This is a genomic window from Halomonas sp. JB37 (assembly GCF_002332255.1).
Lineage (GTDB): Bacteria > Pseudomonadota > Gammaproteobacteria > Pseudomonadales > Halomonadaceae > Vreelandella > Vreelandella casei.
Map to the genome: position 1 here is coordinate 1,262,324 of NZ_NRGW01000001.1, position 56,208 is coordinate 1,318,531.

Consider the following 56,208-nt stretch of genomic DNA (forward strand, 5'->3'; position numbering starts at 1 on the left):
GGCTTAGCCGTGAATATTGGTGATTTAGCGCTGCCGGGCTGGCTGCTAGAGGCCATGCATATGCTGGGCGGGGTATGTATTCCGCTCATGCTGTTTGCATTAGGGGTCCGGCTGCTGGAAATCGACTTTAGCGATTGGCGCACGGGCATGCTGGGGGCGGTGCTGTGTCCGCTTTCCGGATTAGTGATTGCCTTGCCGTTAATGTGGCTGCTGCCACTGAATGCGCTGCAAACGGCCGTGCTGCTAGTGTTTGCAACGTTGCCACCTGCAGTATTGAATTACTTGGTTGCAGAGCAATACCAGCTGGCACCGCAAAAGGTAGCTTCGCTGGTGCTGATTGGTAATTTAGGGAGTTTGGTCGTAATGCCGCTAACGTTAGCCGCGGCATTTACCTGGATATACGCACCCGTATCATAAGGCCTATCTCATAAGCCCCGTGTCATAAAGCATCGCTGCAAGCACGATAACCAATAACAGCGATGCCTGACGCTTAGATGCTTAAAGTGACAGGCTAATTAGCGATCATCTTTTACTTCATAACTACCGTCTAATGCGTCCTGGTGGCCTGGGCGCTGTGATGGCGCATGTGGGTTAGCATAGCCGCCACCGATGTCTTGCGCTTGTTCTGCGCGCATTTGCTCCATACGCTTTTTCATCTTATGGCGCATAAACGGCATCATCGCCCAGCCAATCAATAAGAAAAACAGACCAAGCACCACGCCGACGATCATTAGCGCGCCAAACGCCAACCATGTAAAGAGCAGCTTTAAACTGCCGGCTAAACCGGTGGGCTGAGTTTGCGTTGCGCGAGCACGCCATTGGTTAGCCGCTTGCCATGCAGCATTACGTTGGTCGCGATTCATCTGTGGCATTAGAGCCTCCATCATTGACTTGCACAATTGAGTGCACAGTACGCTTTGGAGGCCAGCTTAGCGAATAAGTTCACCTCGGTATGTTGGGCGTATACACAGAGACGTTGCGTTTTACTGAGAGCGCAACTTTGCCAAAAGTTAGCCATTGCTATGTTTGTTTCCATGTGTGAATATAAATTGCTTGAGCTTATCTTGTTGCGAGTTGTTGACTAGCCTCAACGTTCTGGTTTCAGCATCGAGAGCTTTATCGATGTGTTGTGAACATAAGATTTGGACATTCTTGGGGGAAGAGAGCGATGAAGCGAGTAGTAGCTTTACTGGGGATGATGTCCTTTGCACCCTTAATTTCAGCCAATGAGTCACCGCTAAACGTGGTGACAACTATTGGCATGATTGCCGATGTTGCCCAAGAAGTGGGTGGCCAATGCGTTGAAGTAGAAGCGATGATGGGCCCTGGCGTTGATCCCCATCTGTATCAAGCGAATGCCAGCGATGTCGCCATGCTGAGACAAGCAGAGCAAATTCTCTATGCAGGCTATTCCTTGGAAGGCCAGTTAGGCGCTGTGCTGGAAAACTTTTCGCACAGTAAACCGACGCTAGCGGTAGGGCCCTCAGGTATTGATCCCGCTGAGCTTATGACGTCTCAAGATGTGTACGGCATTGACCCCCACTTGTGGATGGACGTTTCGCTTTGGGCGCAAACAATACCTGCAATCAGCGACGCTTTTACGACGGCAAGGCCTGAGTGCCAAGCATCTATCGAAGCCAATGCCACGAAATACGAAGAGCAGTTGAACGCGCTGCACGCGTGGGTGGCTGAAAGTATTGAAAGCATTCCAGAGCGTCGGCGCATTTTGGTAACCGCCCACGATGCCTTTGGCTATTATGGGCGCGCTTACGGTATTGAGGTGGAAGGCATTCAGGGGATTAGCACTGAAACCGAAACCGGTATCGCAGATATTCGGAGCATGACCGATGTGGTGGTGGAGCGTGAAGTCCCCGCTATCTTTGTAGAAAGCACGATTAATCCGCGTACCATTCAAGCGGTCATTGATGCAGCTCGCCAGCGCGGGCATGAGGTTGCTATCGGCGGCGAGCTGTATTCCGATGCAATGGGCGATGCCAATACCGCAGACGGTACTTATATCGGCATGATCTACGCCAACACTCGGCATATTGTAGAGGCGCTGGGAGGCACCTTAGCGCCCATGCCAGACGCGCTTTCTGAATGGGCAGAGCGTTGGGAGATAGCCGAGTGAAGGCACGCAACAGTTTAGCTGCGGAGAGCGTTTATGGTGCGTGATGAGCGTGTCGCGTTAAGTGTTAATGATTTGACTGTTAGCTATCACAGCCAGCCCGTGCTGTGGGATATCAATATCGATATTCCATCAGGTGTTATGGCCGGTATTGTCGGTCCTAACGGTGCGGGCAAAAGCACACTGATTAAAAGCCTGCTGGGATTGGTGCCTTCGCTTTCCGGGGAGGCCTTTATAGATGGAAAGTCGTATAAGTCGCAGCGCAAGCGCGTGGGCTATGTGCCCCAGCGTTCAAGCGTTGACTGGGATTTTCCGACCACCGCACTCGATGTAGTGACGATGGGCCTATATGGTCGGCTGGGGTGGTTTAAACGGCCCGGACGCAAGGAACGCGAAGAGTCGCTTGAGGCGCTCGATATGGTGGGGATGCGCGCGTTAGCGGATCGTCAAATCAGTCAGCTATCCGGTGGCCAGCAGCAGCGGGTTTTTCTCGCTCGCGCCCTGGTTCAGAAGGCTGATGTTTATTTTCTTGATGAGCCAATGGCCGGCGTTGATGCGACCACCGAGCGTGCCATTATCGATATCTTGCGGCGTTTACGTGATGAAGGTAAGACCTTGATTGTGGTTCATCACGACCTGCAGACAGTGCGCCGTTATTTTGACTGGCTGCTGCTGTTAAATGTTAGCGTTGTGGCGATGGGTAATGTTGATGACGTCTTTACCGCCGATAACTTACGCAAAGCCTATGGCGGGCAGATTGCCCTGCTAGATGACAGCAATTCACTGATGTTTGCTGCCTCAAAAAGGGATAATTGACAGTGCAGTGGCTAAGCATTTTGCACGACTATACGTTTCAAAACGTGGTGATTGGGGCTGCGTTGTTAGGCCTGATTAGCGGGCCGCTGGGAAGTTTTGCAGTGCTGCGACGCCAAAGCCTGCTAGGCGATGCTATTTCTCACGCGGCGCTGCCGGGGGTTTGCCTGGGTTTTATTATCGCGGGCAGCCGCGAGATGGGCAGCATTATTGTAGGCGCAATGGTGACGGGCGCGTTAGCCGCGCTATTGATGCTCGTTTTAACGCGTATGAGCAGGCTTAAAACGGATGCCAGTATCGGTATCTGTTTGAGCATTTTTTTTGCGATCGGCCTGGTGCTGCTTACCTATATTCAAGGCAGCAATAACGCATCGCAAGGCGGGTTAGAGTCCTTTCTTTTTGGCCAGGCTGCCGCGACGCTGCGCTCAGATTTATGGCTGATGGGGGGCATTACGTTGTTTTCATTGACGCTGCTTGGCGCTCTATGGAAACAAGCCAAGCTGGTGACGTTTGACCCTGAGTTTGCGCATACCGTAGGGCTGCCAGTGTCGTTGATAGAAGTGCTACTGACCACCATGGTGACGTTGGCCGTGGTGGTTGGGCTACAAATGGTAGGCGTGGTGCTAATGGCCGCCATGATTGTGGCGCCAGCCGTTGCTGCTCGTCAGTGGAGTCGTCATTTGGGAGCCATGGTGTTTATTGCCGCCGGTGTCGGCGTGGTAAGCGGTGTTTCTGGGGCATCGATTAGCGCGCTGTCTCGCGGGCTAGCAACAGGGCCGCTAATTATCCTATCGGCGTCTATTATTGTGCTAATTTCGCTGGCGATAGCGCCACAGCGTGGATTGTTATGGGGGCTGCTTCAGCATCTTCGCCAAGTGTCTCAGCTGCGTCGGCGCCAAATTCTTTATACCCTCTATAAAACCCAGTCAACGCGTGATCAAGAGGTTCACAACTTGCCGTTTAGGCTGAATTTTTCCGCCGCGATAGCGCTTTGGCAGTTACGTCGAAAGGGGTTTTTGGTTAGTCAAAAAACGCCCTGCCTGCCAATGTCGGCGGGGAATCGGTGGCTGTTAACGTCATTGGGCGTTCGCGAAGCACAAAGCGTGATGGCTGAATTGAATGGGAAGACCACCTGATGCTGGACGTGTTTTTCAGTAGCATTGAGCTACAGATAATGGCCGTTGGCGCACTGGTGGGCATTGCATCATCCGCCGTTGGAACGTTTTTAGTGCTCCGCGGGAATAGCATGCTAACCGATGCGATCAGTCACTCCATTGTCTTTGGGATCGTCATTGTGTGGCTGCTGACGCATCAGCAAAGTGGCTGGTTTCAACTGGTGGGAGCTGCGCTGACAGGCCTACTCACGGTGTTTTTAACGGAACTTTTGGCCAATACTAAGCGCGTTAAACAAGATGCGGCCATTGGCCTTGTCTTTCCTGCGCTATTTTCGATCGGCGTGCTGCTGTTAAATCTGTATGCCAACGATGTTCATATCGATACCCACACGGTTTTGCTCGGTGAGATTGGCTTCATATGGCTGGATACCACCACGATAGCTGGCTACAACGTGCCGCAAGCCTTGGTGTCGATGGGTATAGTGACGGCTATTAATTACCTGTTTATTATATTGTTTTATAAAGAGCTAAAGCTGGCAACGTTTGACCCTGCATTGGCTAAAACACTGGGCTTTGCCCCGAGTATTCTTTTTTACGTTCTACTGATGCTGACCAGTACCACTGCCGTCGCGGCTTTTGATGCGGTAGGTGCCGTGCTCTTTATTGCCTTTGCCATCGTTCCACCTTCTGCCGCATATCTTCTAACCGACCGTCTGTGGCTAATGTTTCTAATCGGAGCCTTTATCTCGATTGCCTCGAGCGTTACCGGCTACTATCTCGCGGTGCGCTGGAACGTTTCGATTGGAGGCATGATGGCGGTAATGACCGGTGCTTTCTTTGTGTTGGCGTTTATTGGCGGCCCACGCTACGGCATTGTGAGTCAAAAAATTCGCCGCATGCACGCACGTCGCGCGAATGCTCTTTGATACAGGGCGTATCGCGTTACTAAGAAAATAGTGGAGCACGCCTCTTATAGAATGATTTCAGCTTGCCTTGCCTTGAAATGCGCCTGCCATCCTAAAATGTTAGCATTTAACTGTACAAGCACTCTTTATGTGCACAATGCTTATCTAACAGGAAGGTTATATGGCCAATCATGGAGGCAAGTCGGTTTTCATCGCATCAGTGGTGATTATCTTGGGCTTGGTAATTGTGGGAGCGTCGTTTCCTGAAGGTTTTGCAAGCCTCGCAGAAAGGGCGTTATCCACAGTTACCGAGATTTTTGGTTGGTTTTATTTGTTTTCTGTCTTCGGTTTTGTGATTTTTTTGTTCGGCTTGGCGCTGAGTAAATATGGCAAGGTCCGCTTAGGGCCTCAGGACAGTCGACCCAGCTATAGCTTTTTCTCATGGATTAGCATGCTGCTGGCCGCGGGGTTTGGCGTAGGTTTGGTTTTTTATGGTATGGCCGAGCCAATGTCTCACTACATTGAGCCACCTTATGGTGATGTCACTGCGGAGACTGAAGCAGCGGCACGTTACGCCATCCAGTACAGCTACTTTAACTGGGGGATCCACCAGTGGGCGGCGTTCTCGATCGTGGGGCTAATCATCGCCTACTTTCAGTTTCGTAAAGGCCAGGCTGGGCTTGTTTCTTCAGTACTTTCGTCGGTCACCGCCAAAAATCCTAAGATACGCCCCTATGCCTCATGGCTAGACGTATTTGCGGTAGTTGCCACGGTAATGGGCGTTGCTACCTCACTGGGGCTAGGCGTGCTGCAGATGAACGGTGGCTTAAACGCCGTATTTGGCTTGCCTGAAAACGGCTTATGGCAGTTTGTTATTCTCTTCGTTATGTTCTGCGCCTATATGGCATCCACTTGGTCGGGTTTGGATAAGGGCATTAAGCGTCTATCTAACCTCAATATGATCTTGTGCATCGGGTTGATGCTGTATGTGCTCATTACTGGCCCTACGCTTGCGATATTGGAAACGATTACCGTCGGTATCGGCGATTATCTGCAGAATTTTATTGGCATGAGCCTGCGTATTTCTCCCTATAGCGATAATGAGTGGGCGAGCTCTTGGACAATTTTCTATTGGGCATGGGTTATCGCCTGGTCGCCCTTTGTGGGAACCTTTGTCGCCCGTGTATCCCGTGGTCGTACTATCAAAGAGTATGTGTTTGGGGTGTTGCTAGTACCGCCGCTGCTTGCCTGTTTATGGATTGGCGTATTTGGCGGTGCGGCGCTGCATATGGAACTTAATGGTACTAATATCGGCCTAGCCGCCGCGACGCAGAATAATATCACCGCCGCACTGTTTGAAATGTTTGATTTAATGCCATTTTCCGGCGTGCTGTCCGTTGTGGCAATGATGCTGATCTTTATTTTCTTGGTGACATCCGCTGATTCGGCCTCGTATATTGTGGCGCAAATGACGGATAATGGTTCCATTAATCCGCCGTTGTACAAGCGCGTGGTTTGGGGTGTATTGATTGCCGCTATCTGTTTCACCTTGATTGCGTCGGGAGGGTTAGCCGGGCTTCAGTCTGCTGCTGTGCTGTCAGCGCTGCCGTTTACCTTTATTTTGTATATGATGATCTTTGTATTGGTGAAAGAGCTGCGAGCAGATCGTAAAGCCATGTTGATGCAACTATACCGTCGCCATGGAGATACGCCAGTGGGTGCCGATGCCTTTGAAGCGGAGCTATTAGGTGAAGAGGAGCGGCTGCGTCGCGCGCCCAATGTGGTCAATCGGCGCATTAAATAGTCAGCATCAATAGAGATAAGAAAGCTTTCTATTGCGGGAGCTAGCGTTTAAAGCGCTAGCTATTCTAGGAGCAAACCCACATGCGGCAAAGATGCTAATGGCTCGGCAAGGACGCCACGGGGCGACTAGAAGGCAGCCTAAAGGGGCTGCCTTCTCTAAAGGAATAGCCTTTGATCGCTGGCTTGATCGGGTAGTGACCATTGCGGTCGTTACGGCGATGGCCATTGGTTTTGCCGCGGTTATTGCGCACTGGTTGCTCTAACGTTAGCGATAGAGCTTGTTCTCTTTGCCCATGCTTTTCGTGACGCCCAGCGATGCTGGGCGTTTGCGTAGCGCTGAAGAATGTTAATCAAACACCTGCTAGGCTTACGATTCCCCCTGCGAGAGAGACCCAATGCTGTCAGCTAACACTGCTAAGGTGACCGGTGCCTATGCGTCGCGCCGAGAAATATTCGGCTGGGCGATGTTTGATTTTGCTAACCAGGCCTACACGCTGCTGATTATTACGGTGGTATTTGGCGAGCTTTTTACCACCGTGATTGTCGGGGATCGTGGCGACAACTTCAGGCTGGCTAATTTTTTATGGAGTCTTGGCCTGGCGATCAGCTATTTGATGGTAGTGGTGACGGCACCACTGTGCGGCGCGATTATGGACTATCGGGCGGAGAAAAAGCGTTTTCTGCTGGTGAGCTACCTAGCCACCGTGGTGACCACGGCGATGCTTTACTTCGTTGAGCCAGGCTACGTCATTATGGGGCTGCTATTAATTGTGCTGTCTAACTACGCCTATTCTATGGGCGAATCATTTATTGCCGCCTTTTTGCCCGAATTAGGGCCACCTGAAGCGCTGGGCAAAATTTCCGGATTTGGCTGGTCGTTAGGGTACATTGGCGGGCTATTTGCCGCGGGATTTACGTTGGTGGTACTGGGTGAGGCCAGCGCAGAGAACTTTGAGCGCATCCGCTGGGTGGGTCCCTTTGCTGCAGGGTTTTTTCTGATTACCGCAATTCCTACCTTCCTCTGGCTGAAAGAGCGCGGCACGCCTCAGCCACGTGGCGTGTCTTATCGCCACATTGCCCTGAACCGCGTGACGGTGACGTTTCACGAGTTACGCCATTTTAAAGACCTGACGACCTTTTTGATTTCACTGCTTTTCTCAATGGCCGGTGTGTACATCATCATTGCGTTCGCTTTCATCTATGGCGCTCAAGTGATTGGTTGGGAAGAAAGCGTGCGCAACATCATGTTCATTATTGTTCAGATCACCGCCGCCGCAGGGGCATTAGGGTTTGGCTGGCTGCAGGATCGGCTAGGCGCCAAGCGCACCTATCAAATCACGCTGGCGCTGTGGGTGCTGGCGATTATTGCTATTTGGGCAACGCCTGAGGTAACGCAATGGGTGAACGGGCATTTTGAGGTGCAGTGGCAGGCTCAATACGTCTTCCTGGTCGTCGGTTGCTTAGCGGGAGCGAGTCTAGGCTCTAGCCAATCGGCAAGTCGGGCGCTGGTAGGCTTATTTTCACCGCTGGAAAAGTCAGCGGAATTCTTTGGATTTTGGGGGCTGGCGAATAAATTAGCGGGCGTGCTGGGCATCGTAATGCTGGGCGTGCTGCAAGCGCTGATTGGCCTACAGGCATCTATTTTATTATGCGTTGCCTTGTTCGTTATCGCGATGTTGATTTGTGCCAGAGTCAACGAGCGCCGTGGCCGTGAAGCTGCGCTGGCTTGGGGAAAATAGCGGTAATGCCCATAACGACCAAGCCTATAAAGGAGCCCTTATTTCAGTGAGGAGGCATATGGTCTCGCAGTCGGCACAGCGCGGCGGCATTGGAATGATGCTGCTCTTTTGGATACTGTTAATGGCGGTTGGCACCTGGTGGATACACGGTGGTCTGGATGCAATGATGCGTCCTAATGCCAACATTGTGCACACGCTGCCTGCGGGTGAGCCTGTCACGTTAAAGCGAAATCGCGCAGGGCATTTCGAGTCCCCTGGGCGCATTAACGGCTCGCCCGTCACTTTTTTACTTGATACTGGTGCCACTTACGTAGCAGTGCCCGCCGACTTAGCGGCAGAGCTAGGTTTGGAGCCAGGGCGTAGCGCTTGGTTTAATACCGCCAATGGCAGAGTTGAAGGAGCGTTAACGGAGTTGGGCGAGGTGTCGCTGGGAGGGCTCACCGTACAAAATGTTCAAGGCTCGATTAGCTCGGGTATGGAGCGCGATACTGTATTGTTGGGCATGAGTTTTTTGAACCTTTTCTCGATTGAAATGCATGCAGGTGAGATGAGGCTGAGTCTTCCAGAGTAGTAATTTCCGCTTTATTAGGTAACGTTAATATGCGCTATAGTGTTACTATTTTTCCCGATGGTTGGCTTAATCTCGTGACTAAGTAAAAAGGCAGGCCTGTGATGGCCTGCCTTTTTAGTATTATGAGTATTCGTTACTCAATGGCGTCGCTTGCATCGCCCGGTGGTGATTTGTAATGCCCGGGAGTTTTTAATTTTTCCCCGTTGGGCAGATCGCGTACCTGGGCAGGCACATACACACGCTTAATGACACTTTTCGTATTATTACTTTTCATGGCAGGATCCTCCTGTCAGATTGTCGACAGTTAGCGCTTCTACATTAGCCCTCGTGGGTAGGGGAATCAAGTGCCCGGCCGCACGCATTCGCCAATAAGCGTAATGATTATGACATTAGAGGGCATTTTCATGGTTTTGAGTTATCCTTAGAGCCAACAATATATTATCTGTGCTGATGCTGGGTTAACCGGTGAAAACAGACAGCCTAAGTAGAGTGAGTAAAGAGGATGATTGATCACCTGGAACAGCAGTTCCAGGCGCTTGAGTCCCAAGCGCCTGTCGTGCCTGATTACCCCGATCAAGATCATGTTCTGATCATTGAAGATGATAAGCGCCTTGCCGAGCTAACCCGCGAATATCTGCAAGCGAACGGCTTCCAGGTCTCGTTGGAAGCCGACGGTGCTAAAGCGGTTGATCGTATTTTAACCTTGCAGCCAGACCTAGTTATTTTAGATTTAATGCTGCCTGGCGAAGATGGTTTAGCGATTTGTCGCCGCGTCAGGCCCAACTTTTATGGCCCTATCATGATGTTGACGGCACGCACCGATGACCTAGATCAAGTCTTGGGGCTTGAGATGGGAGCCGACGATTACGTACCCAAGCCCGTTCAGCCCAGGGTGCTGCTTGCCCGCATGCGGGCATTGCTACGCCGCGCTGAAGGCCCTGCGCCCAATGGCGAAATACGGCTACGTTTCGAAAATCTGGAAATAGACAATGCGACGCGTGAAGCGTGGCTCTCCGGTGAACGTATTGATTTAACCAGCGCTGAGTTTGATCTACTTTGGCTGCTAGGCCGCAACGCAGGTCGTGTCCTTACCCGCGAAGAGATATTCAGCGATTTGCGGGGAATTAAGTACGACGGCCAAGATCGGTCGATTGATGTGCGTGTATCACGAATCCGGCCCAAAATTGGCGATGATCCTCACCATCCACATCGCATCAAAACGGTACGCAGTAAAGGCTATCTCTTCGTTAAAGACAGTTAATTTTAGAGGCGGTGTCATGCGGCGGGTGTTCAGCAGCGGGTCGTTTTTGCGCTTCTATGTGCTGCTGGGCCTCGCGCTACTGGTGATGTTGGCGATGGTATTGGCCGGGTGCTCGTTTATCGAACAGGTGCGCCGCGAGGACTATCGCGAGCAGCTCGCCGCGCTGCCGATGTCACTGATGACGCGCCGGCTAGCCGACACGCCTGTAGAGCAACGCGGTGGCCTGCTGGATCGCTTTTCAGAGCGGCTGGATTTACAGCTTACGCTATTGCCCATCGCCGATGCTGATCTTGGCTACTTTGAACGCTCCCGCTTAGAACAGGGCAAAATACTGGTTGCAGAGGATCCTTGGCGGTTGCAGCAGCGTTTGCCGGAAAGTAACCAGCTGTTACAGGCTTGGCTGGCGGACGACTGGAGCGAGCACCAGTGGCACGGCAGCATTTCATTGCTAGGCGACTGGCTTGCGGTAACCCCCTTGAATGAGCGTGAAAGTCTTATAGAAGAGCTGCGTTCGGGGAGCTGGCCGCTGCAGCTACTGGCCACCGTGCCGGACCGGCTAACTGCTGAGCAGCAAACGCTGTTGGTTAGCGGTGGTATCGTGACGCAATTAGTGTCCGACAAGCTATCGATTACGCTGCTTTATCAACTGCCCGGTGAATCGGCGTGGCTACAGGCGGGCCCCATTTCCCGTGGCGATACCTTACCGCTGAATTTACACCTTCCCCTATTAGTTGGGCTGATGATCGTACTCAGCCTTATCATCTATTTAATTATGCGTAGCATTGAAGAGCGCATGGCAAGGCTTGAGCTGGCCGCTACACGGATTGCTAGCGGGCGATTAGAAACCCGAGTAAAAGTTGAAAGCGGTGATTTTCTAGGCCGGTTGGGAATGGCCTTTAATGGCATGGCTAATCAGGTGCAGAGCCTGCTGCGGGGGCAGCAAGAAATGATTCGCGCGGTTTCTCATGAGCTGCGCACCCCGGTGGCGCGCATTCGTTTTGCCGTCCAAATGGTCGAAGATATGACTGACCAGCCCGCTATCCGGCGCCAACTACAGGGTATTGATGCTGATATTACGGAGCTTGATGAGCTGGTCGATGAAATTCTGACCTATGCAAGATTAGGCGGCGAAACGATTAACGGCGCCGAGCTTGAAACCGGGCTGGTCGAGTGCCGGGCCATGGCAGAGCGCGTGATTGATACACTCTCGCCATTGCACGAAGGCTTAACATTCACACTACTGCAAGGTGGCGAAGTCGAGCTTCTGGCGGAGCCTCGCTATTTACAGCGTGCGCTGCAAAACTTAGTGGGTAATGCCTGCCGTCATGCCACGGCTCAGGTGGTCGTCCGGCTATGGGATGAGCCCAGGCTCGTCCGCATTGATGTAGAGGATGACGGTCCGGGTATTCCACCTGAAGCGCGTGCCGATATTTTCAAGCCATTTGCCCGGTTGGATGACAGCAGGGCCAGGAGCTCCGGCGGCTACGGGCTGGGGCTTTCGATTGTGCAGAAAGTTATGGCTAGCCACGGCGGTAGCGTTACCGTCGATAATAGCCCCCACTTGGGCGGGGCGCGTTTTACGCTGCTGATTCCGCGTCGAGATCCGCCGGCTTAATCCCTGAGAGCACCGCAAAAGATGTCTCGCGAGCAGTGCGTAAGAAATCCTGCATCCAGGGTGCTTCCCGCGTTTCTTCGCGAATCGCCGCGTAAAGTGTGCTCCATACTCCGTGCTCGCCCAGCTTCACCGCGCTAACATAATCACGCTCCAGGTACTCGGTTAGCGCCCAGCTAGGCAGTGCGCATACGCCGCGTCCGCTCGCAACCAGCTGCATCATCATAATGGTTAATTCTGCTGTACGGATTTCACGCGGGCGGACGTTGGCTGGATGTAAAAATTGGCTGAAAATATCCAGACGCGACTGCTCGACGGGATACGTGATCAGCGTTTCATCCGCGAGCGCCTGAGGTTCAATAAACCCTTGGCCCGCAAAAGCATGCTGTCGAGCGATAGCCAGTAATCCTTCATAGCGGAACAGCGGGGCATAGTGAATGCCGTCAAGCGGCTGAGGATCAGCGGTGATGACGAGGTCTAGCTGCTCTCGGGCGAGCGCCGGTAGCGGGTCGAAATGGTGGCCACTGGGGATGTCGATTTCAACTTCTGGCCAATGGTTGCGAAAGTAGTCCACCGTCGGCATCAGCCATTGGAAACAGCTGTGGCACTCGATTGCCATATGCAGCCGGCCCTGTTCGGTACCCGCTAAGCGCGCTAAGTCCCGTTCTGCCTTACGTACCTCAGGCAATAACTGATCAGCCAAGGCGAGCAGGCGCAGTCCCGCGCGCGTAAATTCCACCGGGCGCGTTTTTCGTATAAATAACGCGCTGTCGACGCGGCCCTCTAAATCTTTGAGTTGGTGAGACAGCGCCGATTGAGTCAGGTGGACGCGTTCGGCAGCATCGACCAGCGAGCCAGTTTCGCGCAGAGCAAGCAGCGTGCGAAGGTGGCGCAGTTCAATCATGGCTTAACCTGTTTGTGTGAATAGATTTCATCTTTGTCATTAAGAGCGTTAGTTTAGTTCATTTTTGTCTGGCGACCAGACTATGTGAAATTATTCACGTTGGCAGGTATCATCATGACAGCTTCTCATGTTCTCGGCTATCCCCGCATGGGGGCCTAGCGGCGAGCCCGCTGCGGCTGGGTGCAAAGCTATGGGGCACGGTGCGTAAGGCCGCCGGTTATCTTTGATGATGTGCCACGCCCTACGCCAATGCGTTCGTTATCTAGCTTTTGACGCATAGGCGTAAAGCAGCGTTTCTTGAGCGCTGATGGGGTTACTCTCGCCAGGGTTTTGGAGCTGGTAGCTGCCATCGGTTTGCAATAGCCAGCTCTGGCAGTTGTCGACCAGATAGGTTTCAAGGTCTTTGCGCACGCGGATAGCGAGTTTTTTATCTAGCAGCGGAAAGCAGGTTTCCACGCGGTGAAACATGTTGCGTGACATAAAGTCGGCGCTTGAACACCATGTTTCTGATTTGCCGTCATTGTGAAAATGAAATACGCGAGTGTGTTCCAGCAAGCGGCCAATAATGGATCGCACGCGGATATTGTCTGACACGCCGGGCACGCCGGGTTTCAGGCAGCACATACCGCGAATAATCAGGTCGCACTCTACGCCCGCTTGGGAGGCGCGATAGAGTGCTTTAATTAATTTAGGCTCGGTTAACGAATTGCATTTAATAATGATGTGCCCACGTTTTCCTTTACGCGCAATGTGCGCTTCACGGTCAATCATTTCGACTAACCGGTCGTGCAGCGTAAAAGGGGCGTGGAGCAGCGTATCAATTTTGCGCGCGCGGCCCATTCCCGAAAGCTGCTGGAACACTTTATGTACGTCAGCGCACAGCAATTTGTTCGCGGTCAGCAGGCTATAGTCGGTATACAGTTTGGCCGTTTTGGAGTGATAGTTGCCGGTGCCAAGGTGCGCGTAGTAGCACAGTTCGCCCTTTTCACGGCGCACGATATGCAGCATTTTAGCGTGGGTTTTATAGGCCATAATGCCGTAAACGACGATGGCGCCGGCTTCTTGAAGGCGTGAAGCAAGCTGCAGGTTGTCGGCTTCATCAAAGCGTGCTCGCAGCTCAATCACCACGGTGACCTCTTTACCTTGGCTGGCCGCCTCCACTAGTGCACTCACAATAGGCGAGTCTGCCCCGGTGCGGTAAAGGGTCTGCTTTACCGCCAACACATGGGGGTCGCGAGCCGCTTCGCGCAGCAGGTCTTCAATCGGTGAAAATGACTGAAAGGGATGATGCAGCAGAATGTCGTTCTTCGCGATGGCATCAAAAAGACTGCCTGCCTTGAGTGCTTTGGGAATGCTGGGAATGAACGGGCGATAAAGCAGCTCAGGGCGGTCAACGTCGCCTAAGGCTGACATCATGCGCGTTAAGTTGACCGGACCTTTAACGCGGTACAAATCATCATTTTCAAGCTCAAACTGGCGCAGCAGAAAATTGCTTAAGCCATCGGGGCAGTTGTCGGCTACTTCCAGCCGTACGCCACTGCCATAGCGCCGCGCCAGCAGCTCACCGCGCAGCGCTGAGGCTAAGTCAGACACTTCTTCGGGGTCGACGCTCATATCGGCATTGCGGGTCAGGCGGAATTGATAGCAGCCGCGTACGCGCATGCCGGGAAATAGCTCATCGGCGTGGGCATGAATCATCGATGATAAAAACACATACTCTGAAAAGCCTTCTTCGCATAGCTCCTTGGGCAGTGCCATTAGCCTTGGTAGCGAGCGCGGAGCAGGCAAAATCGCCATGCCGCCTACGCGGCCAAAGGCATCCTTGCCTTCCAGTTCAACAATGAAGTTGAGGCTTTTATTTACCAGCCGTGGAAAAGGGTGCGAAGGGTCAAGTCCAATTGGACTGATGACCGGCATAATTTCGTTATCAAAAAAGGCTCTGCCCCAGGCTTGTTGCGCACTGGTCCACTGATCGCGTCGGCGAAAACGCAGCCCCTGCGCCTCCAATGCGGGCAGCAGCGTTTCATTGAGGATTTGATATTGTCGTAAAATTTGCGCATGGGCGAGCTGGGATATTTCCGCTAGTACCGCTTTGGGCAGCCGGCCGTCGGCGGCAGTGGTGGTATCGCCCAAGGCAATTTGATGTTTGAGACCTGCGACGCGAATTTCGAAGAACTCATCCATATTGGAGGAAAAAATAAGCAGGAACATCAGCCGGTTGAGTAGCGGATGTGCATCATCTAGCGCCTGTTCCAATACGCGGATATTAAACTGCAAATGCGACAGCTCGCGGTTGAAGTAGAGCTGGGTGTCGTCAAGATCGGTTTCAGGCAGCGCTTCACGCGCCTGGATACCGATGGGCGTACGATTTATACGTAGCGGCATATCGGCGTCGCTGCTGGTTTGATCGGTAGGCGATAATGGTGGACTGGAAGCGTGCTCGTCCATGGTGGATCTCCCCGCGTCGATGGCTCGAACGTATCATAGCCTGATACTGATAGATCAGCGCAGTATGCGGGGAGAAGATGACAAATACGTGTCACTGGATTGTCATCTTGTTCAACATCATGCCAATAAGCGGCTTAGCGACGCTGTACTTCATTAGCCTTGCTGCAATAGCCGCGCCGCATCAAGTGCGAAATAGGTCAAAATGCCGTCTGCCCCGGCGCGCTTAAAGCACATCAGTGACTCTAGTATGACGGGTTCTGCTTCCAGCCAACCGTTATCGAAGGCTGCGCGATGCATGGCGTACTCGCCGCTGACTTGATAAGCAAAGGTGGGAACCTTGAGTTCATCCTTTACCCGGCGCACCACGTCTAAATAGGGCATGCCGGGTTTGACCATGACCATGTCGGCGCCTTCGCTGATGTCCATGGCCACTTCATGCAACGCTTCATCGCTGTTGGCGGGGTCCATCTGATAGGTGCGCTTGTCCGCTTTGCCCAGATTAGTGGCTGACCCGACCGCATCCCGAAATGGCCCATAGTAGTGCGATGCATACTTCGCGCTGTAGGCCATTATCCGCACGTTGTGTAAGTTTTCTTGCTCCAGTACTTGGCGAATTGCGCCAATGCGTCCATCCATCATGTCAGAGGGCGCCACCACGTCGGCACCGGCTTCTGCATGGGAAAGCGCCTGTTTCAACAGCGTTTCTACGGTGCGGTCGTTTTGCACGTAGCCTTGCTCATCTAAAATGCCGTCTTGACCATGAATGGTATAGGGATCAAGCGCCACATCCGTAATAATACCAAGCTCAGGCAGCGCTTCTTTTAGCGCGCGCACGCTACGCTGCACCAGTCCGCTGGCGCTATAGGCCTCTTCGGCTAGCTCACTTTTTTGCTCAGGGCCGACGACCGGAAACAGTGCCAGAGCGGGAATGCCCAATGCAAACGCTTCGCGAGCTTGCTCAATGAGTAGGTCGATTGAAAGCCGTTCCACGCCGGGCATCGAAGCTATGGGTTCACGCTGATTTTTACCTTCAAGAACAAAGACCGGCAGTATGAGATCGGAGGGCGTCAGCGTTTTTTCTTGCATTAAGCGGCGTGAAAAATCATCACGGCGCATGCGGCGCATGCGCGTGGCAGGAAAGTGGCGGGGAGTAAGTGCACTCAAAGGTTGTCTCCATTAAGGATCGCAAATGAGGGTGTTAAATAAGAGTGCCCGAAGGCCTGCCGGCAGTATATCAGCCATACCCTGCGGCGAAAGACGCCTTGTGGCAAACAACCACACTGACTAAAGTGGGCAACAGCTTTGCGGTAGTGCGTTCGGCAAACTCTACGTGGTTTCGGATAATAAGGAGATAGGCATGGCCAAACAGGTGGCAGTCATTTTAGCCGGATGCGGCGTTTACGATGGTTCTGAAATTTATGAGACCACGCTGACGCTGCTGCGCTTAGACCAGTTGGGTATTGAGTATCGCTGCTTTGCCCCCGATATCGATCAGCAGCATGTTGTTAATCATCTCACGCAAGAGGTTGTTGAAGGCGAGCAGCGTAACGTGCTACTAGAGTCTGCTCGCCTAGCGCGGGGGGAAATAAGCCCCCTAGAGGCGTTGGATGCGGATAACTTCGATGCGGTGATTGTGCCCGGTGGTTTTGGCGTCGCCAAAAATCTTTCAGACTTTGCCAGTGCCAGCGATAATATGCAGGTGCTAGACGCGCTGAAAGAGGCGCTGGCGGGCTTTCGCCAAGAAGCCAAGTCTATCGGCCTGATGTGTATTGCTCCGGTACTGGTGCCCCGCCTGCTGGGGGATGGTATTGCCGTCACGGTGGGGAATGACCCGGCGGTATCCGGTGCTATTAGCGCCATGGGCGGGCTGCACCGCACCTGTAGCGTAGAAGATATCGTGGTTGATTTTGAGCACAGCGTGGTAACGACACCCGCGTACATGCTGGCAACGCGCATCAGTGAAGCTGCCACCGGCATCTTTAAGCTCGTCGATCGTATCGCAGAAATGATGGATTAAGGACTATTGCGAGGTTGTTAACGGTTGATATAAAAAGCCGCCGCCATGATTAATGGCGGCGGCTTTTCGATATCTACGTCATTAGTGCCTTCGCTATAGCATGTCTTCTTGCTCTTCCGCCGCCTCTTTCTCCGCTTTTCGCTTGCGTACTAGGCGACCAAACAGCAGACCAACCTCGTACAGCAGGTACATCGGAATCGCCAGCAGGCTCTGTGAAATAACATCCGGTGGCGTAAGCAGCATGCCCACCACGAAGCAGCCCAGCAGGATATAAGGACGCTTCTTGGACAGGCTTTCTACTGTGGTGGCGCCAGAAAGAATTAGCAAAAAAGTCGCGATAGGAATTTCAAACGCTACGCCGAAGGCAAAAAATAGTTTAAGAACGAAGTTCAAATACTGGTTGATATCGGTCATCACTGCGACGTTTTCCGGCCCTGTCTGGGTGAAAAACTCAAACAGCAGCGGGAACACCACGTAATAAGCAAACGCCGCACCGCCATAGAAGAGCGCAATGCTTGAGACCAGGATAGGAATAGCGAGGGCTTTCTCATTATCGTAAAGCCCCGGTGCAATAAACGCCCACGCCTGATGCAGTACAAAAGGAATGGCAATAAACACGGCCACGACTAAGGTCAGCTTAAACGGTGCTAAGAAGGGTGAAGCCACTTCAGTCGCGATCATCTGCGAGCCTTCGGGCAGCAGCGCCATCAATGGCTCAGCGACAAAGGTATAAATGTCGTTGGCAAAGGCATAGAGGCCCAAAAAAATCACCAAAATAAGAGCCACGGCGCGTATTAAGCGTGAACGTAGTTCGATTAGATGCTCAATAAGAGGGGCTTGTGGTTGATCTTGCTGAGGCTCCTTTGAATCGCCAAACATACTCATTGGTGATTACTATCCTTATTAAATGCAGCCCGCTCAGCTTCAGTGGCGTCTGTTTTGACTGAGGATGCGGCCGGGGGAGGCGCTGGGGAGGATGCAGGTGCCTCTTCGCGCACCGTTTCCAGCGCGTCATCTAAGTGAGAGCTGGCCTGGACAGCGCGCTGTTGGATCTCGCTCTGCGGTGTTTCAGGCTGTAATGTTCCGCGTGGCGTTGCTGCGCTAGCCGGTTTAGCCTGGGTTGTCGTGGGCTTATCGACAATGCTTTCTACGTCTAGCTTCGCTTTCTGCAAGCTATCGTTGAGCTTTTTCTGCTGATCGTTAAGCTTTTGACGCAGCTCTTCTGCTTCCAGCTGGGCGCTGATTTCGCGCTGCATACCAGATACCGTGCGCTTGATTCTGCCGATCCATAGGCCCGTCGTACGGGCAGCACGGGGCAGGCGCTCTGGGCCAAGCACCAGCAGCGCGACAACGCCAATAAGCATGAGCTCAAGAAAACCGATATCCAGCATGCGTTACTTGCGCTCTTCGTTGCGTTCAGCGGCACGCTTCTCTTCAGCCTGAACATCGTACGTATTGCCAGGCTCTACGTGGCTGACTTTGGCATTCGGCTGATAGGGGTCTTCGCTATCAGCCTCTTTGTTTTTTTCTTCATCGTGCATGGCTTTCTTGAAGCCTTTGACCGCCCCGCCGAGGTCGGTGCCGACATTGCGCAGCTTTTTGGTGCCGAAAATTAGGATGATGATGCCCAGAACAATCAGCAACTGCCAAATACTGATACCACCTAACATATGCGTTTCCTCATGGGTACAGGTTAACTTTCTTAGTCACTATATGCTTAGGCGACTGAATGCTCAGTGGCTACACGCCTACTGACGACTGGTGCCGGTAAGCTAAGCCTACGCCAAGCGTAGCCATCACGTCGATATTATTGCTAGCGAGAGGCTTTTTCATCGTGGCCTGAAATGCCAAAGCGTCGTGCCAACTCGTCTAAAACGGCTTGATGATCAAGCTCCAAATGAGACAGCATCACCAGGCTATGAAACCACAGGTCGGCCGTTTCAGAAATCAGCGCTTGGCGCTCAGCCTCACCGCCGTGCTCTGCATCTTTGGCCGCAAGCACGGTTTCAGTGGCTTCTTCACCCACTTTTTCAAGTATCTTGTTCAAACCCTTGTGATGCAAGGACGCAACATAAGATTCTTCTGCTGCTGCATAACGTCGCTGCTTGAGAACCCCATTGAGAGTATCCAGCACATACGCATTGCTAGTCGATGATGCGTCAGTGTCCATGAAAATCCTTATAATCGTTGAGTCACGCCGCTTTATTGCCAGACTAACAGCAATAGGCCGATACCGGCGGCAGCCAAGACCGGCCACTCCTGGAGCTCAATCCAACCGCTTAACGGCTGCCAGGCGAGCGCCAGCGCCAGCACTATTAAACCTAACCGTAGGCGATACAGGCGCTTGCCTTGGCGAGCCATGTGCTGGCGCATGGCACTAATGGCATCGACCTGCTGATGCCGCTGGCGATGCTCATGCTCCAGGCGGCTGAGCGCCTGATGGGCGAGTACGGGTAATTCAGGTAACTGGCGCGAAAGCTCCGGCGCCTGGCGCTTTAACGACTCCCACAAGCCGCCGACGCCCGCGCGCTCTTTCATCCACTGCTCTAAATAAGGCTTAGCGGTGCTCCATAAATCTAAGTCAGGATAAAGTTGGCGACCTAGTCCTTCAATATTCAGCAACGTTTTCTGCAGTAGGACCAGCTGCGGCTGGACTTCCATGTTAAAGCGCCGCGCGGTTTGAAACAGCCCTAGCAGCACCTGGCCGAAAGAAATATCTTTTAGCGGTTTCTCTAAAATAGGCTCACACACCGTCCGAATCGCGGCGGCAAACTCATTAGCACGCGTGTTTTCGCCCACCCAGCCAGACTCAATATGCAGGGCGGCGACTTCGTAATAATCCTGATGAAAAAACGCCAGCAGATTGCGCGCCAAATAGTCTTGATCTTCGCGCGTTAGGCTGCCGACAATGCCGCAGTCGATAGCGATGTACTGGGGGTCTTCGGGATTGTCACAGTTAACAAAAATATTGCCCGGATGCATGTCGGCATGAAAGAAGTTATCGCGAAATACTTGCGTGAAGAACAGCTCAACGCCACGCTCGGCCAGCTTTTTCAAGTTGGTGCCGCGGGCGATTAGGCTATCCAGGTCGGCGACCGGAATGCCACGAATGCGTTCTTGTACCATGACGTGTCGGCGCGTAAAAGACCAATAAATAGTTGGTACAAACAGCAATGGTGAGTCTTTAAAATTACGCTTCAGCTGCGAGGTGTTGGCGGCTTCTTTATACAGGTCAAGCTCATCAAACAGCGTCGCTTCATAGTCACGAATGACTTCTACCGGACGCAAACGGCGCGCATCGGGCACTTTGGACAGCAGTTTGGCGACTTGATACATCAGCGCCATGTCTTGGCGCATCACGCGATCTATACTCGGCCGAATGATTTTAACCACCACGTCTTCGCCGGTATGCAGCCGGGCGGCATGCACTTGAGCAATAGATGCTGAGGCCAGCGGCACATGGTCAAATTCAGCAAACGCTTCCGCCAGCGACATTTCCAGCTCTTTCTCGACGCGAGCAGCAGCCTGGTCACCCGGGAAGGGCGGCACCTGATCCTGAAGGCGTTTGAGCTCATCGGCGATATCCGCCGGCAGTAAATCGCGGCGGGTCGAGAGCATTTGCCCAAATTTAATAAAAATTGGGCCTAGAGTTTCTAACGCGAGGCGTAAACGCTCGCCGCGCGATCGTTTACCGATAGGCACTAAGCGTAGCGGCGAAAACCAAAGCAGCGTCCGCAGCCACCAAGGGAGACGCTCTAGCGGGAGTAATGTATCTAGCCGATGACGGCTTATCACCCAGCTAATTCGCAGCAAGCGCAGGCTCATGGGCGCGGCTCCTGCGTCAGTGTCTGGCGCTGTGTCAGTAGTCGTTCTAAGCGTTTAAAGCGTGCTTCCAGGCGATCGGTCGCCACTTCTAGCTCGGTGAGGTGTTCACGCAAAACGTTACGCTGCTGTCTCCCCGGCAGCAGGCGCGCTTCTTCAAAGACGTACTCAGAAACGTCCTGGACCAGCTCGTCTTTGGCGCGCAGCCCCCAGCGAGCCATGCGCCGCAAGCCTTCCGCTAGGGAGTGTGCGGGCATATCGCCCAGCCAACGGGCGAGTTCGTTTTCCCAATCAATGTCCAGATCGAAAAGCAGTTCGCGGGTGGCTTCTAATAGGTGAATATGACCACGCACAGCAAGCTTACCGTCAAACATTAGTCGCTCAATTGAGGCGCCACTAATCCACTCAGATAATGTTTCGGGAGTCAGTTCTACCACCGCATTAACGTCGGCTTCTTCAGTGTCATCGCCCCGCAGGAGGTCTACCCCGGCATGATGATAGTGGATAACCACGGCCAGATGCGGCTGCTCAAAGCGCACCAGCAGACGGCTGCCCGCAAGCTTCGCCAAGCGGCCAGGGGCTGCCGGGTCACGGGCAAGAAGAGCATTGAGCGTGCGTTCACAACCGGCCAGCAGCAAGGTTGGGGTTACCAGCATGCTGACCTCTTGATGAAAAGCGCCACGGGAGAGAGCGTCATAACTTAATACCGCGGTGCAGTGCAACAATGCCGCCGGTCAGGTTGGTGTACTCAACGCGTTCAAGGCCTGCGGACTCCATCATGGCTTTGAGCGTTTCCTGATCTGGATGCATACGAATGGACTCTGCCAAATAGCGGTAGCTTTCGCCATCGCCGGCTACCAGTTCGCCCATTTTGGGCAGTAGGCGGAAAGAGTACTCGTCGTAAGCTTTGGAAAGCAGGGGATTATTCGGCTTGGAAAACTCCAGCACTAAGAGACGACCGCCGGGCTTAAGTACGCGTGCCATGGAGCGCAGCGCGGCGTCTTTATCGGTAACGTTGCGTAGGCCAAAGGCAATCGTAATGCAGTCGAAACTGTTATCGGGAAACGGCAGGCATTCGGCGTTGGCCTGAACATATTCAACGTTGCCGCCCACGCCATTATCCATCAGCTTATCGCGGCCTACTTTCAGCATCGAGGCATTGATATCGGCCAGCACCACTTTGCCACGTGGCCCCACCAGACGGGAAAACTTCAGCGTTAAATCACCCGTGCCGCCGGCAATATCTAGCACATGGTGGCCTGGGCGCACGCCTGCACGCTCAATCGTCATGCGCTTCCATACTCTGTGAATCCCCATCGACATAAGGTCATTCATCACGTCGTAGCGGGCCGCAACGGAGTGGAATACATCGGCTACTCGCGAGGCTTTCTCGTCAACCGAGATTTGCTGAAAACCAAAGTGAGTCGTGCGTTTTTCTGTGGGGCTCATGGCGTAGTAGCTCCCGAATTCGAGGCGGTGGCGAATCGACCCTGAGTCTTTTGACTGAGTGGCCGGTGCGATTAAAAAGTTAGCGCCATTGTAGCCTTGTCCGCCCTGGCTTGTCTGCCCAGGCTGATGAGTGCCTTGGGTTGAGTGACGGTCACAGCTGTTTGAATTGAATACCCGCAGGTTCACGTGAGGCACCGGCGTCCTGCAGGCGCTGCAAGTAGTTGTTCCAGTAGCTCTGTTGATGGATGGCGAGATCATGCAGGTAGTTCCAGCTAAACAAACCGCTGTCGTGGCCATCGTCAAAATGCAGCTTAAGCGCGTAGTTGCCAGCTTGGCTAATATTTTGCAGGCCGACGTCTTTTTTACCTGCCTGGAGTACGGCGCTGTCACCGCCATGACCACGCACCTCTGCAGAGGGGGAGTAGACGCGCAGCAGTTCCACCGGTAGACGGAAGGTTTCGCCAGTGGCATAGCCAAGCTCTAGCTCGCGGGCCTGCTTATGGTAGTGAACGCGGGTAGGCGTAGGAGCAGTCATAACAAACCTCTAAACAGGCGGGGCGCAGGCAGCTAATTGCCACCTACGCCCCGCTTCGGTTATGTAAAGATGCGGACGCTTATAAGATATAGCGCGATAAATCTTCGTCAACTGCCAATTCGCCAAGCTGTGCATTGACGTAGTCGCCGTCAATCACCAGCGGGCCTTCCATGTCGCCACCTTTGAAGGAGGCCTCTTCCAGCAGCCGCTCCATCACGGTGTGCAAACGGCGAGCGCCGATGTTTTCGGTGCCTTCGTTGACCTGCCAGGAGATCTGCGCGATGCGCTCGATACCGTCTGGCGTAAACTCAATGTCGAGACCTTCCGTCGCCAGCAGCGCTATATATTGTTTAGTCAGCGAGGCGGAAGGCTCGGTCAGAATGCGTTTGAAATCGTTGGGCGTGAGTGCATCGAGTTCAACGCGGATTGGCAGACGACCTTGAAGCTCCGGAATCAGGTCCGACGGACGCGCCAGATGGAAAGCCCCCGAGGCGATAAACAGAATATGATCGGTTTTAACCATGCCGTATTTGGTTGAAACGGTTGAGCCCTCAATGAGCGGCAACAGATCACGCTGCACGCCTTCGCGAGACACTTCACCACCGCTAGACTGGCCGCTGCCTTTGGCAACTTTGTCGATCTCATCTAAAAACACGATGCCGTGCTGCTCAACTGAATACACCGCACGCGCCTTGATCTCTTCTTCATTGACCAGCTTGCCGGCTTCTTCGTCGCGCAGCAGTACGAGCGCTTCTTTTACCGTCACACGACGGTTTTCGCGCTTTTGCTGGCCCATGTTGGAGAACATGCTTTGTAGCTGATTGGTCATCTCTTCCATGCCCGGCGGGGTCATGATGTCGACGCCTTGGCTTTGAGCCGATACTTCGATATCAATCTCTTTTTCGTCTAACTGCCCTTCACGGAGCTTCTTGCGGAAGGTCTGGCGAGTGCCGTTATCTTCACGGGGCTTGTCTTCCTGACCACGCGGCGGCGGTAGCAGGGCATCGAGTACCCGGTCTTCGGCAGCATCGGCGGCACGGTGGCCTACGTCTTCTTTGGCCTGCTCGCGCACCATTTTGATGGCGTTTTCCATCAAGTCGCGAATAATCGACTCGACGTCGCGGCCAACGTAGCCAACTTCGGTAAACTTAGTGGCTTCGACTTTAATAAACGGCGCTTTAGCAAGCTTGGCAAGGCGGCGTGCAATCTCAGTTTTACCCACGCCGGTGGGGCCGATCATCAGAATGTTCTTGGGCGTGACTTCCGGACGCAAATCGTCATCCAGCTGCATGCGGCGCCAGCGATTACGCAGGGCAATGGCAACAGCACGCTTAGCATCCTGCTGGCCAATAATGTACTGATCAAGAGCGTGAACGATTTCGCGGGGTGTCATCTGAGTCATAACGGTAACCTTTGTGTTCTTTGAGCGGCGTGAAGAGGACGCGTGGGGCTATGAGCGCCCATCGATCGACAGCTCTTCGAGCGTCACGTGGTGGTTGGTGAACACACAGATATCACCAGCGATAGCCAGCGATTTTTCGGTGATTTCACGTGCCGACAGCTCGGTGTTTTCTAGCAGCGCTCGGGCGCTGGCCTCGGCGAAGTTGCCGCCAGAACCAATGGCAATAACGCCGTGTTCGGGCTCCACCACGTCGCCGTTGCCGGTAATGATCAGCGAGGTGGTGTGGTCGGCGACGACGAGCAATGCTTCCAGGCGGCGCAGCGCGCGCTCGGTCCGCCAATCTTTTGCTAGCTCAACAGCGGCTTTAGTCAGATGCCCCTGATATTTTTCTAGCTGCGCTTCAAAGCGCTCAAACAGCGTAAACGCGTCTGCAGTGCCGCCCGCGAACCCGGCAAGTACCTTGCCACGGTAGAGGCGACGGACTTTGCTGGCGTTACCCTTCATTACAGTATTGCCCAGCGATACTTGACCATCGCCAGCGAGGGCGACCTGATTACCACGACGAACGGAAACAATGGTGGTCATGGAGATAACTCCTTGGGGGAGACACGCTCCCGATGACTGGCTGGTCGCTCAGCAAGCGACCGTTGTGTAAGCGTTCACAACAAAATGCGGGCGGCTGATAAAAAATCAACCACCCGCAGGACATCGGGGGTGGGTTTATCAGTTTTGCAGCTGAATAAGCAGCGGCTCAATACCTTGTGTCGCCATCAAATCCTGCGCGCGATTAAGCTCGCGAGTATCTTCATAGGGGCCAACCTGGACGCGGTGCCACGTGTTGCCATCGGCCTGCACTTCGCTAATTTGTGCCAGCAGGCTGAGGTTGCGCAGTCGGCCGCGCAGCTGTTCAGCATCGCTTAGCTGGCGAAACGAGGCTGCTTGAAGCATGTAGCGGCTGGGCGTGCTACTGCTGGCAGCGCTCTCCTGGGCAGCCGACACTTGATCCTCAGGGCGCGTGTTGGCGGCAATCACTTGCGCAATGGGGTCATCGCCCGCAGCTGCATCGGATGCGGTGCTGCTCTCGGCGGTCTGCTCCGTGGCTTCGGGGCGGACAACGCTTGACGGCAGCGTAACGCCAGGCGCAATAACTTCGGTTTCAGGCAGCAGCGTATAAAACTCGAAGGTGGGCATTGAGGGCTCCGCTGGACCTTCGGTTGCTCGTGCAGCGTCGCGCTCCTCGCTACCGGAAGGCTTTGGTAGCACGGTTGCCTGAGGAGGCTCACTCTGCTCCTGCCACGGCGCAGTGCCGTGCTGGTGCTGAGCAAGAAAGAAGCCGATGGCCATGCCTGCAAGGCCCCATAGCCAACCGGGGATGCGAAAGCCGCCGCCGGCGCCTGAGGACGACTTGCGCTGTGAGGTAGCGCCTCGGCGGGTAGGCTTTTTGCGGGGGGTGGCCATGCGTTACATCTCCTCTGGGGCGCTAACCCCCATTAAATCGAGACCGTTGCGCAGCACTTGGCGGGTCGCAAGACCCAACGCCAGGCGCGTGTTGCGCAAGGTGTCGTCGTCTACCATCACTTTGACGGCGTTATAACAGGTGTGGAAATCGCCAGACAGATCGAGCAGATACTGCGCGACCTGCTGCGGTTCACGGTTCTTAGCCGCGGTTTCGACGACCTCGGGAAAGCGTGCCAAACGATTCAGAACGGCTTTCTCCTGGTCGCTATCCAATAGCGCTAAATTGGCCAGCGCTAGCGGATGATCGAATGGCTGGTCAGCATCGTGTGCTTTACGCAACATGCTGCATACCCGGGCATGGGCGTACTGAATGTAATACACCGGGTTGTCGTTAGACTGCGAGCGGGCCAGGTCGATATCAAACGTGAGCTGGGAATCAGCGCGGCGAGCCGCGAGGAAAAAGCGCGTGGCGTCGCGGCCGACTTCATCAATCAAATCGCGCACGGTGACGTAGCTGCCAGCGCGCTTGGAGAGTTTTACCTCGACGCCAGAACGGGTCACCATCACCATTTGGTGAAGCACGTAGTCGGGCCAGCCTTTGGGGATGCCTACTTCTAGCGCTTGTAAGCCAGCGCGTACGCGGGTCACGGTGGAGTGGTGGTCGGCACCCTGCTCATTAATCACAGTTTTAAAGCCGCGCTGCCACTTGTCTAAGTGGTAGGCCACATCGGGTAGGAAGTAGGTATAGCCGCCGTCACGTTTACGCATCACGCGGTCTTTGTCATCACCAAAGTCCGTGGTGCGCAGCCACATCGCGCCGTCGTCTTCATAAGTGTGGCCCGCCGCTATCAGTTTCTCAACCGTGGCGGCTACCTTGCCATCGTTATAGAGCGAAGACTCCAGAAAATAAACGTCAAACTCAACGCCGAAGGCTTTTAAATCTAAATCCTGTTCGCGGCGCAGCCAGGCCACGGCGAACGCTTGAATCGCATCTAAATCTTCTGGATCAGCTTTCGCGGTCACTTCGCGATCATCCGCGCTCACCGTTTCGCCGGCCAAATAATCCTTGGCGACATCGGCAATATATTCACCGCGATAGCCGTCTTCCGGCCAGCTGGGATCGTCTGGGCCTAAGCCTTTAGCACGTGCCTGAACAGAGCGTGCAAGGTTGGCGATTTGCGCGCCTGCGTCGTTATAGTAGAACTCGCGAGTGACGTCATAGCCGGTCGCTTCTAGCAGGCGGCATAGGCAGTCTCCAATCGCAGCGCCACGCCCATGCCCGACGTGCAGAGGCCCGGTGGGGTTGGCGGAAACAAACTCCACCTGCACTTTTTCACCTTTGCCGATCAGGCTGCGACCAAAGGTATCGCCGCAGTCGAGCACCTGAGCAACAATTTGCGCAGCCGCATCAGCTGCTGCAAAAAAGTTGATAAAACCGGGGCCGGCAATCTCGGTTTTTTGAATAGCGTCGCTTTCAGGCAGCGCCGAGACCAGTATGTTGGCCAGTTCACGTGGGTTTTTGCCGGCGGGTTTGGCGAGCATAAGCGCTAGGTTGGTGGCGTAATCGCCGTGCGCCTTATCTTTCGTGGGGTCCACTTTGATGCTGGGCTGAAGGTCGTTCGGCAACACGCCTTGGTGCTTGAGCGCGGTAACTGCGCCTTCGAGCAAAGAAACTATGGTGTCTTTCATTTCGGTATCCAGTTACGTCCATGGCGGCGTGTGCTAATGCGCACCTGATTAGATTTTTGAAATCGCTAGTTACTTGAGATCGCTAGGTACTTGAGATCGACAGGTAATTGAGATCGATAGATGCGCAGCTAAAGCGGCCATTATCAGCAATTGCGCCGCAGTTTCAAAGCCGTGTCACGGTGAAGGCCTCATTGTTAACGCTGTGAGTACTCATTACGCGAGTGTTTGAGGGTCGATATCAATCGACCAGCGGACCTTGCGCGCCTCTCTATTAGCTTCCAGCCACTGCACCAGCCAGCTGGCGGCAGGATGCAGCTGGCTGCGTTTATAGGCTGTCAGCATGACATGTAAATGATAGCGATTTTGGCGTCGCTCCATGGGGGCAGGCACGGGGCCTAAGCAGCGTGTTGCCACACTTGTTTGTTTTAACCACTCGCGCAGTGCCTGGGCCGCCTGCTGTGCCATTGCTAATGCGGCTTGTTCATTGGGGCTTTCAATACGCAGCAGTGCCATAAAACAAAACGGCGGAAGCTTCGCGATGCGCCGCTCTTCCAGCATATTGCGAGCCAGCGCCCCATAGCCGTGCTCTGAAAGCTGGCCTAAATGTGGATCGTCAGGGTGCAGCGTTTGCACCAATACACGGCCAGGATGAGCGGCACGCCCCGCACGCCCCGCGACTTGTTCAAGCAGCTGAGCGCTATGTTCGAGGGCTCGAAAATCAGCGGCGTAAAGGCCACCGTCAGCATTAACCACCACCACTAACGTGACGTGGGGCAGGTGATGCCCTTTAGCGAGCATTTGGGTGCCGACTAACACGCAGGGTTCGCCGCGCTGAATTTCTTTCAGTACCTGCTCAAAGCTATCCTTGCGCCGGGTGCTATCTCGGTCTATGCGATGAATCGTCGTTTTGGGGAGCAGCGTTTGCAGCGTTTCTTCGGTGCGCTCAGTGCCACTGCCGAGCGCGCGCAGGTCGCCGCTACTGCATTCCGGGCAGGCGTCCGGCAGCGCTCGGCGGCTATCGCAATGGTGGCAGGCGAGCAAGGCGGGCTGGCGATGTAGCGTCATACGGGCGTCACACTGACCGCACTCGGCCATCCAACCGCAGGCATGACAGGCTAGCGTGGGCGCGAAGCCGCGCCGATTAATAAAAATCAGTACCTGTTTGCCCGCACTTAATGTGCTTTTAATTGCCTTGATGGCATCGGGGAGCAGGCCGCCTTGGCGACGCTGATGGCGTAGGTCGATCAGCTCTAGCTTAGCCGGCGGATGGCGGCTCGGGCGCTGGGTTAGGCGCAAATGGCGGTAGCTGCCGGAAAGCGCTTGATGCAGGCTCTCTAGTGACGGCGTCGCGCTGCCCATCAACAGCGGGATTTTATGATAGTGGGCGCGCGCCACCGCAAGATCACGGGCGTGGTAGCGCAAGCCGTCGTGCTGTTTGTAGGAGCCGTCGTGCTCTTCATCAACAATGATTGCGCCGGGGTTAGCCAGCGGGGTGAAAATGGCTGAACGGGTGCCAATAATGATCAGCGCGCGGCCGCTGGCAGCGGCTTCCCATACGTCCAGGCGCTCAGGATCAGTGAGACCTGAATGCAATGCCACCACGGGGACGCGAAAGCGGCTCCTAAAGCGGGCAAGCGTTTGGGGCGTTAAGCCAATTTCCGGTACCAGCACTAGCGACTGCTTGCCTTTACCGGCGACGGCTTCAATAAGCTGCAGATAAACTTCCGTTTTACCGCTGCCCGTGATGCCTTCCAGCAGGCAAGGATGATAGCCGTCGAGTTTTTCATGTAGCGCCGCCAGCGCAGTGGCCTGCTCACGGTTAAGCGGTAGGCTGGGCGTTGCCAGTAGGCTGCCCGTAGGCGCGCTGGGGGCGGTGAGAATGACTTCCCGGCTGATGGCCAGCTCTTTCTTTTCTAGCGCTAACAGCTGATCGCGGCCGAAACCGTGGGCGCTGATCGCTCGGCTGGGCAAGCCGTGGGGGTGTTGACGCAGCAGGGCGTAGAGCTCTGCTTGTTTGGGCGCACGGCTGAGCGTGTCTTCTGTGCCTTCGCCTTTCGCTAGCCACAGTGTTTGCGTGCGCCCAGCCATGGTGTGGCCCTGACGTAGCCGAGCGGGCATGGCATGGTGCAGCGTGTCGCCCAGGCTGTGCTGATAGTAGCGGGCAGCAAACCGGCATAGCCATAGCCAGTCTTCCGGCAGTGGGCTTTCGTCCAACGTTTCGCTAACCGCACGCAGCTGGCTGAACGGTAAATCGCTGTGCTCAGCCAGCTCTACGATGACACCGACGACATCGCGCCGCCCAAAAGGCACCCGCACTCGAAGCCCCGGCTGCCAGCCGCAGACGGGTACAGTGCTAGCAGGCAAGTAGTCAAATAGGCGGCGCAGCGGCGAGGGCAGCGCCACTTTGAGCACTTGAACGGATATCCGTCCGGGCACTTGCAAGGGCTTTTGAGAAGGCTCTTGAGAAAGCACGTGAGACGGTGCCCGTAAAGAAACAGGATCAGGCAATTGGCCTCCGGCATTAGTTTTGCTAGAATATGCGACCGCTCTCAATCTTAACGAGTTAACTTGAAGCTTGCTTTAAGGATATATCGTACCGACAGAGCGAATAACCGGTTAGTCATTTTTCCAAACCCGTATGCGGTGCCTGGCAAAAGATCAGGTGGCGGCATATAGCTTAGTGAGGCTCGAGATGAGACAAGGTATTCACCCGAATTACAACATGGTCACCGCCAACTGTTCTTGCGGCGCTACCTTCCAGGTCGGTTCTACCTCTGGTCAGGACTTCTCTCTGGACGTGTGTTCCAACTGCCACCCGTTCTACACTGGTAAGCAGAAGCAGGCGACCACTGGTGGCCGCGTAGAGCGCTTCAACAAGCGTTTCGGCGCTGCTGTTAAGCGCGGCTAATCCATACCGGATAGCCACATCGCCAGCACGAAGGTGCTTGTGAAAAAAAACCCACGCTTAGGCGTGGGTTTTTTGTTTTGTTTTTATGGAAAGTATTTTCAAAAATGCTGCGCTACAGCATTGGAGCAACGTACTGTATGCGCATCATTTTTTGATAAGTGTCATTAAATATCGACGAAAAGCGACGAAAGTGAAGGTAAAATTCAGTTAAACGAGCGTTTTTATTTGAGTTGACGACGCGCTTGAGACGCATAGGTTTTTTCTATATTCTCAAATGACTTATCTACTTTATGTTAACTGGACGCTGACCATGACGGATTCACTTAAGCAGGCTGCTTTGGATTATCACGCTAAACCGATTCCCGGTAAGCTGTCAGTGGAGTTGACCAAACCCACCGCGACTGCGCGAGATTTGGCGCTGGCGTATAGCCCCGGCGTGGCTGAGCCAGTACTTGAAATCGCTAGAGATGCGGAAAATGCTTACCGCTATACCGGCAAGGGGAATCTGGTCGCCGTCATTACCGACGGCAGCGCTATTCTTGGTCTGGGTAATCTTGGACCGCTGGCGAGTAAGCCGGTGATGGAAGGCAAGGGCGTGCTGTTCAAGTGCTTCGCTGGGATCAACTCGGTCGACATCGAGGTTGATGCGGAAAGCCCGCAGGCGTTTATTGATACCGTTGCGCGCATTGCCGATACGTGGGGCGGTATTAACCTTGAAGATATAAAAGCGCCGGAGTGTTTTGAAATTGAGAAGGCGCTTATTGAGCGTTGCAGCATTCCTGTTTTTCACGATGACCAGCACGGTACGGCTATTGTTACCGCAGCGGGCATGCTGAACGCACTGGATATTGCCGGCAAGCGCATTGAAGATGTAAAAATTGTGTGCATGGGCGCTGGCGCTGCCGCTATTGCTTGCATGCGTTTACTCGTCTCCTGTGGCGCTAAGAAAGAAAACCTGGTGATGCTGGACCGCCGTGGCGTTATCCACACTGATCGCGAAGGCATTAACGAATATAAAGCCGAGTTTGCCCGCGATACTGAGATGCGCACTCTTGATGATGCGATCGACGGTGCTGACGTATTTATTGGTCTTTCCGGCCCAGGCCTGCTCTCTGCCGAGCAGGTCAAGAAAATGTCGCCTGATCCGGTGGTGTTTGCCTGCACCAACCCAGACCCCGAGATTCATCCTGACGTTGCCCGTGCGGCGCGCCCAGATGTGATTATGGCCACCGGCCGTTCGGATTTCCCCAATCAGGTCAATAACGTACTCGGCTTTCCGTTTATCTTTCGCGGGGCGTTGGATGTACGTGCCACCCGAATTAATGAAGAAATGAAGCTGGCTGCAGTGCATGCATTGAAGGACTTGGCTCGCGAGCCTGTGCCAGAAGAAGTGCTGAGCGCTTATGAGCTCACTGAGATGAGTTTTGGTCGCGAATACATTATCCCAACGCCTGTGGATATCCGTTTGTTGGCGCGAGTGACATCGGCGGTCGCTCAAGCCGCAGTTGATTCTGGCGTGGCGCGTAAGCCGTTTCCTGCGCATTACCCGCTAACGTCAATCAATGATGTCTATGGCGGCTAAGTCCGGCGCCCTAGCTCTTGCCTGCTCACTTACGCCCGCTTCGCAGCGGGCGTAAGTGTTTCTGAACAGCATCAATTTAGTCTTGCGAGTAGCGCGTTAAGCCTTCTTGAGCCGTGGAGGCGATTAGGCGGCCATCGCGGCTATAAATATGCCCCCGTGCCAGCGCGCGAGCCCCGTCCGCCCATGGCGAGTCGATGACGTAAAGCAGCCAGTCGTCTAAACGGGTGTCCTGGTGTAGCCATAGAGCGTGGTCAAGGCTGGCGATGCGAAGCTTGGGGTCTTTGAATTGGATATCGTGAGGCGCTAGGCTCGTAGTCAGCAGGTTAAAGTCTGAAGCATAAGACAGCAGGTGGCGATGCAGCGCCGGGTCGTCTGGCAGCGTGCCGGCTAGACGAAACCAAAGACATTGTCCTGCCGGCGTGGCGTTGTCGGGATTGCCGGGTAGGTGCAAAAATTCAATCGGATGACCAGGAAAGCGGTCGTGCTTGGCATCGCCGTTGGCAATCAGCGTTTCGGGCGACGGCACATTTGGCATGTTGCGCTGATGGCTGAAGCTAGCTTCTTCGCTTTGAAATGAGGCGCTACAGAAAAAAATCGGCCGCCCTTTCTGTATGGCGGTGACTCGCCGCGTCGTAAAGCTGCCGCCATCGCGAATAGTGTCAACCTGGTAAACAACCGGGCGATGAGGGTCGCCGGGGCGCAGGAAATAGCCGTGCTGAGAGTGCGGGCGGCGCTCGTCTGGCACCGTGCGCGCCGCTGCTGCTAGCGCTTGTCCCAATACTTGGCCGCCATACAGTTGCGGAAAGCCTAGGTCTTGGCTCTGGCCGCGAAATAGCGTTTCTTCAAGGGGCTCAAGCTCTAGTAACTCTACCAGTTTGTTCAGCGCGTCTGTCATTCTCGGTATCCTTGATGCTATTCCAATGTGGTGCTAACTGACTATGATGCTGTCGATGATGGCGAACTACCGCTGCGGTGGGTAAGTCTTTCATCCGAATATTTTGCTACCTTAGCGGAGTTTAGCTTTATGCGCAGCGATGAATTTTACATGCACCGAGCACTTGATCAGGCGCACCTAGCCGCCGCGGCGGGCGAAGTGCCGGTAGGGGCGGTGGTGGTGGATACGCAGGGCGAGATTATCGGCGTCGGCTGCAATGCGCCTATCGCTAGCTGCGATCCTAGCGGTCATGCTGAAGTTCGAGCGCTGCGCGAGGCCGCCAAGCAATTGGGTAACTATCGCCTTGAAGGGTGCACGCTGTTTGTCACCTTAGAGCCCTGCATGATGTGTGCGGGCGCCATGATTCATGCGCGCCTGAACCGCTTGGTTTATGGCGCCGCTGAGCCCCGAGCAGGCATGGTGGAGTCTAAGGCCAACCTATTGGCGCAGCCTTGGTTCAACCACTCAATTGCGGTGTCAGGCGGCGTATTAGCGCCAGCCTCGCAAAAGCTGTTGAAGCATTTTTTTGCCGCGCGAAGAAAGGGGGTCAGTGAATAGAAGGGGGGCAGCGAATGTGCGGCGATTAATCAAGCGGTGGCACGAGCTCAAACAGTAGCAGCGGGTCATCGTTCGCCACCGTTTGTTCTAGCTGAAAAAATTGCTGCCTGCTGCGCTCTACATATTGAATCATTTCGTAGTAACGCCGAATGTTGCGCACGTAGATAACCGGTTCGCCGCCGCGGGCATAGCCGTGTCGCGTTTGGCTGTGCCATTCGCGCTGCTGTAAAAGCGGCAGCGCGGCGCGTACATCGTCCCAGCGATCAGGATTGCCACCGCGTATTTCGACAATTTTTCGAGCGTCATACAAATGGCCCAGGCCCACATTATAGGCGGCCATGGCCATAAATAGGCGGTCATCGCCGGTGATGCTTTCCGGCAGGCGGTCTTTAATGCTGCGCAGGTAGCGAGCGCCGCCATCAATACTTTGTGCCGGGTCGGTGCGATCACTTACGCCCATCTCGCTGGCGGTAGGGTTGGTGAGCATCATTAAGCCTTTTACGCCCGTCGGCGAGACGGCTTCGCGGTCCCAGTGAGATTCCTGATAGCCAACGGCGGCCAGCAGCTTCCAGTCAAATTCCGTCTCCTGAGCAGCCTGCTGAAAGAGTGCGGTGTACTGTGGTAGACGAGAATCTAAATGGTCGAGAAACGTGCGCGTACCGACATACTCTAAATAGTCGTCATGACCAAAGTAGCGGCTGATCAGCCTATCTAACGTGCCATCTTCTTGCAGGCCCTGGAGGAAGCTATTAGCGGCTTCAAGTAGGCCTAGCCCGCGCCCGCTCGGCACGGCCCATGCCATAGAAAGCGGGTCGCCCAGCGTAAAGCCGCGTTCAACATTGGGGAAAAACAGCCGGTTTAAACGAAACTGGTGCTCAAAAATCACCGCGGCATCCAGCGTGCCGTTCTCTACGCGTGCCAGCAGTTCCGCGACCTCTAGCTCATGGGACTCTTTCCAGCTCAGCGTCGGGTAGCGGCGCTGCAGATCGCGTAGCGCATCGCTAGTGCCCGCTTCACTGAGCGTGCCTAGCTCCAAGCCAACTAAGTCGCCGGGTTCTCTAATGCCATTAAGGCCGCGTCGATAAACCACCAACGGCTGCATTTGAATAATCGGGCGGGTGTAGTGAATGCCCGGTGTGTTGGGAAATAGCGGCAGTGCCGCTGCGCCTAAATCGCCGTTTTCACGCACGGCGGGTAGCACACTTTCCGGATGGTGGCTTGCATTCAGGTTAAGGCTTACCCCTAGGTAGTCGGCGAAACGGTGCATCAGCTCATACTCAAAGCCGGTCGGCCCTTGGCGGCCTTCGTAGTACGTCGTAGGGGTATTACGGGTATGGGCGGTAATAAATTCTTTGGCAGTGATTTGCGTCAAATGCTCGCCAGGGGGAACTCTGGGCAGGGTGGGAACCATGACCAAAAATATAATGGCGATTAACGCAAAATAAGCGCTGGCACGGGTTACGAAATGTCGGCAAATCAACGTCAGCATGGCGTCTTGTCGGCATGGAACAGGCGGCCACGATACCCAGCCAGGCTCAAGCTGTCACCTTGTGGATTTCGTGTGGCGGCTGGTTTCCAGTATCATAGGCGTTTTCCGGTGACACAGTTTGGGTTTTTCGATGCCATTATCTAGGTTTCTCGATGCCACAACTGCGACTTTCCGGCACCAAATTAGTACGGTCGCCATGGCGGCCCGGTGATTTCCCTGCTCGAATTTCCCTGCTCTAGAGGCTTCAGGATATGCTCGAACTGCGAGGCGCGCCCGCCCTTTCTGCCTTCCGTCATGCTCGGCTGTTAACGGTGCTGCGTGAACGTGTTCCCGAGGTGGAAGCGCTGTCTGCCCACTATGTTCATTTTATCAACGTTCATTCGAATGACCGTCATGACGAACTGGATGACGCCACTCTTGAGCGCTTAACGCAGCTGCTGGACTATGGCACTCACTCAAGCGTAGAAGTTCCCGAACCTGCCCAGCGCTTTTTAGTGGTGCCGCGGTTGGGCACCCAGTCGCCCTGGTCCTCGAAAGCGACCGATATTGCTCACAACTGTGGGCTGCGCCAAATCAACCGCATCGAGCGCGGCATTGATTATCGCGTAAGCTTCACCGCTTCACCGGACCGGGACAGCATGGCCGCCATTGCGGCACTTTTGCATGACCGCATGACGGAAACCGTGCTGGACGATGCTGCTGCGGCGACCCAGCTCTTTGCCCAGCATGACCCGGCGCCGCTGGGTAGTGTGGATATTTTAGACGGCGGCCGCGAAGCGCTGGCGACGGCCAACCAAGCGTTAGGGCTGGCGCTGGCTGACGATGAAATCGATTACCTGGTGGATGCTTTCAATGAGCTGGGGCGTAATCCCAGCGACGTTGAGCTTATGATGTTTGCGCAAGCTAACTCAGAGCACTGCCGTCACAAAATTTTTAATGCAGACTGGGTCATCGACGGCGAGCCGCAGAGCCACTCGCTGTTCAAAATGATTAAGAACACGTTTGCGTCATCGCCAGACAACGTCCTTTCAGCGTATAGCGACAACGCCGCCGTTATTAAAGGCAGTCAAGCGGGGCGGTTCTTTGCAACGCCGCTAACGGGCGCTGACCAAGAGCGTGCGCTGTACGCCACTCATCAGGAACCGATTCATATCCTGATGAAAGTGGAAACGCACAATCACCCAACGGCAATTGCGCCTTTTCCCGGTGCGGCAACGGGCTCGGGCGGTGAGATCCGTGACGAAGGCGCCACCGGTATCGGCGGGAAACCTAAAGCCGGTCTGTCGGGCTTTACCGTTTCCAACCTGCGGATTCCAGAGTTCGTGCAGCCCTGGGAGGCGTTTGATTACGGCAAGCCCGAACGGATGCAGTCGGCGCTGAATATCATGCTAGAAGGCCCCATTGGCGGGGCGGCGTTTAACAATGAGTTTGGTCGGCCAAACTTGACCGGTTATTTCCGTACTTACGAGCAAGAGTCGCTGAACGACGGCGGCATTGAGCGGCGCGGCTTCCATAAGCCGATTATGCTGGCCGGTGGCTACGGCAACATTCGCGCGCATCACGTGCAGAAAGGCGATATTCCCATTGGCGGTAAGCTGATTGTCATGGGCGGCCCTGCGATGCTGATTGGCTTGGGCGGGGGCGCTGCGTCTAGCATGGCCTCAGGCGTTTCCAGCGCCGACCTGGACTTTGCTTCTGTGCAGCGCGAAAACCCTGAGATTGAACGACGTGCACAGGAAGTTATCGACCGCTGCTGGGCGCTAGGCGACCACAACCCGATTCGCTTTATTCATGACGTTGGCGCCGGTGGGCTTTCTAATGCACTGCCTGAACTGGTAAAAGACGGCAATCGAGGTGGTCGTTTTGATTTACGTGCGGTGCCCAATGCCGAACCGGGTATGAGCCCGCTGGAAATTTGGTGTAATGAAGCGCAGGAGCGCTACGTGCTCGCGGTTGCGCCAGAGGACCTGGACACCTTTGATGCGCTCTGCCAGCGCGAACGCTGCCCTTATGCGGTTGTTGGTGAGGCATTAGAAGCGCATCATCTTGAAGTGCGCGATGGCCACTTCGACAGCAAACCGGTTGATTTGCCGATGAGCGTGCTGTTCGGTAAAGCGCCTAAAATGCAGCGCGAATTTGAGCGCCATGACCCCGTACTCTCGGGCATGATGCTTGATAATCTTGACCTGCGTGAGGCGTTAGACCGCGTGCTGCGCCTGCCCACGGTGGCCTCGAAAAACTTCCTGATTACCATTGGCGATCGCTCAATTACCGGCCAAGTGGCGCGTGATCAAATGGTCGGCCCATGGCAGGTGCCGGTGGCCGATGTGGCTGTCACCACTGCAAGCTTTGATAGCCATGTGGGTGAAGCGATGGCGATGGGTGAGCGCCCGCCGGTGGCGCTGATCAATCCCGCTGCCAGCGCCCGCTTAGCCGTTGCTGAAGCAATTACGAACCTTGCGGCCGCGCCGATTGCTAAGCTCAGCGATATCAAGCTGTCTGCTAACTGGATGAGCGCGGCGGACCATCCTGGTGAAAATCAGGCGCTGTTTGATGCCGTTTACGCGGTCGGCATGGAAATGTGCCCGGCGCTGGGCATTGCCATTCCGGTGGGCAAAGACTCTATGTCCATGCGCACTTCCTGGCAGCATGAGAATGAGCAGGGCGAAGCAGAAGATCGCAGCGTAACCTCGCCGCTTGCGCTGGTTGTGACGGGCTTTGCACCGGTAACGGACGCGCTGGCGACGCTAACGCCGCAGATTAATTTAGATCAAGACGAGTCTGATTTGATTTTGATTGACCTGGGCAACGGCCAAAATCGTTTGGGTGGCTCTGCCTTGGCGCAGGTTTACGGCCAGGTGGGCAACGACTGCCCCGATGTCGACGACCCGGAAGATATTAAGGCCTTCTTCGAGGTTATTCAGGGGCTCAACCGTGACGGTAAGCTCTTGGCTTACCACGACCGCAGCGACGGTGGCTTGATCGTTACGCTGTTAGAAATGGCGTTTGCGGCGCATGCCGGCCTTGAAATCAAGCTTGACTGGATGATCGATGAGCCGGTAGAAGCGCTGAACGCACTGTTCTCTGAAGAGCTGGGGGCAGTCATCCAGGTCAATCGTCAGCATACGGAAGAAGTGCTGGCGCAGTTTGCCGTTGCCGGTATCGAAACGTGCGGCGTCATTGCGCGCCCTCGTTACGATGATCAGGTACGCGTGACGTTGTTTGAAGAGCCGCTGCTGGAAACCACTCGCCAGCTTACCCAGCGCACCTGGGCGGAAACGAGCTATCGTATGCAGGCGCTGCGGGATAATCCTGAGTGCGCCAAAAATGAATTCGATAACCTGCTCGATAGCCGTGATCCGGGGCTTTCTGCTACGCCTACCTTTGATATCAATGATGACATTAGCGCGCCGTTTGTAAATACCGCCAAACCCGCCATGGCCGTGCTGCGTGAGCAGGGCGTTAATGGTCAGGTCGAGATGGCTTGGGCCTTTGATAAAGCAGGGTTCGATGCGGTGGATGTGCACATGAGCGATATCCTTGAAGGGCGGGTCTCGCTTGATGAGTTCAAAGGGCTTGTCGCCTGTGGCGGCTTCTCTTATGGCGATGTTCTCGGCGCTGGGGGCGGCTGGGCAAAATCAGTGCTGTTTAACGAGCGTGCCCGTGAGCAGTTTGCGGCGTTCTTTGCTCGTGACGATAGCTTCTCGCTTGGCGTGTGCAACGGCTGCCAGATGCTGTCGCAGCTGAAAGCGTTAATTCCGGGTGCCGAAAATTGGCCAACCTTTGTGCGCAATGAGTCTGAGCAGTTTGAAGCGCGTGTCTCGATGGTGCGGGTTGAGAAAAGCCCTTCGATTCTGCTGGCCGGTATGGAGGGCTCGAAGCTTCCAATCGCCGTGGCCCATGGGGAAGGGCGTGCGGAGTTCCGTGACAGCGCGCACCTTCGCAGCATGCAGTCGAGCAGCCAAATCGCGCTGCGCTATATCGACAATTACGGCCAGTCGACGACGCGTTATCCGGCTAACCCTAACGGCTCGCCATCGGGGATTACCGGCCTGACCACGCCTGATGGTCGGGTGACTATTATGATGCCGCACCCTGAGCGCGTTGCTCGTGCGGTCACCAACTCTTGGCGCCCGACTGAATGGGTAGACGATGGCGCATGGCTGCGCTTGTTCCGCAATGCACGGGTTTGGCTTGGCTAACGTTTAAGTAGCCTACCCGATAGCATCAAACATAACGGCGGCCTTGAGCCGCCGTTATGCGTTAAACGTAACGTTAATTAACAAGCTGTTTGAAAAAGATGTTTTAAAAAGCTGTTCAGCAATAGTCGTTCAAGAAATAGTTAATTGCAGCAACGTGCTAAGAGCGCTGCTCGTTAGCGGCTATCGGCGCTTCATCGGCTGTCGCCGGTGGCAGGCCAAGCTTGGCCTCAAGCGTTTCAAGCTCGCTACGATAGCGCTCTACCATGTATTCATAGCGGCCAAAATCATGCCCACAATCCATGCAGTAGACGTGGGTTTGGTCACGTCGTGTTGCTGGCAGGCGTTTAAGTCGGCTATTACATTCTGGGCATTCCGGGCTGAAATGGTTGGCGGTCATGGAGAAATCTCTTCTTTTCAGGGGCTCGCTTAGTGGCGGGCAAAGCCCAGCATGAATTAAACATCGTCAATGATAAGATGGGACGAAAGTAGGAATAGTTCACTAGCGGACTAATTAATTTGTCGAACCCTGATTCTTCAACAACGCCCCAGCTGCGTCCTTATCAAAGAGAGGCCGTTAGGCGTGTGGTTGTGCACTTTCGCAGCTCAAGCGATCCTGCCTTATTAGTGCTGCCTACCGGCAGCGGCAAATCGCTGGTGATTGCTGAGCTTGCTCGCTTGGCGCGAGGGCGGGTGCTAGTGCTTGCGCATGTTCGTGAACTGGTCGAGCAGAACCATGCCAAGTACCAAGCCTATGGCTTAAAAGCGGCTATTTTTAGCGCCGGATTAAAACGCAAAGAGGCTGATCGGCAGGTGGTGTTTGGATCGGTACAGTCGGTGGTGCGCAACTTGGAGCGCTTTAGCGACGCTAATTTTACGCTGCTGGTCATTGACGAAAGCCATCGCGTATCGCTCAACGAGGATGCAAGCTACCGTCAGGTAATTGAACATCTGCGTCAGCACAACGCCGAGCTTAAAATCCTTGGTCTAACCGCCACGCCGTATCGGTTGGGGCAGGGGTTTATCTATTATCGTCATCATCACGGCATGGTGCGCGGCAGTGAGGACAGTTTTTTTCGCGACTGCGTCTTTGAGCAGCCGCTTCGTCTGATGGTAAAACAAGGCTATCTTGCTGCGCCTAAGCGCCTGGATATGGCGGTGGAAGGGTACGATTTTTCAGCCCTCAGCCCGTCAGCAAGCGGGATTTTTCCTGAAGAAGCCCTCAATAGGGTCGTTGCCGGCAGCCGTGCCACGCCCGGTATTATTAACGAAGTGATTCAACGCGCCCATGACCGCCAAGGGGTGATGATATTTGCAGCGACAGTGGCGCACGCTGAAGAAATTATGGGCTATTTGCCTCGCTTAGAGGCTGCGCTGATCACTGGTTCCACGCATTCTCAAGACCGGGCTGCGCGAATCAATGCGTTCAAAGCGCGTGAGCTAAAATACCTGGTTAACGTGGCCGTTCTCACCACGGGTTTCGATGCGCCTCATGTCGATCTGATCGCCATTTTGCGGCCGACCGAATCGGTTAGCCTTTATCAGCAGATGGTGGGCAGGGGGTTGCGTTTGTCGCCGGACAAAGTAGATTGCCTGATTCTGGATTACGCTGGCAACCCCTGGGATGTTTTCGCTCCTGAGGTGGGGGAGGCGAAACCAGATAGTGACAGCGAGCCTGTTCAAGTAGAGTGCCCGGCCTGTGGTCATGCCAATCTATATTGGGGTAAGCGTGATGGCAAGGTGGTTATTGAGCACTTTGGCCGCCGCTGCCAAGGGCTTATTGATAATCCTGAGGGGGCGCGCCACCAGTGCGAATTTCGTTTTCGTTTTAAGGTCTGTGATGAGTGCGGTGCTGAAAATGACATCGCTGCCCGTCGCTGCCACGGCTGTGAAAGACTCTTGGTGGATGCCGATGATAAACTCAAAGATGCTCTAAAGCTGAAAGATGCCATGGTGCTGCGGGTGAGCGGCATGCAGTTGGAGTCGACGGCTAACGGCCGTGGCTTGCCGCGCTTAAAAGTTACCTATCACGATGAGGATGGCGCCCATTTGGCCGAATGGTTTGCGTTGGAAACGGCTGCGCAACGACGTGCTTTTTATGCCGCATTTTTGCGCTACCACCTGCGTGCGCCGGGCAATCAATGGCAGCCTGTGAGTGCTGATGAGGTCGTCACTGAGAAGCACCGCTTACGCCATCCTGATTTTGTCGTCGGGCGCAAAGTTGGTCGCCATTTCCAGGTGCGCGAGAAGCTGTTTGACTATGCCGGTCGTTATCGCAAAGCGAGCGATGCGGACTAATACGCTTGCCTTTACCTCTAATAGAGCGACGCGAATGCTGCCAACTTTGCTAAACTGTGCATTGATACTAATACCCCTTTTTCAAGAGACCCGACCCGCGTGAGCGAGACGCCAAGTGCACCTGACGATCTAAACAAGCTTGATGCACCGCCTATTGAGCCAGCGGAGCCCTCGCTTGGGCGCCTGTTTGATGAGCAGATCACCCAGCTGCCAGAAGATCTGTATATTCCTCCTGAAGCGTTACGGGTCTTTTTAGAGACCTTTGAAGGCCCACTAGATTTACTGCTCTATCTCATTCGGCGTCAGAACCTCGATATTCTGACCATCAATGTGGCGACCATCACCCACCAGTACATTGAGTACGTTGAGCTGATGAAGGCCATGGAGATTGAGCTGGCCGGTGAGTATCTATTGATGGCCGCCATGCTGGCTGAGATTAAATCGCGTACGCTTCTGCCGCGCCCGCCCAAGGCTGAAGGTGACGACGAAGAAGATCCGCGCGCGGAACTCATCCGTCGCCTGCAGGAGTATGAGCGCCTCAAAGAGGCAGCAGAAACGCTAGATACGTTGCCGCGTATGGGCCGCGATTGGTTCAGCGTGCAGGCTGGACTCCCGCCGCTTGAAGCCCGCGTGATTCATCCTGAGGTCGAGTTGGACGAGTTGCTAAGTGCTCTGTCCGATATCCTTAAGCGTGCCGAGCTAGTTCAGGCTCATCAGATTAGCCGTGAGGTATTGTCTACTCGCGAGCGAATGCTGAAGATTATGGCGCAGCTAAGCCAAGATGCCGCCAGCCAGCGCTATACCCCTTTTGAAGCGCTATTTGCCCTGGAAGAAGGGCGCCCCGGCGTGGTGGTGACCTTTATGGCGATTTTGGAGCTAGCCAAAGAAGCCATGATTGAAATTGTTCAGAATGCGCCACTTTCGCCGATTCATGTGCGTGCTCGGCTTGCCGCCCTGGCTGATGGCGAGGAGAGTGCCTTTGAAGAGGGCGATATAGCGATAGAAGACAGCGTCTATTCAGAGTCTGCCTTTGAATCTGACGAGGAGCCACCATGAATAACGCGCCCACCGGGCTAGACGAGATAGTAGAAGCGGCGCTTTTAGCCGCTGGCGAGCCGTTACCGCTAGAACGTTTACAAACACTTTTTGTTAGCGGCGAATGCCCATCTCCGCGCGAGTTTCGTCAAGTGCTCGAACGGCTTCAACAGCGCCATTCGCAAGGTGCACTGGAGTTGTTAGAAACGGTTTCGGGTTATCAGCTGCGTATTCGTCCACGCCTGTCGCAGTGGGTGTCGCGACTTTGGGATGAGCGCCCTCAGCGTTATTCACGTGCCTTGCTGGAAACGCTGGCGTTGATTGCTTATCGTCAGCCGGTCACCCGAGGCGATATTGAAGAGATCCGCGGGGTCAGCGTGAGCAGCTCTATCATGCGGACCTTGATGGAGCGGGGTTGGATTCGAGTGGTTGGCCACAGAGACGTGCCAGGGCGACCGGCTGTTTACGCCACCACACGCAGCTTTTTAGATGATTTTGGTTTGAAAACACTCGATGCCTTGCCACCGATGCACACTCTGGCTAATTGGGATGATAGCGAGCTGCCTGAAAAGTCTTCTGACGTCGCTCCTGCAGGGCTAGACGAAACGCTTAAAACGGTGCAGGATGCGCCACCCAAAGTGGATGAGATAGCCACTGCTGAGATCACCAAGGCTGAAATAGCCGATACGCACGCCGAGACGGCGTTAACCCAGCCGCTGAGCTTTGCCGATCTTGAAGCCCGGCTAGCGGCACGTGCGCAACGCGTTAACGACGATGATAGCGCGCGCACGCAGACTAACGATGTGAGGTCAGATGACCATGAGTCAGAATGATACGACGACGCCCCCAGCTGGCGAAAAGCTGCAAAAAGTTTTAGCCCGCGCAGGCCTTGGCTCGCGGCGTGAAATGGAAACGGCGATTTCCGATGGCCGCGTTAAAGTGAATGGCAAGGTGGCTAAGCTGGGTGATCGCGTTGAAGCGCGAAATAGTGTCAGTTTTGACGATCGACCGGTAACGCTGCGCTCGGAAGAGGAAGTGCCGCGTCGAGTGATCATGTATAACAAGCCGGAAGGTGAGCTGTGCACTCGCAAAGACCCTGAGGGTCGACGTACCGTATTTGACCGCTTGCCGCGCTTAAAAGGCGAGCGTTGGGTAGCGGTTGGTCGCTTGGATATCAACACCAGCGGTTTACTGCTCTTTACGACGGATGGCGAACTAGCCAACCGGCTGATGCATCCCTCCACCCAGGTAGAGCGCGAATATGCGGTCCGCGTGATGGGTGAGGTGAAGCGCGAGCATATCTTGGCGATGGCCGATGGTGTCATGTTGGAAGATGGTCCCGCTCGCTTTACCGATATACAAGAGTTTGGCGGTGAGGGGATCAATACTTGGTTCCACGTCGTCATTCTTGAGGGGCGTAACCGCGAAGTGCGTCGTTTGTGGGAGTCCCAGGCGCTGACGGTTAGCCGTCTGAAGCGTGTGCGCTATGGCAACATTTTTATTGATAAGCGCGCCAAAGCCGGCGAATGGATTGAGCTTACTCAGGGTGAGGTAGATGACTTATCCACCTTAGCCGGTTTGGAAACCCGTAAAGTACCCGTGTTAACGCCGGACGAGAAGAATCGCTGGAATCGCGATAAGCATAAGCGCAAACCAGTACAAACAATGCGTAAGCCTAAGAGCCGCTGAGCAAGAAAAAGAGCGTATACGATGCGTGCCCAAAGCGTAAATACTGCACGTGTAGGCAGAAAGTGACCGCCTACCAAAGTGCTATGTAATGCGTGTAAGGGCTTCATTTATGTAGCGCAAAGGTAAAAAGCGCTTGCTATCGAAAGGTTGCTTGCGTAGTATATGCATCCGTTCAGGCGGGTCGTTAGCTCAGTTGGTAGAGCAGTTGACTTTTAATCAATTGGTCGTAGGTTCGAATCCTACACGACCCACCATTCAAGCAGTAGCTCGTTTGAATTAGTGGCTGAACAAGCGGTAAAAGTAAAAAAGCAAATTTGGGTCGTTAGCTCAGTTGGTAGAGCAGTTGACTTTTAATCAATTGGTCGTAGGTTCGAATCCTACACGACCCACCAAATTCAACGCCCCTGGCAGCTACCTGTCAGGGGCGTTTTGCTATGTCAGCAGAAAACCTTGATGAAGGGCTGTTGTTTGCAGCTTGCAATATTTTTCTCCCAAAATGACCTAAGATAGCTTTTTAAAAACGGATTAATTTTTTCCAAAGCTCTATTCGTCACAGCGGTAGACACAATGACTATGATGACTTTGCAGGCCGAGCGTGAAGCGCCTTTGCCCCTTGCTTATTGTCCGACCCGTATTCCCGAGGAAGATCAGACTCGGGTTGAGGATATTAAGCGACTACTGAAAACCCATAATGCCGTTTTGGTCGCTCACTATTACACCGATGATGCGATACAGCAGCTTGCAGAAGAGACCGGCGGCTGTGTCGCTGATTCATTAGAGATGGCCCGCTTTGGTGCCCGCCACCCCGCAACAACGCTTGTTGTCGCCGGTGTCCGCTTTATGGGTGAAACCGCCAAAATACTTTCGCCTGAAAAGCGCGTTTTAATGCCGACCTTAGAGGCGACCTGTTCACTGGATATTGGTTGCCCGGCTGATGAGTTCAGAGCTTTCTGTGATACACATCCTGATCGTACTGTAGTGGTCTATGCCAATACGTCGGCTGCGGTTAAGGCGCGAGCAGACTGGGTGGTGACTTCTTCGATTGCGGTAGAGGTCATTGAGCATCTGCAGGCTCGGGGCGAGAAGATCCTGTGGGCGCCCGATAAACACCTGGGCGGCTATATTCAAAACAAGACCGGCGCGGATATGCTGATGTGGGACGGTGCTTGCATCGTTCATGAAGAGTTTAAGGCCAAAGGCATTGAGGATCTTAAACGCATATATCCGGATGCAGCGGTGCTGGTGCATCCCGAGTCCCCAGAGCCGGTGGTGAGGCTTGCCGACGTAGCAGGCTCCACGTCTCAGCTAATCAAGGCGGCCAGAGAGCTGCCTAACGAGAGGTTGATCGTGGCAACCGACAGAGGCATTTTTTTCAAGATGCAGCAGGCGGTGCCGCATAAAATGCTGTTTGAGGCGCCGACGGCCGGTAATGGCGCGACCTGTCGCAGCTGTGCGCACTGCCCTTGGATGGCGATGAATGCTTTAGAGAATTTGTCGGATGCGTTGCGAGAAGGCGCCGGAGAGATTCAAGTGGATGAGCCGCTGCGGCTAAAAGCGTTAAAGCCTCTTGAGCGAATGCTGAACTTCAATGCTTAGTTTGAGTGTCTTAGCTTGAATGTCTTAGCTTGAGCGCCCGTGCTGGTAGCAGCGCGGGCGCTTTTCGTTCACATCGAGACGCTTTAATTAAAATCCTCAAGTGCCTCGCGATATTCAATGAAGTCTTCACGGCGCTGCTCAATGCGCGCCAGTGCTCGCTCATCGTACTCACGCTCAGCGGCATCTTTGGCGATGGAAAGCTGTCGAATGCCGCGGTCTACACTGCCGGTCAGCTGGAGATACTCTGCGCGGGCTAAATGCCCCCAGCTGTTGTGTCCGCTTCGGCCCGCAGCTTCGGCGAGCAGGTTAAAACCCTGTGGGTCTTCGGGGTTCTGAGCCGTAATGTCGTTAAGTAATTGATAGGCCGCCTGAGGGTCACGTTGCAGCTGTGCTTCAGCCAATATCAGCTGAGCCGGGAGGTAGCTGGGCATAAAGCGCAGCAATCGCTGACTACGCTGAATGGCATCATCGTAGCGGCCAGCTTCTAGCGCGACGGTCGCGGCAGAGGCGGGCAGCATGGCAAAATCGGGGTGCTCGCTAGCAAGCTTATCCAGCTGCGCTAGAGCGTTGTCGTTCTGGCCGTTACGTGCGGCGATCAGCGCGGCTAAGTAGTCCTGAGCAGCTTGTTCGCCGCCTTCCTGGGCAAGGCGTGTGGCTGCACGCTGAGGCGTGTTGGCATAGATGCTCAGCAGCGCACGGGCGCGTATCATGTCGTAGAGCGTATTGCTTGTGTAAGCGTCGGCAATATTCAGCTGAGCTGCACGGGCTTGGGCGGCGCTTAATCGGCTGTCTGAGACGGGGTGAGTCAGTAAAAATTCGGGCGGCGTGTCACCCTGCAGGCGAGACATGCGCTGCATGGCTCTAAACATGCGCACCATGGCTTCTGGGTCGTAGCCGGCGCTAGCCATCGCCTGTAAGCCGATGTTGTCGGCTTCTTGTTCAAACAAGCGCGAGTAGCTTAGCTGATCTTGAATGAGCGCCGCTTGAGAGCCCATGGCGGCGGCCATACCAACATCGCCGCCGCCACTCGCGGCGATGAGCATGCCCGCCAGCATGGCGGCCATGGCAGGCAGTTGAGTCTGCGACGCGCGAGCGCTGCCCCGAGCATAGTGGCGTTGCGAAAGGTGGCCCAGTTCATGGGCTAGCACCGAGGCAAAGGCGCCCTCATCCTCCGCGAATGCGAAGAGTCCCGAATTAATGCCCACCACGCCGCCGGGTACGGCAAAGGCATTAAGAGAGCCGTTATCAACCATGACAGTGATCGTGCGCAGCCCGTTAATTTGGCTATGCGGGGCTAGGCGGGCAATGAGGCTTTGTAAATAATCATTGGTAATAGGGTCTTGCCACTGGGGGGCTTGGGCACGAAACTGGCGCAGCCAGGCGCGTCCCAGGCGATACTCTTCATTGCTCACCGATGTAGACGCTGCGCCTAGGCTTGGCAGGCCGTAGTCGTTGATAGCTGCGCTTTGAGGGCTAAACAGTAAGCTGCCGCAGGCGCAAGCGAACGCACATATCCAACCTGGGTAAGCGGTACGAAGGGGCGGCATGGCATCCTCATCGGTAGTGGTTAAGCGCAGTGGTGTGATTAGAGCTATGACATTGATAAAGGCGGGGGAGTGCCGTTAAATCGATAGCCTATGAGATCAGCCGCTAAATAAACAGTTTATGCAGCAGTCTACACAACAGTCTATGCAACAATGCTGTGAATATGCAGGTTCTTTTAAAGGAGGGGCTATGTCTAAGCAAGAACGGCCTGAATCAACGGGGGGCTTTGAGCCCGACATGGTGCTAGACGCTAGTGGTCTACACTGCCCGCTGCCTTTACTAAAGGCCAAGCAGGCTTTGGCCGGCCTGTCAGCAGGTAAGCTGCTTGAGGTGCGTTCAACCGACGCCGGCTCGTGGCGCGATATGGCATCATTCACCGAGCAGAGCGCGCACACGCTGGAAGGGCGAGAGCAGCGTGACGATGTTTATGTTTACTGGATACGTAAAGCGGGAGACGCGCACCGATGACTCTGCGCACGATTCTAAAAAGCTGGGTTGAGCGCTACTTCTCAGATGAGGAGGCGCTCATTCTACTGGTGGTTTTAGTCGCAGGCTTTGCTGCGATTATCTGGTTTGGACGCATGCTGGCGCCGTTTTTTACGGCTTTAGTCGTCGCATTTTTACTGCAAGGTGTGGTGAGTGCGCTTACTCGCCGAGGCGTCCCGCACCTGCTCGCGGTAATAATGATTTTTTTAGCGTTTATCAGCGTATTGCTGACGCTGGCGTTTATTTTGATGCCGCTGATCTGGAATCAGCTGGTGGGACTGGTGCAAGAGACGCCGCGAATGTTCGCGAGTGGCCAGGGCTGGCTGGATGAGCTACAGGCGCGCTACCCGAATATTATCACGCCGGATCTTATGCAGAACTGGATAGGCGTGGCAAGTCGTGAGATTAGCCAACTGGGCCAGCGTGCCTTAACGCTATCGTTGGCTTCGCTGGGTAATATTATGTCGCTGATTATTTACCTAGTGCTGGTGCCGATTTTGGTTTTCTTTATGCTGAAAGACAGCAAAGTATTGGTAGGCTTTATGCTTTCGCTACTGCCGCAGAAGCGCACGCTGCTGTCGCGTATATGGCGTGAGATGGATAATCAAATTGCCAACTACATTCGCGGCAAGTTTATCGAAATTATTATTGTCGGTACGGTGACGTTCTTTGTCTTCACACTCCTTGGAGTGCCGTATACGGCGCTGCTCGCTGTGCTGGTCGGGTTTTCAGTGCTGGTGCCTTATATAGGCGCGGCTGTGGCTACGTTACCCGTTGCGGCGGTCGCGGGGTTTAACTTCGGCTTTAGTGAGGAGTTCATGTATGTGATGTTGGCTTATGGCGTTATTCAAGCGCTGGATGGCAATGTGCTAGCACCGATTCTATTCTCTGAAACGAATAATATTCACCCCGTTTCGATCATCGTAGCGGTGCTGTTTTTTGGCGGCATTTGGGGCTTCTGGGGCGTTTTCTTTGCGATCCCCCTGGCGACACTGCTTAAAGCGCTGGTCTACGCCTGGCCGCGCAGCATACAAGGGCGTGATCAGTCTATTGTTTTGCAAGATCGTAGGCCGCAGGACGATAGGCCTGAAGCCCCGGCCCAATAGGATAAGTAGCACTGCCTGTTACGCCCGCGCGGTGGTTCAAGTAATCAACGCGCGGGGGCAAGCAGATTTTACGAATTAGTGGGCCGCGTTGAGCGCTTCGGCCGCGGCCAGCACCTCGTCGACGTGACCCGTTACTTTAACACCGCGCCACTCGTTGGCGAGCTTGCCGTCTTTGTCGATTAAGAAGGTGCTGCGTTCAATACCTAGATGCTCTTTGCCGTACATTTTCTTTAGCTTGATAACGTCAAAAAGCGTACAAACGATTTCATCTTGGTCAGAGATAAGGTCAAAATTAAAATCCTGCTTAGCTTTGAAGTTTTCCTGAGCACGCAGACTATCGCGAGAAACCCCGAGAATAACCGTGTTGGCAGCATCGAACGCCGGTTTTCGGTCACGGAAGTCTCCGCCCTCTGTGGTGCAGCCGGGCGTACTGGCTTTCGGGTAGAAGTAAACGATGACGTTTTTGCCGCGCAGTGCCGACAGCGTCACGGCAGTGTCACCGGTAGCGGTGGCGGCGAAATCTGCAACGGGTTGGCCGACTTCAATAGGCATAATGCGTCCTTTTTCAGTATGGGTGTTAAGATCGATTATTGAGTGTGATTACACGTAAGCCAAGGGGCGTTGTCAAAGCTCAAACTAGGTGAGCGGAAAAATCACGCAGTTTTGCGCTGTACAGGCTTGAGTCGCCTGAGTACCATTTGCATCTCTGTGCGATGCGGTTGCCTGATACAGAGGCTCTGCATAGCGCTTGTTGTCGAAAAAACATTTGTTGTCGAAAAAAATATAGTTCGGTACATATGTCGACAGGTGATAACACAATTCTTGGCTGGTGAGGAATAAACGGATGATCACAGGCAGCATCGTCGCCCTGGCGACGCCAATGAAAGTCAATGGCGACATCGACTGGGAGGCGCTTCGTCGTCTGGTGAATTTCCATCTCGAGAATGGCACTGATGCCATTGTTGCTGCTGGCACGACAGGCGAACCGACGACCATGTCGTTTGCGGAGCACTTTGACGTGATTCGCACCGTCGTGGAAGAAGTGAATGGCCGTATTCCTGTGATTGCAGGAACTGGGGCCAACGCAACGTCTGAGGCCGTTGAGCTGGCGCGCTACGCCGGTGAAGTCGGGGCCGACTACTGCTTATCTGTCTGTCCTTACTACAATAAGCCTACCCAAGAAGGCCTTTATCAGCATTTTAAAGCGGTCGCCGAGGGCAGCAAACTGCCGGTGATCCTATATAACGTGCCGAGCCGCACCTGCTCCGATCTTTACAATGAAACGGTCTTACGCTTGGCCGAAGTGGATAATATTATTGGTTTAAAGGACGCCACGGGGAACCTCGAGCGTGCGGAAGATCTAATCACTCGTCTCAAGGGTACTGGCTTTATGCTCTACTCCGGTGACGATGCGACCGCCTGTGACTTTATGCTGATGGGTGGGCATGGCGATATTTCTGTGACGGCCAACGTTGCGCCCCAAGCCATGCATGATCTTTGCGCGGCAGCTGTCGCTGGTGATGCCGATAAAGCGCATCAAATTAATACGCTGCTGATGCCGCTGCATACCAATTTAGGGATAGAGTCCAATCCTATTCCGGTGAAATGGGCATTGAATCGCATGGGCTATGCCGATGCGGGCATTCGGTTGCCGATGACTTGGTTGTCAGAAAAATATCACGCCACGGTTAGTGAAGCGCTTCAGCTCGCGGGTGTGGTGGAGGAGTAATCTGACGCGATACCTTTTTATCCAGCGCGCTCATGCTGCGCTGGATACCTGATTTGTTGACTTAAGGTGGCTTGATGAGCTCTGTGCTTGAAAAACGTGCGCTTAAATGGATACCGCTGGCTCTTGCAACGGCCGTTACACTAACAGGCTGCGCGCGGGATGGTTTTTACGATGACCGCAACCTGGACTATACCGATGCCACTTCGGCACCGCCGTTGGTATTGCCAGAGACCCGTAATACCCAGCGCTACCGCGATGCACTGCCGGTGCCTCAAGCCGCTTCCCAAGGTACACGGCTTGATGAAGCCGCCGATATTCGTCCCCCGCAGTCCTTGGCGATTGGCAGTGGGCTAGAGCCTGAGTATGTTGAGCGCCGCGAAGTGGGTGATCAGGTCTGGCTAGTGGTCGCGGCTGATACAGGTACCGTGTGGCCGCAGCTCGAAGAGTTTGTGCGTAGCCGCCAACTGGCCGTGCAGGACAGCAGTGCCTCGCAGGGTATTATTGTTACCTCCCAAGCGGACATACGGTTACAAAGCGCACTGCGCGCCGGTAGCAGTGAGGTGCGCTGTGAGCGTGGCGGGCAAACCATGACGAGCTGCTTGGATGCATTGGAAAGCCATTTAAGTTCGCGCAGCGCATCTGCAAGCGTGTCTTCTTCGTGGACGGCTCAGCGTCTTACCGATGAGCAAACGTTACAAATCCGCCAGCAGGGCGACGAGTGGGAAGTCGTTATTCCACAGTCGATAGACCGCGTTTGGGCTGAGTTAAATCATTATCTCGAGTTGGATTTTGCCCAGGAAGGCCAGCGTGATTTGCTCGCCGCTGACCCCGATGGGCACGCATTCCTGGTCGAATATATGACCAAAACCGAGAGTGATCGTAACCCGTTACAAATTGTCTTCAGCCGCGATGTTCGCAAGACACCTCAAGAAATTCGCCTGGCGCTGCAATCTAATGGCGACCAGACCGTTCTGCGAGCTGTCAACGCCAGCGAACGTGCATTCAGTGCCGATGATCAGCGCGAGCTGCTTGAGCGTGTTTCCGGCTATTTACGTTAATTTGACTACCCTTGACCCCTTTCGGAGCCCCCATGGAAAAGCGCCAAGAACTCTACGCCGGTAAGGCGAAATCTGTGTATACCACCGACGATCCGGATTTGTTGGTGCTCAATTTTCGGGATGACACCAGTGCCTTTGATGGCAAAAAAGTGGAGTCGCTGGCCCGTAAGGGAATGGTTAATAACATCTTTAACGCTTTCATTATGGAGCGGTTACAGGAAGCCGGTATCCCAACCCACTTTGAAAAGCAGCTTTCTGACACGGAAAGTTTAGTTAAAAAGATGCAGATGATCCCCGTCGAGTGTGTCGTGCGCAATATTGCCGCTGGGGGGCTCGTCAAGCGGCTAGGTATTGAGGAGGGGGTCGCGCTTACCCCTCCCACCTTCGAGCTGTTCTTGAAGAATGACGAGAAGGGCGACCCGATGATAAACGAGTCGCTAGCGGAGACGTTCGGCTGGGCAACGCCTGAGCAGTTAGCTCAAATGAAGGTATTAACCTTTAAGGTTAACCATATCCTCAAAGCACTGTTCGCAGAGGGCGATATGCTGTTGGTGGATTACAAGCTGGAATTTGGCGTATTCAAAGGCGAGATAGTGCTGGGCGATGAGTTCTCCCCGGATGGCTGCCGTCTATGGGACGCTAACACCCGTGAAAAGCTCGATAAAGATCGCTTCCGTCAGGGGCTGGGCGGTGTGATTGAGGCTTACGAAGAAGTTGGCCGCCGTCTGGGTATTACGTTTCCCGCTTAAAGCTTAAGCATTGCTTGATGGCGTCTCGTAAGATTCGATAGCCACCACCTCCAGTGTGGTGGCTTCGCTGTTTTGGTATGGCTGAAATTTAATGTCCGCATCGCGCAGGCGCACGCTATATAGGCGACCAGAGGCAGCGTCTTTTTGCTGATAAGCTGGTCTCGGGTCTTGTCTCAACACTTGTTCTATTAGTGCATGCAGGGTAGCGCCATCTTGCCGTTGGGCAAGCGCTGCTAGGGCCGTTGGATGAAAAATGACTTCAATCAATGACGGCGTGTTAGGCGCAAAACCTGAGCGCGCATCAGGAAGAGCTTCGGCCCAGGGCAGATAGGGTTTTATATCCACCACCGGGGTGCCGCTGACCAAGTCGCAGCCTGATAGCGTCAGCGTCACGCCGTTTTGAGTGTTAATGTCTGTTAAGGCTACCAGTGAAAGCCCTAGGCGATTCGGGCGGTGTGTGCTGCGGCTGGCAAAAACACCCACCTTTTTGTTACCCCCCAAGCGCGGTGGCCGTATTAGCGGTGACCAGCGCTCAGGGCTCTGATGAAAAATAAAGGTTAGCCAGAGATGGCTGAAATCTTCCAAGCCGCGCACTGTTAGCGGGTCGTTATAAGGGGGCGTGAGTACAAGCGTGGCTTGTGCGGCCGGTGCGAGGCCGGGCTGGCGCGGAATCCCGAACTTGTCCGGGTAGTCGCTCACCACATGGCCAATGGGAGATAGCGTAAAATGCTCGTTGTGCAGGGCGTCGTCCATCACACTGCCTTTTACTGGAAACTGGCTGCGTAGTATAAAGCAGGCCGGTAGGTTAAGTGTGATCGAATGATCCTTTATCGAAAGAACCTTTTTCAAATGTACGCCGAACAGCTCAGAGGTGACGTATGACCAATACCGAGGAGCACCAAACGGTAGTGCCCACAGACGCGCGAGTGATTTGTCGCGCAGCGTTGGCACGCGACGCGGCTGATCAGGCTGAAGTCTTTTATCATGCAGTGATGCAGGGCGCGGCGACTCACTACACGCTCTCCGAGAGACGTGCGTGGGCTCAGGCTCTGCCACGAGAGGGCAGTGCGTGGGCGGTGCGCCAAGCGCTGTATACCACGCTAGTGGCTACTTGCGATGGCCGGTGTGTCGGGTTTCTGGAATTGGACTTATCCACAGGGCGAATTGAGACGCTCTATGTATGGCCGTCATTAGCAGGCCGCGGTATTGGCACGACGCTGCTTGTCCATGCAGAGCGAATGCTGCTTGAAGAAGGCAAGGGGCGGGTGGAGATAGAGGCGAGCCTAGTGCTCTATGAGCGCCTGCTGCGCCGCGGCTGGGAAAGCCACGGCGAACAGTGGGTGGAGCGCAGTGGAGAGCGGCTCCAGCGTTACCGACTATCAAAGTCTCTTAGCGCGATTGAAACGTAGGTTGATTCATAATCAGCCCTTACACGCTATAGCTACGTGTAATGCGCATTGAGAGATCAATCGAGGCAATATCCTTGGTGAGCGCGCCGCTAGAGATGCAGTCGACGCCGGTGTCGGCGATTGCACGCAAAGTGCTGGCATCAACGTTGCCTGAGGCTTCCAGAGTGGCGCGGCCACCGTTAATCTCGACTGCAGCGTAAAGGTCTTCAATAGCGAAGTTGTCGAGCATCACAATATCGGCACCGGCGGCCAGCGCCTGATCCAATTCCTCAAAGCTTTCGACTTCCACTTCCACGGGCAGGTCGCTGGCCAACTTTCGTGCCTGGGCGACCGCGGCTTGGATACCACCACAGGCGGTGATGTGGTTTTCTTTGATCAAAAACGCATCCCAGAGACCAAGCCGATGATTGTGGCCGCCGCCACAGGTAACCGCATATTTCTGCGCTAGGCGCATGCCAGGCAGTGTTTTGCGTGTGTCGAGCAGGCGTGCGTTGGTGCCTTCAATCAGGTCGGCATAGGTGCGTGTTGCGGTGGCCGTAGCAGACAGTGTTTGCAGCACATTGAGGGCCGCTCGTTCGCCGGTGAGCAGTGTTCGAGCGGGGCCTTCCAGGGTTAAGAAGCACTGGCCCGCCTCAAGCTTATCACCGTCGGCGGCGTGCCAGCTTAAGCTTGCACGGCTATCCAGTCGGCGGAAGATTTCGTCCACCCAGGCTGCGCCGCATAGCACGGCGGCTTCGCGGGTAATAATATCTGCCGTGGCCCACTGGTGCTCAGGGATCAATTGCGCGGTAATGTCGCCAGGGCCAACGTCTTCTGCTATCAGACGAGCAGCGCTGGCGCGGATTTCTTCGGCAAGAGCAGATTGATAGTGCATAGCGTTGGATTCTCTAGGCGTCTTAAAATGTGTACGGCCAGTATAATGAAAGAAAGCGGTGAATGAGAGCGCTAACCAAGAGGAGGCCTTGCGCGTGGAAAATCAACAAACGCTTAGCGGCTGGTGGGAAAGTGCACGAAAAGTCGTCTCGCCTAACGTTGATAATCGGCCTGACGGCGAAGTGTCACTGCTAGTGATTCATGCGATAAGCCTTCCGCCGGGTGAGTTTAGCGGTACGGCGATTGAAGCGCTGTTTACCAATCAGCTGGCGATCGATGAGCATCCTTTTTTTGCGAGCATTGCCCATTTAAGAGTATCTGCTCACCTGCTGATACGCCGCGATGGCGAGTGCGTTCAGTTTGTTGATACCGACCAGCGTGCCTGGCATGCAGGACGTTCTTGCTGGTGGGATGCGCGGCAAGCTATGTGGCGTAGGACGCTTAACGATTTCTCAGTGGGTATTGAGCTTGAAGGGGATGATGTAACACCGTTTACTAAAGCGCAGTATCTGGCGCTGGCACGGGCGACAAGATGGTTGTTCAGCCGCTACCCTCAGCTCGATAGTGGGCGTATCACCGGTCATGCGCATGTCGCGCCACTGCGCAAAACAGACCCTGGGCCCGCCTTTGACTGGGCGTATTTTTATAGGTTGCTAAAAGAATAGCGGTGAATGCTAATGCTCATCACCGTACTCCTATTAAGTGCTTCAATAGCTAGATAATAAAACGGTAGTTTAATTACAGGGTGCAGGCATTTAGTCATACTGGGTGATGTTCTATAAATCGCTTATGTTGCAGTGCAATAGTTTGTTTTCGATAGGCTTTTACGTTGATCTAGAATTGGCAGCGTGGCGACTTTGCGGTATCTTCACCTATACAAAAGGCTAACTTTTACGACATTTGTGTAGCTTTACTACATCAAGATGTACGTAGCTTGTTGAATGTAGAGCGAAAACCTATCCGGCAACCATTTGCCGGCTGAATGTTGGTGCGTAGTGGTATGCCACACCACCGCCCCAGGCCCTACCGGGTAGCGGGGATTATTGTCATTTATCGTCATTCGGAGAGACCTCTATGAGTCTGAAGACAAGAGAAGATCTCGATCCGATCGAAACTACGGAATGGATAGACTCCTTAGAATCGGTGTTGGATCGTGAGGGCGAAGATCGTGCCCGCTACCTAATGACCCGCCTGGCGGATCGTCTGCGCCGGGATGGGATGAAGGTACCCTTCTCGGTGACAACCCCGCACCGTAATACGATCCCGGTTCATCGTGAAGCGCCGATGCCTGGCG

Annotated in this window: 54 protein-coding genes and 2 tRNA genes (2 of these 56 only partly in view); 31 read left to right on the forward strand and 25 right to left on the reverse strand. The window is 54.4% G+C overall.

The window, feature by feature from the left end; translation table 11 throughout:
- Positions 1 to 417 carry the final stretch of an AEC family transporter gene (locus CIK78_RS05905; RefSeq protein WP_096278138.1) on the forward strand. 480 nt of this gene lie to the left of the window's left edge, so the window shows 417 of its 897 coding nt (coding positions 481-897); the start codon falls outside the window, past its left edge; its stop codon occupies positions 415 to 417.
- A 98-nt stretch (positions 418 to 515) separates the two neighbouring features.
- Here the strand turns inward: CIK78_RS05905 and CIK78_RS05910 are convergent, their stop codons facing one another.
- A complete protein-coding gene (locus CIK78_RS05910; protein ID WP_096278140.1) occupies positions 516 to 872 on the reverse strand; it encodes a hypothetical protein in 357 nt (118 codons plus the stop codon).
- Positions 873 to 1,168: 296 nt separating this feature from the next.
- Here CIK78_RS05910 and CIK78_RS05915 point away from each other — a divergent pair, with 296 nt between their 5' ends.
- The 8 genes from CIK78_RS05915 (at position 1,169) to CIK78_RS05945 (ending at position 9,074) form a co-directional block, all read left to right on the forward strand.
- The gene (locus tag CIK78_RS05915; protein ID WP_096278142.1) at positions 1,169 to 2,131 is read left to right on the forward strand and encodes a zinc ABC transporter substrate-binding protein; all 963 of its coding nucleotides are present in this window, start codon (positions 1,169 to 1,171) and stop codon (positions 2,129 to 2,131) included.
- A gap of 33 nt (positions 2,132 to 2,164) precedes the next feature.
- Positions 2,165 to 2,944 carry a metal ABC transporter ATP-binding protein gene (locus tag CIK78_RS05920; protein WP_096278144.1) on the forward strand — a complete coding sequence of 260 codons (780 nt, stop codon included), beginning with the start codon at positions 2,165 to 2,167 and terminating at the stop codon, positions 2,942 to 2,944.
- Between the two features lie 2 nt (positions 2,945 to 2,946).
- Positions 2,947 to 4,077: a metal ABC transporter permease gene (locus CIK78_RS05925; RefSeq protein ID WP_096278146.1), complete on the forward strand. Its 1,131-nt coding sequence runs from the start codon at positions 2,947 to 2,949 to the stop codon at positions 4,075 to 4,077.
- Positions 4,077 to 4,982 (forward strand): metal ABC transporter permease, encoded by a 906-nt coding sequence (locus CIK78_RS05930; RefSeq protein WP_096278148.1) that lies wholly within the window; start codon positions 4,077 to 4,079, stop codon positions 4,980 to 4,982. The genes CIK78_RS05925 and CIK78_RS05930 overlap by 1 nt, the downstream gene beginning before the upstream one ends.
- Before the next feature lie 160 nt (positions 4,983 to 5,142).
- Positions 5,143 to 6,765 (forward strand): BCCT family transporter, encoded by a 1,623-nt coding sequence (locus tag CIK78_RS05935; protein ID WP_096278150.1) that lies wholly within the window; start codon positions 5,143 to 5,145, stop codon positions 6,763 to 6,765.
- Positions 6,766 to 6,862: 97 nt separating this feature from the next.
- Positions 6,863 to 7,027 (forward strand): hypothetical protein, encoded by a 165-nt coding sequence (locus CIK78_RS17850; RefSeq protein WP_176483371.1) that lies wholly within the window; start codon positions 6,863 to 6,865, stop codon positions 7,025 to 7,027.
- 132 nt (positions 7,028 to 7,159) lie between these two features.
- A complete protein-coding gene (locus CIK78_RS05940) occupies positions 7,160 to 8,503 on the forward strand; it encodes an MFS transporter (RefSeq protein WP_096278152.1) in 1,344 nt (447 codons plus the stop codon).
- A gap of 58 nt (positions 8,504 to 8,561) precedes the next feature.
- Positions 8,562 to 9,074, forward strand: coding sequence for a TIGR02281 family clan AA aspartic protease (locus tag CIK78_RS05945; RefSeq protein ID WP_096278154.1), 513 nt, complete (start codon positions 8,562 to 8,564; stop codon positions 9,072 to 9,074).
- Between the two features lie 133 nt (positions 9,075 to 9,207).
- Here CIK78_RS05945 and CIK78_RS17855 read toward each other — a convergent pair whose 3' ends face one another.
- On the reverse strand, positions 9,208 to 9,348 hold the full coding sequence (locus CIK78_RS17855; protein ID WP_176483372.1) for a hypothetical protein: 141 nt from the start codon (positions 9,346 to 9,348) through the stop codon (positions 9,208 to 9,210).
- Positions 9,349 to 9,576: 228 nt separating this feature from the next.
- Here CIK78_RS17855 and CIK78_RS05950 point away from each other — a divergent pair, with 228 nt between their 5' ends.
- Entirely contained in the window at positions 9,577 to 10,335 is a 759-nt protein-coding gene (locus CIK78_RS05950) for a response regulator (protein WP_096278156.1), read from the forward strand.
- A 16-nt stretch (positions 10,336 to 10,351) separates the two neighbouring features.
- A complete protein-coding gene (locus CIK78_RS05955; protein ID WP_096278158.1) occupies positions 10,352 to 11,950 on the forward strand; it encodes an ATP-binding protein in 1,599 nt (532 codons plus the stop codon).
- Here the strand turns inward: CIK78_RS05955 and CIK78_RS05960 are convergent.
- The 3 genes from CIK78_RS05960 to hemB all read right to left on the reverse strand — a co-directional run bounded on the left by CIK78_RS05960 (position 11,913) and on the right by hemB (position 16,463).
- Positions 11,913 to 12,851 carry a LysR family transcriptional regulator gene (locus CIK78_RS05960; RefSeq protein ID WP_096278160.1) on the reverse strand — a complete coding sequence of 313 codons (939 nt, stop codon included), beginning with the start codon at positions 12,849 to 12,851 and terminating at the stop codon, positions 11,913 to 11,915. The genes CIK78_RS05955 and CIK78_RS05960 overlap by 38 nt on opposite strands.
- 258 nt (positions 12,852 to 13,109) lie before the next feature.
- Positions 13,110 to 15,299, reverse strand: coding sequence for a polyphosphate kinase 1 (gene ppk1 / locus CIK78_RS05965; RefSeq protein WP_096278162.1), 2,190 nt, complete (start codon positions 15,297 to 15,299; stop codon positions 13,110 to 13,112).
- A 153-nt stretch (positions 15,300 to 15,452) separates the two neighbouring features.
- The gene (gene hemB / locus CIK78_RS05970) at positions 15,453 to 16,463 is read right to left on the reverse strand and encodes a porphobilinogen synthase (protein WP_096278164.1); all 1,011 of its coding nucleotides are present in this window, start codon (positions 16,461 to 16,463) and stop codon (positions 15,453 to 15,455) included.
- Between the two features lie 193 nt (positions 16,464 to 16,656).
- Between hemB and elbB the strand changes: the two genes are divergently transcribed.
- A complete protein-coding gene (gene elbB, locus CIK78_RS05975; RefSeq protein ID WP_096278166.1) occupies positions 16,657 to 17,316 on the forward strand; it encodes an isoprenoid biosynthesis glyoxalase ElbB in 660 nt (219 codons plus the stop codon).
- Between the two features lie 93 nt (positions 17,317 to 17,409).
- On the opposite strand, the gene tatC is transcribed toward elbB, so the two are convergent.
- The 13 genes from tatC to CIK78_RS06040 form a co-directional block, all read right to left on the reverse strand.
- Positions 17,410 to 18,201, reverse strand: a complete 792-nt coding sequence (tatC, locus tag CIK78_RS05980) for a twin-arginine translocase subunit TatC (protein ID WP_096278168.1) — start codon at positions 18,199 to 18,201, stop codon at positions 17,410 to 17,412.
- Positions 18,198 to 18,707, reverse strand: a complete 510-nt coding sequence (gene tatB, locus CIK78_RS05985; RefSeq protein ID WP_096278170.1) for a Sec-independent protein translocase protein TatB — start codon at positions 18,705 to 18,707, stop codon at positions 18,198 to 18,200. The genes tatC and tatB overlap by 4 nt, the downstream gene beginning before the upstream one ends.
- Positions 18,708 to 18,710: 3 nt before the next feature.
- Positions 18,711 to 18,986 carry a Sec-independent protein translocase subunit TatA gene (gene tatA, locus CIK78_RS05990; protein ID WP_096278172.1) on the reverse strand — a complete coding sequence of 92 codons (276 nt, stop codon included), beginning with the start codon at positions 18,984 to 18,986 and terminating at the stop codon, positions 18,711 to 18,713.
- A gap of 143 nt (positions 18,987 to 19,129) precedes the next feature.
- Positions 19,130 to 19,486: a phosphoribosyl-ATP diphosphatase gene (locus CIK78_RS05995; protein WP_096278174.1), complete on the reverse strand. Its 357-nt coding sequence runs from the start codon at positions 19,484 to 19,486 to the stop codon at positions 19,130 to 19,132.
- Between the two features lie 32 nt (positions 19,487 to 19,518).
- Positions 19,519 to 21,141, reverse strand: coding sequence for a ubiquinone biosynthesis regulatory protein kinase UbiB (ubiB, locus tag CIK78_RS06000; RefSeq protein ID WP_096278176.1), 1,623 nt, complete (start codon positions 21,139 to 21,141; stop codon positions 19,519 to 19,521).
- A complete protein-coding gene (locus tag CIK78_RS06005; protein ID WP_096278178.1) occupies positions 21,138 to 21,794 on the reverse strand; it encodes an SCP2 sterol-binding domain-containing protein in 657 nt (218 codons plus the stop codon). The genes ubiB and CIK78_RS06005 overlap by 4 nt, the downstream gene beginning before the upstream one ends.
- Positions 21,795 to 21,831: 37 nt before the next feature.
- The gene (gene ubiE / locus CIK78_RS06010) at positions 21,832 to 22,587 is read right to left on the reverse strand and encodes a bifunctional demethylmenaquinone methyltransferase/2-methoxy-6-polyprenyl-1,4-benzoquinol methylase UbiE (protein WP_096278180.1); all 756 of its coding nucleotides are present in this window, start codon (positions 22,585 to 22,587) and stop codon (positions 21,832 to 21,834) included.
- A gap of 151 nt (positions 22,588 to 22,738) precedes the next feature.
- On the reverse strand, positions 22,739 to 23,122 hold the full coding sequence (locus CIK78_RS06015) for a DUF971 domain-containing protein (RefSeq protein ID WP_096278182.1): 384 nt from the start codon (positions 23,120 to 23,122) through the stop codon (positions 22,739 to 22,741).
- Between the two features lie 79 nt (positions 23,123 to 23,201).
- Positions 23,202 to 24,524 carry an ATP-dependent protease ATPase subunit HslU gene (gene hslU, locus CIK78_RS06020; RefSeq protein WP_096278184.1) on the reverse strand — a complete coding sequence of 441 codons (1,323 nt, stop codon included), beginning with the start codon at positions 24,522 to 24,524 and terminating at the stop codon, positions 23,202 to 23,204.
- Positions 24,525 to 24,572: 48 nt separating this feature from the next.
- Complete coding sequence (gene hslV / locus CIK78_RS06025) at positions 24,573 to 25,109, reverse strand: ATP-dependent protease subunit HslV (protein ID WP_096278186.1); 537 nt, start codon at positions 25,107 to 25,109, stop codon at positions 24,573 to 24,575.
- A gap of 138 nt (positions 25,110 to 25,247) precedes the next feature.
- Positions 25,248 to 25,982, reverse strand: coding sequence for an SPOR domain-containing protein (locus CIK78_RS06030; RefSeq protein ID WP_096278188.1), 735 nt, complete (start codon positions 25,980 to 25,982; stop codon positions 25,248 to 25,250).
- Between the two features lie 3 nt (positions 25,983 to 25,985).
- Positions 25,986 to 27,671: an arginine--tRNA ligase gene (argS, locus tag CIK78_RS06035; protein ID WP_096278190.1), complete on the reverse strand. Its 1,686-nt coding sequence runs from the start codon at positions 27,669 to 27,671 to the stop codon at positions 25,986 to 25,988.
- A 213-nt stretch (positions 27,672 to 27,884) separates the two neighbouring features.
- Positions 27,885 to 30,107: a primosomal protein N' gene (locus tag CIK78_RS06040; RefSeq protein ID WP_096282285.1), complete on the reverse strand. Its 2,223-nt coding sequence runs from the start codon at positions 30,105 to 30,107 to the stop codon at positions 27,885 to 27,887.
- A 256-nt stretch (positions 30,108 to 30,363) separates the two neighbouring features.
- On the opposite strand from CIK78_RS06040, the gene rpmE reads away from it, so the two are divergent.
- The gene (gene rpmE / locus CIK78_RS06045) at positions 30,364 to 30,579 is read left to right on the forward strand and encodes a 50S ribosomal protein L31 (protein ID WP_096282286.1); all 216 of its coding nucleotides are present in this window, start codon (positions 30,364 to 30,366) and stop codon (positions 30,577 to 30,579) included.
- Between the two features lie 310 nt (positions 30,580 to 30,889).
- Positions 30,890 to 32,161, forward strand: coding sequence for a malic enzyme-like NAD(P)-binding protein (locus CIK78_RS06050; RefSeq protein WP_096282287.1), 1,272 nt, complete (start codon positions 30,890 to 30,892; stop codon positions 32,159 to 32,161).
- A gap of 76 nt (positions 32,162 to 32,237) precedes the next feature.
- On the opposite strand, the gene CIK78_RS06055 is transcribed toward CIK78_RS06050, so the two are convergent.
- On the reverse strand, positions 32,238 to 33,056 hold the full coding sequence (locus CIK78_RS06055) for an acyl-CoA thioesterase II (RefSeq protein WP_096278192.1): 819 nt from the start codon (positions 33,054 to 33,056) through the stop codon (positions 32,238 to 32,240).
- Between the two features lie 129 nt (positions 33,057 to 33,185).
- Here CIK78_RS06055 and tadA point away from each other — a divergent pair, with 129 nt between their 5' ends.
- Complete coding sequence (gene tadA / locus CIK78_RS06060) at positions 33,186 to 33,653, forward strand: tRNA adenosine(34) deaminase TadA (RefSeq protein ID WP_096282288.1); 468 nt, start codon at positions 33,186 to 33,188, stop codon at positions 33,651 to 33,653.
- Positions 33,654 to 33,678: 25 nt separating this feature from the next.
- Here the strand turns inward: tadA and mltF are convergent, their stop codons facing one another.
- Positions 33,679 to 35,142, reverse strand: a complete 1,464-nt coding sequence (gene mltF, locus CIK78_RS06065) for a membrane-bound lytic murein transglycosylase MltF (RefSeq protein ID WP_096278194.1) — start codon at positions 35,140 to 35,142, stop codon at positions 33,679 to 33,681.
- A 251-nt stretch (positions 35,143 to 35,393) separates the two neighbouring features.
- On the opposite strand from mltF, the gene purL reads away from it, so the two are divergent.
- The gene (gene purL, locus CIK78_RS06070) at positions 35,394 to 39,344 is read left to right on the forward strand and encodes a phosphoribosylformylglycinamidine synthase (protein WP_096278196.1); all 3,951 of its coding nucleotides are present in this window, start codon (positions 35,394 to 35,396) and stop codon (positions 39,342 to 39,344) included.
- Positions 39,345 to 39,501: 157 nt separating this feature from the next.
- Here purL and CIK78_RS06075 read toward each other — a convergent pair whose 3' ends face one another.
- Positions 39,502 to 39,741: a hypothetical protein gene (locus CIK78_RS06075; RefSeq protein WP_096278198.1), complete on the reverse strand. Its 240-nt coding sequence runs from the start codon at positions 39,739 to 39,741 to the stop codon at positions 39,502 to 39,504.
- Between the two features lie 152 nt (positions 39,742 to 39,893).
- Here CIK78_RS06075 and CIK78_RS06080 point away from each other — a divergent pair, with 152 nt between their 5' ends.
- The 7 genes from CIK78_RS06080 (at position 39,894) to nadA (ending at position 45,959) form a co-directional block, all read left to right on the forward strand.
- Positions 39,894 to 41,639: a DEAD/DEAH box helicase gene (locus CIK78_RS06080; protein ID WP_255249121.1), complete on the forward strand. Its 1,746-nt coding sequence runs from the start codon at positions 39,894 to 39,896 to the stop codon at positions 41,637 to 41,639.
- Between the two features lie 99 nt (positions 41,640 to 41,738).
- Positions 41,739 to 42,695 carry a ScpA family protein gene (locus CIK78_RS06085; protein ID WP_096278203.1) on the forward strand — a complete coding sequence of 319 codons (957 nt, stop codon included), beginning with the start codon at positions 41,739 to 41,741 and terminating at the stop codon, positions 42,693 to 42,695.
- The gene (gene scpB, locus CIK78_RS06090; RefSeq protein ID WP_096278205.1) at positions 42,692 to 43,507 is read left to right on the forward strand and encodes an SMC-Scp complex subunit ScpB; all 816 of its coding nucleotides are present in this window, start codon (positions 42,692 to 42,694) and stop codon (positions 43,505 to 43,507) included. The genes CIK78_RS06085 and scpB overlap by 4 nt, the downstream gene beginning before the upstream one ends.
- Positions 43,494 to 44,363: a 23S rRNA pseudouridine(2605) synthase RluB gene (gene rluB, locus CIK78_RS06095; RefSeq protein ID WP_096282289.1), complete on the forward strand. Its 870-nt coding sequence runs from the start codon at positions 43,494 to 43,496 to the stop codon at positions 44,361 to 44,363. The genes scpB and rluB overlap by 14 nt, the downstream gene beginning before the upstream one ends.
- 178 nt (positions 44,364 to 44,541) lie before the next feature.
- Positions 44,542 to 44,617, forward strand: a tRNA-Lys gene (locus tag CIK78_RS06100).
- A gap of 62 nt (positions 44,618 to 44,679) precedes the next feature.
- A tRNA-Lys gene (locus CIK78_RS06105) sits at positions 44,680 to 44,755 on the forward strand.
- 175 nt (positions 44,756 to 44,930) lie between these two features.
- Positions 44,931 to 45,959, forward strand: a complete 1,029-nt coding sequence (gene nadA / locus CIK78_RS06110; RefSeq protein WP_096278207.1) for a quinolinate synthase NadA — start codon at positions 44,931 to 44,933, stop codon at positions 45,957 to 45,959.
- A gap of 83 nt (positions 45,960 to 46,042) precedes the next feature.
- Here the strand turns inward: nadA and CIK78_RS06115 are convergent, their stop codons facing one another.
- Positions 46,043 to 47,506 (reverse strand): M48 family metalloprotease, encoded by a 1,464-nt coding sequence (locus CIK78_RS06115; RefSeq protein ID WP_096278209.1) that lies wholly within the window; start codon positions 47,504 to 47,506, stop codon positions 46,043 to 46,045.
- Positions 47,507 to 47,693: 187 nt separating this feature from the next.
- Between CIK78_RS06115 and CIK78_RS06120 the strand changes: the two genes are divergently transcribed.
- Both CIK78_RS06120 and CIK78_RS06125 read left to right on the forward strand, forming a co-directional pair.
- Complete coding sequence (locus tag CIK78_RS06120) at positions 47,694 to 47,972, forward strand: sulfurtransferase TusA family protein (protein ID WP_096278211.1); 279 nt, start codon at positions 47,694 to 47,696, stop codon at positions 47,970 to 47,972.
- Positions 47,969 to 49,096: an AI-2E family transporter gene (locus CIK78_RS06125; RefSeq protein WP_096278213.1), complete on the forward strand. Its 1,128-nt coding sequence runs from the start codon at positions 47,969 to 47,971 to the stop codon at positions 49,094 to 49,096. Before CIK78_RS06120 ends, CIK78_RS06125 begins: the two co-directional genes overlap by 4 nt.
- 75 nt (positions 49,097 to 49,171) lie before the next feature.
- Here CIK78_RS06125 and CIK78_RS06130 read toward each other — a convergent pair whose 3' ends face one another.
- A complete protein-coding gene (locus tag CIK78_RS06130; RefSeq protein WP_096278215.1) occupies positions 49,172 to 49,648 on the reverse strand; it encodes a peroxiredoxin in 477 nt (158 codons plus the stop codon).
- Positions 49,649 to 49,940: 292 nt separating this feature from the next.
- Between CIK78_RS06130 and dapA the strand changes: the two genes are divergently transcribed.
- From dapA to purC, 3 genes are all read left to right on the forward strand, one after another.
- Complete coding sequence (dapA, locus tag CIK78_RS06135; protein WP_096278217.1) at positions 49,941 to 50,825, forward strand: 4-hydroxy-tetrahydrodipicolinate synthase; 885 nt, start codon at positions 49,941 to 49,943, stop codon at positions 50,823 to 50,825.
- A 74-nt stretch (positions 50,826 to 50,899) separates the two neighbouring features.
- Positions 50,900 to 51,883, forward strand: a complete 984-nt coding sequence (bamC, locus tag CIK78_RS06140) for an outer membrane protein assembly factor BamC (protein WP_096278219.1) — start codon at positions 50,900 to 50,902, stop codon at positions 51,881 to 51,883.
- Positions 51,884 to 51,915: 32 nt separating this feature from the next.
- Positions 51,916 to 52,632, forward strand: coding sequence for a phosphoribosylaminoimidazolesuccinocarboxamide synthase (gene purC, locus CIK78_RS06145; protein ID WP_096278221.1), 717 nt, complete (start codon positions 51,916 to 51,918; stop codon positions 52,630 to 52,632).
- 3 nt (positions 52,633 to 52,635) lie between these two features.
- On the opposite strand, the gene tsaA is transcribed toward purC, so the two are convergent.
- A complete protein-coding gene (gene tsaA, locus CIK78_RS06150; RefSeq protein ID WP_096278223.1) occupies positions 52,636 to 53,385 on the reverse strand; it encodes a tRNA (N6-threonylcarbamoyladenosine(37)-N6)-methyltransferase TrmO in 750 nt (249 codons plus the stop codon).
- 125 nt (positions 53,386 to 53,510) lie between these two features.
- Between tsaA and CIK78_RS06155 the strand changes: the two genes are divergently transcribed.
- Entirely contained in the window at positions 53,511 to 54,041 is a 531-nt protein-coding gene (locus CIK78_RS06155; RefSeq protein WP_096278226.1) for a GNAT family N-acetyltransferase, read from the forward strand.
- A gap of 19 nt (positions 54,042 to 54,060) precedes the next feature.
- Here the strand turns inward: CIK78_RS06155 and nadC are convergent, their stop codons facing one another.
- Entirely contained in the window at positions 54,061 to 54,915 is an 855-nt protein-coding gene (gene nadC, locus CIK78_RS06160; RefSeq protein ID WP_096278228.1) for a carboxylating nicotinate-nucleotide diphosphorylase, read from the reverse strand.
- A 94-nt stretch (positions 54,916 to 55,009) separates the two neighbouring features.
- Here nadC and ampD point away from each other — a divergent pair, with 94 nt between their 5' ends.
- Positions 55,010 to 55,579 (forward strand): 1,6-anhydro-N-acetylmuramyl-L-alanine amidase AmpD, encoded by a 570-nt coding sequence (ampD, locus tag CIK78_RS06165; RefSeq protein WP_096282290.1) that lies wholly within the window; start codon positions 55,010 to 55,012, stop codon positions 55,577 to 55,579.
- Positions 55,580 to 55,988: 409 nt separating this feature from the next.
- Positions 55,989 to 56,208, forward strand: partial view of a pyruvate dehydrogenase (acetyl-transferring), homodimeric type gene (gene aceE / locus CIK78_RS06170; protein WP_096278230.1) — the 5' end (the start) only. Its footprint extends 2,453 nt past the window's final position; only the first 220 of its 2,673 coding nucleotides appear in the window; its start codon is at positions 55,989 to 55,991; its stop codon lies off the right edge, out of view.

Excerpts from the sequence above, each read along its gene's own strand:
- CIK78_RS17855 (WP_176483372.1), bottom strand. The coding sequence starts at position 9,348 with ATGAAAAGTAATAATACGAAAAGTGTCATTAAGCGTGTGTATGTGCCT.
- tadA (WP_096282288.1), top strand. The coding sequence starts at position 33,186 with ATGCGCAGCGATGAATTTTACATGCACCGAGCACTTGATCAGGCGCAC.
- hslV (WP_096278186.1), bottom strand. The coding sequence starts at position 25,109 with ATGACCACCATTGTTTCCGTTCGTCGTGGTAATCAGGTCGCCCTCGCT.
- rluB (WP_096282289.1), top strand. The coding sequence starts at position 43,494 with ATGAGTCAGAATGATACGACGACGCCCCCAGCTGGCGAAAAGCTGCAA.
- CIK78_RS05945 (WP_096278154.1), top strand. The coding sequence starts at position 8,562 with ATGGTCTCGCAGTCGGCACAGCGCGGCGGCATTGGAATGATGCTGCTC.
- tatA (WP_096278172.1), bottom strand. The coding sequence starts at position 18,986 with ATGTTAGGTGGTATCAGTATTTGGCAGTTGCTGATTGTTCTGGGCATC.
- mltF (WP_096278194.1), bottom strand. The coding sequence starts at position 35,142 with ATGCTGACGTTGATTTGCCGACATTTCGTAACCCGTGCCAGCGCTTAT.
- CIK78_RS06125 (WP_096278213.1), top strand. The coding sequence starts at position 47,969 with ATGACTCTGCGCACGATTCTAAAAAGCTGGGTTGAGCGCTACTTCTCA.
- CIK78_RS17850 (WP_176483371.1), top strand. The coding sequence starts at position 6,863 with ATGGCTCGGCAAGGACGCCACGGGGCGACTAGAAGGCAGCCTAAAGGG.
- elbB (WP_096278166.1), top strand. The coding sequence starts at position 16,657 with ATGGCCAAACAGGTGGCAGTCATTTTAGCCGGATGCGGCGTTTACGAT.
- CIK78_RS05960 (WP_096278160.1), bottom strand. The coding sequence starts at position 12,851 with ATGATTGAACTGCGCCACCTTCGCACGCTGCTTGCTCTGCGCGAAACT.
- CIK78_RS05915 (WP_096278142.1), top strand. The coding sequence starts at position 1,169 with ATGAAGCGAGTAGTAGCTTTACTGGGGATGATGTCCTTTGCACCCTTA.
- CIK78_RS06120 (WP_096278211.1), top strand. The coding sequence starts at position 47,694 with ATGTCTAAGCAAGAACGGCCTGAATCAACGGGGGGCTTTGAGCCCGAC.
- nadA (WP_096278207.1), top strand. The coding sequence starts at position 44,931 with ATGACTATGATGACTTTGCAGGCCGAGCGTGAAGCGCCTTTGCCCCTT.
- bamC (WP_096278219.1), top strand. The coding sequence starts at position 50,900 with ATGAGCTCTGTGCTTGAAAAACGTGCGCTTAAATGGATACCGCTGGCT.
- CIK78_RS05920 (WP_096278144.1), top strand. The coding sequence starts at position 2,165 with ATGGTGCGTGATGAGCGTGTCGCGTTAAGTGTTAATGATTTGACTGTT.
- CIK78_RS06075 (WP_096278198.1), bottom strand. The coding sequence starts at position 39,741 with ATGACCGCCAACCATTTCAGCCCGGAATGCCCAGAATGTAATAGCCGA.
- CIK78_RS06130 (WP_096278215.1), bottom strand. The coding sequence starts at position 49,648 with ATGCCTATTGAAGTCGGCCAACCCGTTGCAGATTTCGCCGCCACCGCT.
- CIK78_RS05995 (WP_096278174.1), bottom strand. The coding sequence starts at position 19,486 with ATGGACACTGACGCATCATCGACTAGCAATGCGTATGTGCTGGATACT.
- tatC (WP_096278168.1), bottom strand. The coding sequence starts at position 18,201 with ATGAGTATGTTTGGCGATTCAAAGGAGCCTCAGCAAGATCAACCACAA.
- argS (WP_096278190.1), bottom strand. The coding sequence starts at position 27,671 with ATGAAAGACACCATAGTTTCTTTGCTCGAAGGCGCAGTTACCGCGCTC.
- CIK78_RS06115 (WP_096278209.1), bottom strand. The coding sequence starts at position 47,506 with ATGCCGCCCCTTCGTACCGCTTACCCAGGTTGGATATGTGCGTTCGCT.
- ubiE (WP_096278180.1), bottom strand. The coding sequence starts at position 22,587 with ATGAGCCCCACAGAAAAACGCACGACTCACTTTGGTTTTCAGCAAATC.
- CIK78_RS05910 (WP_096278140.1), bottom strand. The coding sequence starts at position 872 with ATGCCACAGATGAATCGCGACCAACGTAATGCTGCATGGCAAGCGGCT.
- CIK78_RS06005 (WP_096278178.1), bottom strand. The coding sequence starts at position 21,794 with ATGCTGGTAACCCCAACCTTGCTGCTGGCCGGTTGTGAACGCACGCTC.
- CIK78_RS05950 (WP_096278156.1), top strand. The coding sequence starts at position 9,577 with ATGATTGATCACCTGGAACAGCAGTTCCAGGCGCTTGAGTCCCAAGCG.
- CIK78_RS05930 (WP_096278148.1), top strand. The coding sequence starts at position 4,077 with ATGCTGGACGTGTTTTTCAGTAGCATTGAGCTACAGATAATGGCCGTT.
- hslU (WP_096278184.1), bottom strand. The coding sequence starts at position 24,524 with ATGACTCAGATGACACCCCGCGAAATCGTTCACGCTCTTGATCAGTAC.
- CIK78_RS06030 (WP_096278188.1), bottom strand. The coding sequence starts at position 25,982 with ATGGCCACCCCCCGCAAAAAGCCTACCCGCCGAGGCGCTACCTCACAG.
- dapA (WP_096278217.1), top strand. The coding sequence starts at position 49,941 with ATGATCACAGGCAGCATCGTCGCCCTGGCGACGCCAATGAAAGTCAAT.
- purL (WP_096278196.1), top strand. The coding sequence starts at position 35,394 with ATGCTCGAACTGCGAGGCGCGCCCGCCCTTTCTGCCTTCCGTCATGCT.
- CIK78_RS06055 (WP_096278192.1), bottom strand. The coding sequence starts at position 33,056 with ATGACAGACGCGCTGAACAAACTGGTAGAGTTACTAGAGCTTGAGCCC.
- tsaA (WP_096278223.1), bottom strand. The coding sequence starts at position 53,385 with ATGGACGACGCCCTGCACAACGAGCATTTTACGCTATCTCCCATTGGC.
- scpB (WP_096278205.1), top strand. The coding sequence starts at position 42,692 with ATGAATAACGCGCCCACCGGGCTAGACGAGATAGTAGAAGCGGCGCTT.
- nadC (WP_096278228.1), bottom strand. The coding sequence starts at position 54,915 with ATGCACTATCAATCTGCTCTTGCCGAAGAAATCCGCGCCAGCGCTGCT.
- CIK78_RS05955 (WP_096278158.1), top strand. The coding sequence starts at position 10,352 with ATGCGGCGGGTGTTCAGCAGCGGGTCGTTTTTGCGCTTCTATGTGCTG.
- rpmE (WP_096282286.1), top strand. The coding sequence starts at position 30,364 with ATGAGACAAGGTATTCACCCGAATTACAACATGGTCACCGCCAACTGT.
- ubiB (WP_096278176.1), bottom strand. The coding sequence starts at position 21,141 with ATGAGCCTGCGCTTGCTGCGAATTAGCTGGGTGATAAGCCGTCATCGG.
- CIK78_RS05940 (WP_096278152.1), top strand. The coding sequence starts at position 7,160 with ATGCTGTCAGCTAACACTGCTAAGGTGACCGGTGCCTATGCGTCGCGC.
- purC (WP_096278221.1), top strand. The coding sequence starts at position 51,916 with ATGGAAAAGCGCCAAGAACTCTACGCCGGTAAGGCGAAATCTGTGTAT.
- CIK78_RS06015 (WP_096278182.1), bottom strand. The coding sequence starts at position 23,122 with ATGACTGCTCCTACGCCTACCCGCGTTCACTACCATAAGCAGGCCCGC.
- ppk1 (WP_096278162.1), bottom strand. The coding sequence starts at position 15,299 with ATGGACGAGCACGCTTCCAGTCCACCATTATCGCCTACCGATCAAACC.
- tatB (WP_096278170.1), bottom strand. The coding sequence starts at position 18,707 with ATGCTGGATATCGGTTTTCTTGAGCTCATGCTTATTGGCGTTGTCGCG.
- CIK78_RS06155 (WP_096278226.1), top strand. The coding sequence starts at position 53,511 with ATGACCAATACCGAGGAGCACCAAACGGTAGTGCCCACAGACGCGCGA.
- CIK78_RS06050 (WP_096282287.1), top strand. The coding sequence starts at position 30,890 with ATGACGGATTCACTTAAGCAGGCTGCTTTGGATTATCACGCTAAACCG.
- CIK78_RS05935 (WP_096278150.1), top strand. The coding sequence starts at position 5,143 with ATGGCCAATCATGGAGGCAAGTCGGTTTTCATCGCATCAGTGGTGATT.